The sequence below is a fragment of the Acinetobacter sp. 789_lipA genome, from assembly GCF_058242845.1.
The window spans coordinates 403,486-461,156 of the sequence record NZ_JBZAYS010000001.1 but is presented as its reverse complement, the minus strand read 5'-3'; the positions used below and the strand labels follow the sequence as shown (position 1 = coordinate 461,156).

The window sequence follows — 57,671 nt, the reverse complement described above, 5'->3', positions numbered from 1 at the left end:
GTTACATTTTGCATAGAAACATTAAATGAAGCTATTGAAAAATATGGTCGACCTGAAATATTTAATACAGACCAAGGCAGTCAGTTTACCAGTGATGCATTTATTGATGTATTGAAATCAAATGGCATTCAAATCAGTATGGATGGTAAAGGTCGATGGGTTGATAATGTGATGGTTGAACGATTATGGCGGAGCGTTAAATATGAAGAGGTGTATCTCAAAGCCTACAGCAATGTTTTGGATGCGAAGAAGCAATTAAACGCATATTTTGAATTTTATAATTTGAAACGACCTCATTCGAGTCTGGACAAAATGACTCCAGATGAGTTTACTATGACCAGCTACCACAACAAAACAAGGTGGCTTAACTAGAGCGGAATATCACGGCAGAGTAAAACTTGAAGTGCGACATAAACCACCTAATTAATTTAAAGGGTTTATGGAGTATATAAAATTGTCATACCATCATCTTAACTTTGAAGATCGTACTGCATTAATGCTTGAGTCAAGAAAAGAAGGCTTTTCAGCCAGAAAATTTGCTGAACTTATTAAAAGACATCCTAGTACGATCTATCGTGAGCTTAAAAGAAATAGCATCAATGACGTTTATCAAGCTCGATATGCTTCTGATAACACTTTTGCTAGACGTAGACGTGGTCACAGAAAACTCAAAATCGATTCAATCCTCTGGAAATTTATTGTTGAAGCGATCCGTTGTTTATGGTCTCCTCAGCAAATAGCAAAGCGTTTAAAGACATTTCCTGATTTGGATCAAACAATGAATGTAAGCCATACAACGATTTATTCAACGATACGAGCATTACCCAAGGGTGAGTTGAAAAAAGACTTATTATCCTGTCTACGTCATGAAAATAAAAAGCGAAAAGCTAACGGTGAACCTAAAAAAGATTCTATATTACAGGATATTAAAACTATTCATGAGCGCCCAGCCGAAGTTCAAGAAAGAAAAATACCGGGTCATTGGGAAGCTGATTTAATTAAAGGTAAAGACAATAAAAGTTCGATAGCAACACTTATTGAACGAAATACACGGCTCTGTATCTTGGCAACATTACCTGATGCAAAGGCAGAATCAGTGCGCAAGGCTTTAACTGAAGCTCTGAAATATTTACCTGCAGAACTGCGTAAAACGTTGACCTATGACCGTGGACGTGAGATGTCAGAACATAAAATACTCGAAGAAGATTTAGGCATAGATGTATATTTCTGTGACCCACATTCACCCTGGCAAAAAGGCACATGCGAAAATATGAATGGTTTAATTAGGCAATATTTACCTAAAGGGATTGATTTAAATCAGGCAGATCAGCATTATTTAAATCAAGTTGCCATGTCACTGAATACTCGTCCTAGAAAAGCGTTAGATTGGCTTACACCATTAGAGAAATTTGCTCAGCTTGTTGATTATCATAAGACTTTTCAAACTGTCGCACCTCATGTTTGAATTCGCCCACTTATAAATACGCTTTTAGTTGTTCAAACAAGTGGGACCACCTCTAGATAGCACAGATTTTTCTCAACAAATTGCGCTGCAATATTTAAAAATGCTCCATCATGATGGCTGACTTTCACTATGACCTTGAATCATATAAATCGCTTCTCGTCTGATATTCTTTTATTATCAATTTTAATTAGAACCCTAAACGATGCATTTTAGAGGTGGATCAGGAAATTTGAACAACACTTATAAGTGATATTTTGCTCCCCAAATGATGTTATAAACATCAATATATGGAGTATTTTATGGCACGTAGACCAAGAAGAAATCATTCAAATGATTTTAAAGCTAAGGTAGCACTTGCTGCGATTAAAGCAGAAAAAACACTTGCTGAATTGAGTGCTGAATTTGATGTTCATCAAAACCAAATTATCGACTGGAAAAATCAACTGATTTCAGCTTCCTCGCAAGCTTTCGATCAATCAAAAGCTCCAACAGAACCACCCATCGATCTAAAAAAACTACATGCAAAAATCGGTGAGCAGGCATTAGAAATTGATTTTTTAGAAGGTGTGTTGAAGAAACTGGGCCGCTTCAACCACAAAAGTTAATCGATGACTCACTTCAGATTTCAGTATCTAAGCAAGCTCAGCTGCTGAAAGTCTCCCGTGGTTGTTATTACTATCGCCCAAAACCTGTGAGTGCATCAGATCTGAAGCTAATGCGGTGTATGGATGAGTTACATATGCAATACCCTTTTGCAGGTAGCCGGATGATGCGTGATTTGTTGAATCGTCAAGGACATCATATAGGACGACGTCATACACGTACTTTAATGAAGAAAATGGGCATTAATGCGTTATATTGCAAACCAAATTTAAGCCAGGCTAATCAAGCTCACCGCAAATATCCATATCTGCTCAAAGGATTGGCTATTCAGCGCAGTAATCAAGTGTGGTCTACGGATATAACGTATATCCCTATGGCAAAAGGCTTTGTTTATTTATGTGCTGTGATTGATTGGCATAGCCGCAAGGTACTTGCGCATAGAGTATCGATTAGTATGGAGGTTACATTTTGCATAGAAACATTAAATGAAGCTATTGAAAAATATGGTCGACCTGAAATATTTAATACAGACCAAGGCAGTCAGTTTACCAGTGATGCATTTATTGATGTATTGAAATCAAATGGCATTCAAATCAGTATGGATGGTAAAGGTCGATGGGTTGATAATGTGATGGTTGAACGATTATGGCGGAGCGTTAAATATGAAGAGGTGTATCTCAAAGCCTACAGCAATGTTTTGGATGCGAAGAAGCAATTAAACGCATATTTTGAATTTTATAATTTGAAACGACCTCATTCGAGTCTGGACAAAATGACTCCAGATGAGTTTTACTATGACCAGCTACCACAACAAAATAAGGTAGCTTAACTAGAGCAGAGTATCACTTATAAATAAGCTTTTAGTTGTTCAAACATGTGGGACCACCTCTCTTTTAACTCTTAGAGGTACTAAATATCGAGTAAATATACTATAAAATTAATTAGCTTAATCATTTAAATTTTCATAAATTTTAATTAACTCAATAATTAAATTTAATTCATTCGAAATATCTGGTTGTGAAGACTCTTTACTTAAAGCTTTTAGTTTTTCAATAATTAACTTTAAAGAAGCTTTTTTGGTAAATAAGTCAGAAATATTATGCTTACGAATAAAGTCTGAAAGGGCTAAATGAACATAAGGTTTAACTGATTCAATAGATGAATGTCCAGTCCATTCTAATAGTTCTAGAGTAAGAAGTTCAGTATTAGTTAGTAGTTCATTAAGGACTTCTGGATTTTTATTAGAATAATCATTTAGTATGCATTTTAGCTGCTCAGTAATAAATCTATGTCTAAACATATGAGCCATAGCATCTCCAGTAACTCCTGAATTTTTTTTCCAGGAATTAATATAAGTTGTTAATGTATCAGGTGATAATGGCTTGCCATTTTTATGATTAATGAAAACATAATCATGATCTTCTATATTTAATTTTTTTATTATAGATGTTCTATATTTTCTTATATATGAATTTAAATTTAATAGAAAAATTCTAGGAACAGGAATATAACGATAAGTATTATCAAATAGCTTCTTCAAATTAAAGATTTTAAGACTTGGTGAGATATCCGTGCTTTTTAAAGCATTTTTTACGTCACTGACTTTTAATAGTAGTACTTCTGATCTGCGTGCTCCAGTTTGTTCTAAGGTTTCAATTAAACATAAGTTACGAATTCTTAATGCTTTATCATTATGATTTCCAATAAATTCTTTTAATGTTTCTATTTTTGAATCGGAGATAGGAAATCTTCTCTTTAGGGGACTTTTATAAGGAAAAGATAGGTGGTCATAAGTCTTGTTCTTATGTTTAGTTCTTAAATTAGCATAATTTGATTTTTTTTCAAAAACATATATAGCATTAAAGCTATCTGTACCTATAAAGTATTGGAGTTTATATATTTTTTGTATAAAAAAAAGGAATTTTATACATTCTCTCCCAATCTTTATAACTTGATTATTTTCCCGCTTTCTTTGATTGGTTTTAGGATCAACTTCAATAATTAAAGAATTAATAAATTCTTTAAATAGATTATCATTAAGGCTAGAGAAAGAAGGTATAGTCTTTTTATTATAGAAGCAGAATTTAACTAAATGATATATATTGTTAGCATATGTTCTTAATGATCCTCCACGATGCTTTTGCGATTTACTTAATTTAACTTGTTCGAGCATGTAGCAATTAGCCTCAAAACAAGGTATCCCATTAGGATAGTAAATCATAGGAATAGAGCCTTTTTTAAAGAACTTAAGCTCCTCATCAATTATAGAGTAATAATTAAAAAGTATAAAATTATCAATCAGTTGTATTGAGTTATTCATGCGGATCTCCTTGGGTGTAACCAAGTAAGATTTCAATTTCTTTATTTTTGATTTTAAAATCTTCAATTAGTTCAGAATTTCCACTTTTGTAAGCATAATCATGAAGTTTAGACATTAGTATTATTACTAATTCGGAAAGTTGTAAGTTTTTAACTTGCAGATTATAAATAACTGTTTGCTCATTTTTTCTAGAATTATTATTTTTTTTGATATTTTCAATTGATCTCTTCGCATTAAGTCTATAATTATTTAACTCTAAATAACCTCCATTAATTAGTTTGTTAGCTTTATTTACATGGGTGTTAATAGATAGAGAAACTATATTTAAATTTTGATCTTCAAATTTTGCAAAATTGATTTTTGACCTAAGGATATTTCTATAATGTCCATTATTATATTTATTTGGATTTTCGATAATATCTTTTAATAGCGAAATTTCATTTTCAAAAGATTTTTTTAAAATTTCAGAATTAAACATGTTATTCACCAGCAATGGTTAAAATTAGTTTGAAATCTCTAATCTTTCTACCATCCTCTGTTAGTTTTGTAAAAAACTCAGGCTTTAAGTCAATTATATTAGTTTCAATGAGTTGTGATATTTTATTCTCGGCATCAATTACATCTTTTAAATAATAAACACATTCCATATGTTTGTATTGTTCAAATGTTTCTACTTCTGATAGAAAAGAAAACTCACTTACTTGATAATGTTCTAAAAGTAAAGGGAATAGTTTTTCAATATTTTCTATATGCTTTTCCCTGTCAATATTTTGAAATTCTTCTATAATTGATCTTGCTTTTATTCCAGCTAAAGTTTCTCCATTAATATTTTCAGTAATATAGTGATATAAATGTTCAGTATCGGTATGACCTAAGAAGTCCCTTAATGCATCTAAACCTTCATAACTTTTAGACCAAAAAAACAACATTGCAAAAAATCGCCTTAATTGATGTTGTCTAATATAAAATCTTCTAAAGTCGTTCTTTTTATACTCAATCACTTTTGAAGAGAAATAATCACAGAAAAGATCTAAATTTTTATTATATTTGGCTATATTTAAATTAGAAATTTTTAAATCTTTTGGACTTATACCTATTAAGAGGGAAGTGTCATTGCTACAAAAATTATTTTTAATTAAAAAATTATTAAATTTTTGAAGTTTGTATATAAAACCCGCTATTGATCTTAAAATTGGTTTGGATAATATTTCTCTATACCTATCTTCGAAAGAGAATCCACTTTTTCTATTTTCAAATAAGATATCAAAATCAATGTCATTATTCTCCAGTGGATCTAAATTTTTAGGTAGTAAACAATATTCATTTTTCATTTCAATGATTTCTGCTTGTCTTCGAGCCATTGTTGCTCCTATTAGAACTTGTAAGCTCGAAATTAGAACATCAAATAAGTTAAAAAGACCTTCATTATTCCTGATTTTATTAATTCTATTTTCTGCCTCGGGCTTAATATTCCATTGCTGTACACCAATATTTCGTAATTTAGTAGTTAAAAATAAATCAATATTAATATTTTTAATTTCATTTTTTTGAATTAATTTTTGATTTTTAATATATATAAAAACTCTTTCTATTGATGTTAGGATTTCATCCATATACTCAATAAGGAATTCAAAGGCATGCTTTATAGATACAAAAACTATATCAGAAGGCAATGTTACGAATCTTCCTAAAGGGGTAAGTTCAACTTGATTGTTAATATCCTTTAAATTAATTTCTCCTATATTTGATACTATATTGCAGCTAGTTAAATAATTTTTTTTATTTATTATTTGTGAGGCTAGTGCAATCTTGCTAAGGTAAAAAGACATAGCTTTAAAACTTAAAGATTCAGACTCCTCATTTCTTACTGGTACTGCTTTATATTCCTTGCTATCACAACAATCTTCGACAAGGTTAAATTCTTCAATAATTGGAAATTTAATTTCATATATAGAAATACAGTTCTTATATAAAAAATCAAAGTAATTTGTTCTTAAACTTATTCCCTTTCTATGAGGATGCTTTTTATAAGCATTATTTTTATATAACCAAAATCGACACTTGTTAATTTGATCTTCATCTAGATTTAAATGTATATTTTGATTTTCTGGCTCTGAATAAGGATACTTTTCTAAAAAATCCCTATATTCTACTAGATCTATATGCTCAATTTTATCTAGAAGAAAGTTTTGTACTCTTTTAGAGTATTCATATATGCCTTCTTCACATCCATATTTTCCTAATTTTACTAAAATGTCTATGAAAAAAGGTTTATCTAATGCATTTAATTGTCTTTGTTTTAACTTAATTTTTTCTGAATTTAATATTATGCTATCAATTAATATATATACTTGTCTTATGGCTCTATTGATTGTTACCTTGCTTGGATTATTGCCATTGTAGTATTTTGGGTTACCACAATATATAATCCAGTCTTTGAAAAAATTTAATAAATTTTTATGGTCAATTAATTTTGATTCATCATTTATTATAATTTTCTCAAAATTAATTACTTGTGGTTGTTTTGTTAGGTTTAATATCCAAATATTATCAGTATAGGTTGTCTCTTCTGAAAACCAATAAGGCTTTTCATGGCTAAATTTATAAGCATTTATCAGTGGAGATAATGCTTTTTCAATAGCTTTTTCGACTTTGTGATTATATTGCTCTTTATCCAATATGATTTTTTTTAAAACATTAATTTCTTCATTGTTTAAGTTTGTTAAATCTTTTTTATTTTTTTCAATTTTGTCTATTAAATTAAGTGTTTTAGCATCCATTACTTAACTCCTTCTATTGCCTTAAATACTGTTCTTTCTGGCAGAGGGCTTTTCTTAGCCTCTTGATAAATGGCTAAAACATCATCATCTATATATAAGGCTTGATTCCTGTTTTTTAAAGCAAATTCTAACTGTGAAATTATGAAGTGTGCACTTTGATGCCATTTACTTATTATTGTATTTAACTCAACTATATTTTCTTTTTTATCAAAGAAATTAATGATTGCTATTAACCATTGGAGTAAGCCAACAGAGAGGGGAAAAACACCAATAGTATTTTCTTTATCAATATTATATTTACTATATGGTCGAATTTTTCCTTTTTCTAAAAATTGTGGAATACTTTCTAAGCTATGATTTTTCAGGAATAAATCTAATTCTTCTGGTGTAAAATCTACCGCTTTATATAAATGCTCACTTGTTTTCATGGCTTCATATACAATTGCATTTTGAAAAATTCTTATCCACCTATTACTAAAATAGTTCCATAAGGGTTGGGGAAGATATTTTTTTATTAGCCTAGGCTGGCAATATTCATGACCCAAGGCAGTGCTCATTGCATATATTGATGCAGTTTCGATATAGATTTTTACAGCATTCGATGCTCTAAAACGGGTCAATGAAAGATTGTCTAAAATATTCTTTGCTTGTATTTCATTTCTTATAAGATTATTTTCTTGGTCATAAGAATTTTTGATAAATATTTCTTTATAATACTCTCCATTGGGTTTGGTTGTAGGATTTGGAATTTTTTTGCTTCGTGAGGGTGGAGTAAAAACACTACTAGAAGTTAAAAGCATATATTCATAATTTTTATCATCGTTTTGTTTTAAGTGCTCTCTCCCTATCTTGGTTATTTTAATCAAGCATTCCACTATATATTTTGATTTCTCATTTAAAATAATAGTCTGCCTTGCATTTTTATAACCTTTTCTGCTTTTATAAGATGTAATACACCATTGCCCGTTGATCTCTTCATATCCTGTTCTGACTCCATTTTCATAAAGTTTCCATTCTGTTAACCATGCTTCTGTTATTGCAGGATGTTCATAAATCAACAAAATTAAAAATGGATAAATTGTTTTAAAATCAATTTCAGGTATATAATTTCTTATCAATTTTGTTTTTCTAATTAATCCTAAAAATGACTGATAATGAGATACATTAGGATAGGTAAAAGGGTATTCCCTATAAGTAGCGCAAACATTTTCTATATTATTTAGTCCAACTGATGTAGGATTTTTACTTCCTCTACCTCTTAAAACTACTGTTTCTTCTGGTTTTTTAATTCTTCCTTTGTCAGCAAACTCATTAAAATTTTTATATATATCCATAATTTGTTTAATATGTTGTTCACAACAAGAGACAACATGCTGAATATCTTTAACAATTTCTTCGAAAATTTTTTCTTTAGCTTCTTTTGTGGAATAAGAAATAGGTACTCTTGTAATAAGTTTGTCAGTAAAGACTTCTTCTGCTTCATTTTTTAAGTGTGTATAGTCTCTAAGATTCGATTTTTTAAATACTGGGGCTAGTATTGGGTAATAGGTAGGAGGAAATATTTTTTCTTCAATTAGATCGTTATATAAGCATACAACAGCACCCCATCTTTTTAAAAAGGATTGATGTGATAGTCTTTTCTGTTGAATTTCTAAAATACATATATTTAATATCCTATACATGGTTTCGAAAGCATTTTGGCTATTCATGTAATACATTAATTCTTCTAAATTTTTGAATGCTAGAGTTAGCCTATTTAATAATAATGTTAAATTACCTACATCCCTTTCTAAAGTGACTTTATTTTTTCTCAACCCTATATTAATCATGGCATTATGAATTTTTCTTGTGAATTCTTCGCCATAAAGTGTGTAGCAGTTTGCTAAGTTTAAATAGATGATTTCCTGGTCACTACTTCTAATAGGCCAACCTGAATAGAATAAGAGTCTTTCGTTAGGATCATATGCTAAATAGGATTTTATTAGATCTTGTACATCTGAACTTATCGAATCATTGCTAACTTTGACTTTACTAAGCTCAAGTTTTTTCAATTCAGCTAGTTTAGAGAAAAATTTATAGGCTAAAAAAGAATATAGGTATTTAACCCGAATACTCGTGTCTAATTCTTTATAAATAAAACAGATAAATGATTTATAGTGATTTTCTAAATTTTCATTATTCAATGGCTTAAAGTTAAAATCCTTAATAGGCTTTTTATACTTAATTTCTATAAAAATAGCTAATAGGTCTGAAAAGTAATATGTTTTTCTTTTATATGTTGTACCTAAACTAAGATCAATTATCTGTTTTATCTCATCAGATAAGACATGCTCCAAGGAGTAATGATCAAATTTAAGACTTAACATTCTTACCCTCAACGAATTGATCTTTACATATTGCTATTTTTGATCATATCTTATTCAATTAAAAGTGTAGATATGTAATTAAGTTTTTCATTAAAATAGCTTTTTTATATTTTGATGATAATTCTAATTTAGGGAAACTTGTGACTCATCTAAAAATAACACACCTAAATGTGCCAAGGTTATTTCACCGGGCTTTGGATTCGAGCCACCGCCAACCAGTGCGATCGCAGACGCTGTATGGTGTGGTGCGCGAAATGGCCGCTGGCCAAAATGATGGCTAGCACCTGAAATAGAATAGATACTCGCAACTTCTAAATTTTCTTGCGTATTGAGTGGAGGTAAGATGCTGGCCAAACGTGAAGCCAAAAGCGTTTTGCCTGTGCCTGGTGGGCCACGAAACAGGATAGAGTGACCACCCGCTGCCGCTATTTCTAATGCACGTCGTGGACGGAGTTGTCCTTTTACATCACTTAAATCTAAACCAGAGTGATACTGTGGATGCATATTCGATGTTTGATGTGCTGATAAAGGTAAAGCTTGGTTTAAATGATCACAAACTTGTTTTAAATGCTGTGCGGGAAAGACTTGGAAATCTGGTAGTTGAGAGGCTTCTTGCGCATTGGCCTCAGGTAAAATCAGTTGATGGCCAGCTTGCTGGCAGGCAATCGCAATACTTAAAGTACCTGAAATTGGTCGCAGTTGCCCATCAAGTGCCAACTCACCTATAAATTCAAAATTTTCAGTTCCTTGTTCGGGGAGCTGACCAGAGGCAATTAAAATACCCAGTGCAATAGGCAAATCCAACCGTGAACTGTCTTTGGGCAGGTCTGCGGGTGCAAGGTTAATGGTGAGGCGTTTAGTCGGAAACTGAAAGCCACTATTGATAATGGCGGAGCGCACCCGATCTTTGCTTTCCCGAACGGCTGCTTCAGGAAGCCCCACAATGGTTAAAGAGGGTTTGTAACTGCTAATTGAAATCTACTTATTTCTATACTATTATATACAAAATGAGTAAATATGTAAGCATTAGCGTTGCAGCTAAAACATTAGGTGTTTCCATTCAAACATTAAGGCGTTGGGATGAAGAAGGCACTTTGGTTGCAGATCGAACCCCTAAAAATCATAGACGATATGATCTGAGTAAGATCACGCCTGAGCAAATACACAAGCCCGATAGTCAACTTCAAAGGAAAACCATTGCATACGCAAGGGTATCGAGTCATGACCAAAAAGAAGATTTAATTCGACAGCAACAAGTTCTTGAAATGTACTGTGCAAATCAAGGTTGGACGTTTGAATTAATCTCCGATCTTGGTTCGGGTATGAACTATAGAAAAAAAGGCTTAAATAAGCTGCTAGAAGCAATCATGAATGATGAAATCGGACGTTTGGTTTTAACGCATAAAGATCGCTTATTGCGGTTTGGTGCTGAGTTGGTTTTTGCCTTATGTGAAGCTAAAAGCGTGGAGATCGTCATTCTTAATAAGGGTGAAAATTTGTCTTTTGAGGAAGAACTTGCTCAAGATGTTTTGGAAATCATTACAGTGTTTTCGGCAAGATTATATGGTAGTCGTAGTAAGAAAAACCAAAAGTTAATACAGGCAGTCAAAGACGCACTATGAGCCGATTCATACGAGGGCATGTAATCCAATTACTGCCAAATAATAAGCAAGCAAGTCATTTCGCTCAAGCGAGTGGTGTTGCTCGTTTGTCGTATAATTGGGCTTTAAAAGAATGGCAACGTCAATATAAAGCAGATAAGGAATATAGAGATCAGTGTGACTATTATGGCGTTCAGGTGGATAAAAAACTTCTAAATAAACCATCCGAAGCTAAAATAAGAAAGCACTTAAACTCGTTCAAGCGTGAGAAATACCCTTTCATGCTTAAAGTGACCAAATGTGCGCCACAACTTGCGATTAAGCAATTGGGTAGTTCATTTGATCGTTTTTTTAATGGTCAATCCAAATATCCAAAGCCTAGAAAAAAAGGCGTAGATGATCGCTTCTCATTATCAAATGACCAATTCAGCATTAAAGATAGAAAAATTAGTATCCCAAACTTGGGTTGGGTAAAAATGACTGAGGATTTGCGTTATCAAGGAAAAATATTATCAGCGAAAATATTTAAACAGGGTGGTAAGTGGTTTGCTTCGATTGCTGTTGAATTAAATCAGCCTGAGAAACTTCACCCCAAAACAGGTTTATCTGTTGGTATTGATTTAGGTGTTTCCAGTCTTGCCACTTTATCTAATGGCGAGGTTGTTCCATCAAGTGCGCCACTAAAGAAACAGCTTGCCAAGTTAAGACGACTTGCTAAGTCTTTTAGCCGTAAAAAGAAAGGTAGTCAAAACAGAGAAAAAGCGAAAACCAAGCTCTCTCGTTTGCACTACAAAATATCATGCTTGAGAAAAAACAATCTTCATCAAGTCACATCTGATTTAGTTAAGCGATTCGATCTGATTGCGATTGAGGATTTAAATGTGAAAGGTATGGTACAAAACCGTAAGCTCTCAAGAGCCATATCGGATATGGGCTTTTATGAGTTCAAGCGACAGTTGATTTACAAGGCTAAACAGCATGGCAAATCAATACTTTCTGTTGGACGATTCTTTCCAAGCAGCAAGATGTGTTCGAATTGTGGTGAATTAAACCAAAACCTGACACTTGCAATGCGTGAGTGGCGATGTTCATGTAACACCCTGCATCACAGGGATATTAATGCTGCCATCAATATTCTAAAACATGCAGATAAAGAATTGGTGGCTACATAAGCCACCAATGGCGGTGAGTTACACCGTGACAGCCTATGGAATTGAGGTAATCCCAAGCGCAATAGCAATTGGTTCTTGATGATGAAGTAGGAATTAAACATTAAACCCACGTAAGTAGGTTTAAGTAGGTTTTAAATAACGGTAGTCCTTGGCTCAGATGAACTTCAACTTCAACCGAAGGTGCGTGTAAACCGAGCAAAGCTCGAGTGTAAATTTTGGCAAAAGACATCTTTTGTTCCATTATAGTGCATTATTTTAATTCGTTATGCGTCTTTTATTGCACCAAACAGGTGCTCATTTTTTGTTCTGGATGCGTAACTCTAAAGCTTCCACTTGTTTCAATAAGTCATTTAAACGCAAATTGGCATTATTCAGTGCAGTACGTTGACGTTCAATTTCATCTTTGGAAACCAAATCCATCTTGGTGACTGCTTCATTGAGCAGTGCGCGTAAATTATGTTCTAAGTCTTGTTTAGGTTGTTCGACTTGTTCCAGTATGGCTTGTAATAAAGTTTCAATCATTTCTATATCCAACAGTTGGAGACGTGACAGCAGTGTACCATTGCTGCTTCTGACTCTATAGCCTTTCAGATGAAATATGATTTCATCGATTGTAAAAAAATCATAAATCTTCGACTAAAAAACCTGAATTTTGAAGCTCAAAACGCATTTAAATGTATAGAATAGGGTATAAAGAAAACTCATGTCAGACTTTCTTTTCCCCCCAACCTAAGAATTTTTGGCATGAAATTTGAACATAAAACCTTACTGGTGAAATAAGCCGAAGGAAAACAAACATGAAGCTCGTAACTGCAATTGTAAAACCGTTTAAATTGGATGATGTGCGTGAAGCACTGTCTGAAATTGGTGTTCAAGGGATCACGGTAACTGAAGTCAAAGGCTTTGGTCGTCAAAAAGGTCATACTGAACTTTATCGTGGCGCTGAATATGTTGTTGATTTCTTACCAAAAGTAAAAATCGAAATCGCGATCAGTGATGAAATGGTCGACGCGGTGATTGAGTCAATCACACGTGTGGCTAGTACCGGAAAAATTGGCGACGGTAAAATTTTCGTCACAAATTTAGAGCAAGTCATCCGTATCCGTACAGGTGAAACAGGTGCCGATGCCGTTTAATTTGGCATGAAGTTTGCTGAGTAACACATAACTCGCACAAATTAGGTTGGGGGATACGAATGAAAAAGATGCTATTCGCGCTGAGCTTATCTGGCGCACTTTTAGGTGGTTCTGTTGCTTGGGCTGAAGAAGCAGCAACAGCGCCAACGCCATCAGAACAAGTCACAGTGGTTGAAACAACGGATGTGGCTGCTCCAGCGGTTGAAGCCGTTGCTGCTCCAGTAGAAGCACCCGCACCTGCAGAAGAAGAACCAACATTAGATACAGGTGATACGGCGTGGATTTTAGTCTCCACAGCACTGGTTTTATTAATGACCATTCCAGGTTTAGCGTTATTCTACGGCGGTATGGTTCGTAAGAAAAACGTCTTAAGTACTATGGCACATAGCTTTGTTGCTGCAGCAGTGGTAAGTATTGCATGGGTCATCATTGGTTATACATTGGCCTTTGGTGAGGGCAATGCCTTTATTGGTGGCTTAGATAAGTTCATGCTGACTGGGATTACCACAGATGCACTCACAGGGACGATTCCTGAAGTTCTATTCGTTATTTTCCAAATGACCTTTGCCATCATTACCGTTGCCATTATTAGTGGTTCAATTGCAGAACGGATGAAATTCGGCGCATTTATCGCTTTCATCTCGATTTGGGTAGTCGTGGTCTATGCACCAATTACTCACTGGGTATGGGGCGGTGGTTGGTTAGCAAATGATGGCGCACTCGACTTTGCCGGCGGTACCGTTGTACACATCAACTCAGGTGTGGCAGGTTTGGTTGCTGCATATATGCTTGGTAAACGTATGGGCTTAGGTCGTGAATCAATGGCTCCACACAACTTGGCATTAACCGTTGTGGGTGCAAGCCTACTGTGGGTAGGCTGGTTTGGTTTCAACGGGGGTTCTGCATTGGGCGCAAACGGCTCAGCAGGTTATGCATTGCTTGTGACTCAAGTAGCAGCAGCAGCAGCGGCAATCTCTTGGTTAATTACTGAAAAAGTTGCACGTGGTAAAGGTTCAGTACTCGGTGCTGCATCTGGTGCGGTTGCTGGTCTTGTAGTGATTACACCAGCAGCAGGGTTTGTGACTGTCGGCGGTGCACTGGCGATGGGTTTAATCGGTGGTGTGGTATGCTTCTGGGGTATCAGTGCATTGAAACGTGCTTTAAAAGCCGATGACTCTTTAGATGCGTTTGGTTTACATGGTGTCGGTGGTATTGTCGGTGCAATCTTAACAGCATTCTTTGCCAGCGATTTCATCATGGGCGACAAAGCACCAAGTGATGTAATGCATCAACTTTGGGTTCAAGTTGAAGGGGTATTGGCAACGATTGCATACTCAGCAGTATTAACCTTCATCATCTTGAAAGTGATTGATCTGGTGATTGGAATTCGCGTTGAATCTGATGATGAACGTATGGGCCTAGACTTGAGCCAACATGGTGAACGTGTGGACTAATCAATAGAATAATAAATAAACAGTATAATCAATATATTGTGTGAAACAGCCCGAAAGGGCTGTTTTTTTTCTATATCTAGCGTAAAACTCTACAAAACACCGAATTTTTGCTACACTCTAAAACCATTCAAATTTGTTCAATTTAACCACTATGCATTGTCCATTTTGCAACGCTGAAGACAGTAAAGTGATCGACTCACGTTTGGCCGCTGAAGGTTGTCAAATTCGTCGTCGTCGTGAATGTATTAGTTGTGGTGAACGATTCACAACCTTTGAAAGTTATGAAGTGGTCATGCCTCGTGTGATCAAGTCGGATGGCAAAAGTGAACCTTTTGATGAAGCAAAATTGCGTCGTTCCTTGATGCATGCTTTACAAAAACGTCCCGTGACACAAGAGCAAATTGAAACCGTCTTAAGCGATATTCAGCTGCAAATCCGCCGTTTAGGTGAGCGTGATGTGAAATCACGCACCATTGGTGAAATTGTCATGCAATCTTTATTTTCGTTGGATCATGTTGCGTATGTGCGTTTTGCATCGGTCTATCAAGACTTTCAAGATGTCGATGCCTTTCGTCACCAAATTGAACAAATGCAACAACGTGAACATTAAGCGAGTTGGCATCCATGTCTGAATTACAGTCTAGTGCTTTACATGCTGACCAAGCTTGGATGAAACAAGCGATTGCTTTAGCACTGCAAGGTCAATACAGCACCAAGCCAAATCCAAATGTAGGCTGTGTCATTGTCAAAGATGGGCAGTTGCTGGGGACGGGTTATCACCCTAAAGCGGGTCAGCCACATGCCGAAGTTTTTGCGATGCGCGAAGCGGGCGAACAGACTCAAGGCGCAACGGCTTATGTCACTTTAGAACCTTGTGCACATTATGGGCGTACACCGCCGTGTGCCAAAGGTTTGGTCGAGGCAGGCGTGGCGCGTGTTGTGATTGCCTGTCCAGATCCCAACCCTTTGGTGGCCGGTAAAGGGGTACAAATTTTAAAAGAAGCAGGCATTGAGGTCGATGTCGGTATTTGCCAAGCCGAAGCGCATCAGTTGAATGCGGGCTTTTTGAAAGCCATGGCTACTGGCATGCCTTATGTTCGTTTAAAAGTTGCCTCTAGTTTAGATGGTCGAACGGCGATGGCTTCGGGTGAGTCGAAATGGATTACAGGCCCAGCCGCACGTTTAGATGTTCAGCATTTTCGTGCCATTTCTGGCGTCGTGATCACTGGGATTGAAACCATACTGGCCGATGATCCTCAGCTGAATGTTAGACAGCTTCAGGATGTTGCGGATCTGACAACGGTTGTACAACCGAAACGTCTGGTGTTAGACCGTCAAGGACGATTGCCATTGACGGCCCAAATTTTACAGCAGCCTGATACTGTGATGGTGATGGGGCCTTATCGACAAGCATTGGCTGATTTAGGCGTGCTACAGTTTGCTGTACAACCTTTAGATCAGTTATTAAAGCAGTTGGTTCAATCGCATCAGATTTATGATGTCATGGTTGAAGCGGGTGCAACGTTATCGACGGCTTTTTTACAAGAAAAGTTGGTCGATGAAATGATTAGTTATGTGGCACCGACCTTATTGGGTCAGTCTGCACGTGCAATGTTCAATGCTGAGTTTTCTCAGATGGCAGAGCAACTCCGCTTTAAGCTCATGGATGTCACACAATTCGGTGATGATGTGCGCTTAACGCTTATCCCTTCTCAAGAGTCATTATGAGTTCAGAGTCTACGGTTTATCATAAACGTCGTCACGCGGCACGTACCACCGATGAATATCTATTTCATCAACTTGTTCCTTATTTGGGGAATAAGCGCCGTCTGTTGCATCTGATTTTAGAGGCACTCGAGAGTACAGGGACTTTAAACCGTGCAGATGGTCGTGCGCCTATTTTTGCTGACTTCTTTGCTGGTTCGGGCGTGGTCTCGCGTTTGGCGCGTCAAAATGGTTATCGGGTGATTGCCAATGACTGGGAACCGTATAGCCATGCCCTGAACCATGCCATTTTGGCTTGTACCGAAGCGCCTGCATTTAAAGAGTTGGGTGGTTATCAAAAAGCCATTGATTATTTAAACCGCTTGCCTGAAGTTAAGGGCTGGGTGACGCATAATCTGTGTCCGCGAAATGATGAGATCTATGATCCAAGCCGAGATCGTTTGTTCTTCAAACGTCGCAACGGCATGCGCATCGATGCGATTCGTCAGCAAATTGCCACATGGCAGGCACAAGGGGCAATCGATGATGTGGAGATGTCTGCTTTACTGGCACCGCTGCTGTATTCTGCAAGTTTTGTCAGCAATACTTCCGGCGTCTTTAAAAGCTTCCACCACGGTTGGGGCGGTAAAACCCAAACAGCGCTAGAGCGGATTGAATCCTTGCTGTGGTTGACCCCAAGTCGTTTTAGTGAAGTGGGTGATAATAAGCAAAAGAACCCGATGGCTGAAATGTGGTGTGTCGATGCGCAGCATTTGGCAAATCAAATGAGCAGTTTTGAGGTCGATGTAGCTTATCTAGATCCACCCTATAACCAACATGCCTACAGCAGTAACTATCATGTTTTAAATGCTTTAACACTATGGGATCAGGTGGATTTGCCGACACCAGACACCAAAGGCTTTAAAAGCGGAATTGACCGTGCGTGGCGCAAAGAGCGTCCGAGCCCTTATAACTCGTCAAAGTATGCTAAAGAAGCATACGAGAAATTACTGTCCACCATCAATGCACGTTACATTCTGACCAGTTATTCAACCGATGGTAATATTGAAGCGGGGGACTTGCTCAAAGCCAATTTGGAGCGAGGTCGCGTGACTTTATTAACGCAGGATGTACCGCGTTATCGCGTGAGTAAACAGCGTCAGTCTGAGCGTGCGCGTGTGTTAGAGTTTATTGTGATCACTGATACCCATGCCAAGTCAGGTCCGCCAATTCGTCAGTTGCTTGGGCAGTTGTATCATTATGCCGAATTGGGTGGGGTCGATACATCTGGGGTCACGACACAGTTGGCGCTGTGGTAAAAATATAGAGGTAGAAATCAGAAATGTTTACAGGGATCATCGAAAGTCTGGGCACAGTTGAAAGCGTACAAAATGTCGGTGGCGATGTGCGGTTACGCATTGGTACGGATCTGGATATGTCAGATGTCCATTTGGGTGACTCGATTGCCACCAATGGCATTTGCCTCACAGTGATTGACTGGGGTGAGCACTGGTATGCTGCCGATGTCTCACGTGAAAGTTTAAACCGAACCACACTGACCCACTGGAAAGTTGGCCAACGTGTAAATGTGGAAAAGGCGATGTTGCCCACCACACGTTTTGGTGGACACATTGTGTCAGGTCATGTTGATGCTGTGGGTGAAATCACCGTTGTGCGTGAAGATGCACGTTCGCTTTATTTTGAAGTGACTGCGCCAGCTGAGATTGCACGTTACTTAGCAGAAAAAGGCTCGATCACGGTTGATGGGATCAGTTTAACCATTAATCATTTGCGTGGGCGTATTTTAAGCCTCAATTTAATTCCGCATACGGCTGAACGAACCAACATTGGAACGTGGAAGGTAGGGAGTCAAGTGAACCTTGAAGTGGATGTGTTAGCACGCTACATTGAACGTCTGATGATGGGTGACAAAGCTGCGGAAACGACCCCGCAATCTAAAATTAGTTTAGACTTTTTGGCACAAAATGGTTTCTTGAAATAGAAAAATCGTTTAGATTGCAGCAAGAATAGACAAAAGATGAGCTCCCTATTTGCCCAAAATGAGGGAGTTTTTCTTTTGAAATGAATAGGTAAGCAATTGAGTATGATGAAAGATAGTACGCAGTTCATTGCACGGATAGGTGACAATGATTGATTTTTTTCTCCATCTAGAACAATTATTGCCCGTACTGCTTGCAGAATACGGCCTTTGGATTTATGCGATTCTTTTTCTGATTATTTTTGCAGAAACGGGCTTCGTTTTTATGTTCTTTTTGCCGGGTGACAGTTTACTGATTGCCATTGGTGCCTTATGTTCCAGCTCGGATTTAATCCATATCCACACCATGGGTATTTTGATGATGATTGCTGCGGTATTGGGTTATATCGTCAATTATTATACCGGTCAGAAGCTGGGCTTTAAATTTGCCCATCAGCATTCACGTTGGCTGAAACCCGAATATATGATGAAGACCAATCAATATTTCTTAAAGCATGGCGGTAAAACCATTTTAGTGGCACGTTTTATTCCTTTTGTGCGTTCTTTCGCGCCTTTTGCTGCGGGCGCAGGGCATATGAGCTTGGCGACTTTTATGTGGTACAACGTGACCGGTGGTCTGATTTGGATTGGTAGTTTGTTGGCGATTGGTTATGGTGTGGGCAATACCTTATCATTTATGGTTGATGTGTTGGTTTGAGATCGAAACAGACTACATCAGCCGAGCAAAACAAGGGTGCATAAAAAAACTCACCGCAGTGAGTCTGAGTGGAAACCAAGGCCTGTTAGGCAGAGTTGGATACCACTTCATCAGAAAAGTCTGAATTTTTCAAAATATAGTCAATTTCTTCTTGAGCCGCGGCTTGTAGCTTACTGCGATAGCTGGCTACAGACTCTTCAATTAAGGTTTCCGCTTCAAGCTCTAAACGTAAACGGACACTTTCTAACTCCGACAAAATTTGTGAGTCATCAATACCAAATTTACCTTTGGCATAGTCCAGAGCTTGTTCAGGCGTTTTCTCATAGCGTGCAGTGTAGCTCGAAATTTCCTGATCGACACTTTGACGCATCACATTTAAAGCTTGGGTTTGCTCATTGAACTGACGGATTTCATCTTTTTTGAGGCTCTCCGCATAAGCTTCCTGTGCTGCGCGTTTGTCTGCCAGTGATTTTTCTAACGCTTGTTGTTTACGAATCCGCGCTTCTTCAATCAGCTGTGCTTTCAGATCGGCATACGCTTGTTCAATTCGTTGGGTCGAGACAGCTTGAGCACGTTGGTCTTGTTCAATCCAACTGTGCAAACCTGTTTCAGGTTTGAGTACATCGCAGACGCGACTCAGGTCATCAATAAAGGCCTGACGAACAGCATCAGGTACATTTAACCAGCGCTGTTTAAAATCTGGACCAACATTCAATGCCACTACGCATCTCCTTATTTAGACGGGGGAATCATTTAAAGCTTGAAGGTTCGAGCTTCAACCCCGAGACGTCTATATTGTTTAAATTTTTCACGACCTTGTTGTTTGGCCGATTCGTTATTTTCAATAATTTCTATAATGTGGCTAAATTTTTCGAACTGTTCAAGAGCTTGATCGTTAAAATTGAACACAATCCAGTCGGATTGCTCAGGCAGTGGGGCTGAGATACAAATGCGCGCATCGATTTGATCAATGCCATGCGGAATAAAGCTCGTGTCATCAAAACTCCACAAACGTTCATCCAATTGCTGTTGTAGTTCAGGGTCGCTTGCATACAGCCAGATTCGCTCTGGCTGACGCAAGATTTTTCGACACAAACGACAAGCACTTTCGACTTGTCGTTCAGGACTTTGCTCAAACAGATAAAAGCTAATATTAGCCATTAGACTGCGCACGATGAGCTAGGAATTGCATCAATAAGGGTACTGGGCGACCGGTTGCCCCTTTATTGGCACCCGAGTTCCATGCTGTACCTGCGATGTCCAAATGCGCCCAGCGGTAATCACGGGTGAAGCGTTGCAAGAAGCAAGCCGCAGTCACAGCACCAGCTTTAGGCCCGCCAATGTTGGCAATATCGGCAAATGGGGAGTCGAGTTGTTCTTGATAATCATCAATCACAGGCATGCGCCAGACGCGGTCAAAGCTATTTTGACCTGCTTCAGATAGTTCGGCCGCCAGTTTGTCATCTGGGGTAAACATACCCGTTAAGACTGAACCGAGTGCCACGACACAGGCACCTGTTAAGGTTGCAATATCAATGACCAATTCAGGGTTAAAGCGTTTTACATAGGTCAATGTGTCGCACAGTACCAAACGACCCTCTGCATCGGTATTTAAAATTTCAACGGTTTGACCGCTCATGGTGCTCACGATGTCACCCGGACGTGTAGCTTTGCCTGACGGCATATTTTCAGCTGCAGCAATCGTACCTACGACATGAATGGCTAAACGTGATTCACATAGAGCACGGAGTATCCCTAGAACCGATGCTGCACCACACATGTCATATTTCATTTCATCCATACCAGCACCCGGTTTCAATGAAATGCCACCTGTATCAAAGGTGATTCCTTTACCGACCAAGACCACTGGGGCTTCAGAACGTTCAGCTTGATACTCAAGGGTAATAATACGGCCTGGGCGGTCTGAACCTTTGCTCACCGCAAGGAAGGAATGCATGCCCAGATCAGCCATTTGCTGCTCATCAAGGACATTAACACGGAGTAGGTCAGGATATTGGGCTGCCAGTTCTAAGGCTTGCTCTGCCAAATATTCAGGGAAGCAGATATTGCCTGGACGGTTGCCTAAGTCACGAGCAAAGCTTTGACCAGATTGCACGGCTTCAATCAATTTAAGTTGCGCAGCATTCAGCGGCGACTCAGCAGCAATCAGGCTGATCTGTTCAAGCACGTTTTCTGCTTTTTTTGATTTGAATTCATCAAAAGCATATGCCGCTTGCGTCAAACTGAGGGCAAATAAATAATGGAGTTCAGCTGGAAGGACTGAAAGGTCAAGACTGATGTGTTTGAATTTTTTTTGTGAAGCTTTGATAATGGTTTGAGCAATTTTCACCAGCTTTGCCGCTTGTAATTCAGTTGCTTTCCCGACACCGACCAAGGCTGCATTGGGGCTTGTTGGAATTTGACCAATGAGGCTCAAGGTTTCATTGAACGCGGCTTTAAACTGAGTCGCTTCAATTAAGTTGTTTAAATCATTAATTTGATAAGCATTTGCAAGGTGTTGCGTGTTTTCAGAATCTACTAATATCAACAAAAATTGGCTAGACGTATTCTCTGTGAATGACGTATTAATAGAGAGTTTCATAAGTTTTATTTAAGCCTTATAAAGTTTGAAAATGATTAAACCACTGAAACATTAACATGAATAGAGTTGCAAAGTGCAACAAGAGTACAGGTTTTATATTTTCACTATTCGGGTAAACTAGCGCTAGTTTTTATTCACCTATTTTTGGAAGAATTAATTTGATTATTCGGCGTTATCTGGTCAAACAAGTGGTGTCGACATCCTTGGTTGTGATCGCCTTATTGACCTTGATCATGATGGGCGGTCGTTTGATCAAGTATTTTGGCGTAGCCGCGCAGGGTCGCTTAGATGCAGGTATTTTATTTAGCATTATTGGCTATCGTTTGCCTGAATTTTTAACGCTGATTCTTCCTCTAGGCTTTTTTATTGGACTGATGCTGGTTTTTGGTCGTCTGTATGTCGATCATGAAATGGCAGTACTCAATGGCAGTGGCGTCAGTCGTAACCAATTGGGGCGACTGCTGATTCCTATGACCGTGGTGTTTCTTGCTGTTCAAGCCGTGCTGATGCTTTGGATGGCGCCGTGGGGTGTTCGTCAGTTTGAGCAGCTCACCACCAGTCAGGCGGTGCGTACTGGTTTTGATTTGGTTCGACCCAAAGAGTTTATTTCATCGGGGCCTTATACCATTTATGCGGGTGACTTATCCGAAGACCGTAAGAACCTCAAAGACATCTTCTTCTATCAACGCGCTGAAGCAGAAGGTAAGCCTGATGTGATGATTTTGGCCAAAGAAGCCACGCGGGTTGAAATTGAAAATGATCCCGCCAATGTGGTGGATTTGGTGCAAGGTCGCCGTTATGAAATTTATCCGGGACAGCCGCGTTATAGCCAAGCCGAGTTTCAGTCTTATCGACTACGTTTAGAAAATGATAAAGAAGCGAAGTTTGAAAGTGCCGATGTTGAAGCATTGTCCACCATGAAACTTTGGGATAATCGTAATGATCCTGTCGTGGCGAGTGAGTTGGGCTGGCGTATTTTTGTACCGTTTGCCATTGTAGTGGCGTTGCTTCTCGCTGTGGCTTTATCTGAAGTGAGTCCACGCCAAGGACGTTACTTAAAGCTGTTCCCTGCATTGCTTATTTTTGCCAGCTTAATCGTGGCGCTGATGGCCATTAAAACCCGAGTCAGTAAAGAAGAAATGGGGATTTGGGCTTATCCAATGATCTTGGTGATCTATGCGATAGCAGCGGCTTTGTTTTCGCGTAAACAAAAGCTGGCCCCGAAAATTAAGAAAACATTACAACGAGCGGGGTCTTAATCATGTTCGCACGTCGTATAGTCGCAAAACATGTGACCAAAACCACCGCGATGGCGATGCTGGGTGCTACCGCTATTTTATCGGTCTTGCAAATTCTGTTTACCTATTTGGGTGAGTTAGGCTCCCTAAAAGAAGGTTATGGCGCTTGGGATGCTTTACGTTATGTACTGTGGGGGGCGCCGCAATATCTCTATGAGATTCTACCGATTGCCGCGTTAATTGGCTCGGTACTGGGACTGGGCACTTTGGCTTCAAACAGTGAGCTGATTGTGATGCGCTCGGTGGGGGTGAGTCTTTGGCGGATTGTTGGTTGGGTGATTCGTTCGGCTTTAATTTTGGTGGTGCTGTCATTTGCTTTAAGTGAATGGGTGATTCCATATACCAATGAGCAAGCCAAAGGTGTGAAAAGCCATCGAACAGCGGCTGAGCTTGGTGAGGTACGTGGTTACTGGACACGAGAAGGGCAGCGTTTTATTTATGTCGATTATGCCAATTCTCAAGGTCAGCTGAAAAATGTGCAAGTGGTCGACTTTGACAATAATGCTCGTTTGAAAGGCGTTTTAAATGCTGAGCAAGGTCAGTTTGTGCAAGATGGTCGTTGGATTTTAGAAAATACGGCCCAAGTTGATTTGCTGCCGACAGGCAATGCTACGGCACAAAAGGCCACTGAAACGCCTTTGGCACTGGCACTGCAGCCGAAATATGTGCACATGGTGACGATTGATCCTGAAGACCTTTCACCGAGTCAATTGGTCAGTTTCATGAGCTATATGCATGAATACAGCCAAGTGCCTAAAACTTATCAGTTGGCTTTTTGGCAGAAAGTGGCGTCTCCATTTGCCTTGATTGCTTTGGTGTTGATTGCTTGTTCCTTTATTTTTGGCCCACTGCGCCAGCAATCGATGGGCTTTCGTTTGGTCATTGCACTGTTTACAGGCCTAGGTTTCTTTTACCTACAAGACTTCTTGGGTTATGCAAGTTTGGTTTATTCGCCTTCACCCGCATGGTTTGTTTTTGTGCCGATTTTACTGATGTTTGTCGCAGGTGGTTATTTATTACAACGTGCGCGATAACTGTACGATATTGAAGAAAACAATGCGGATGATGGTGTTAAACCATCATGCCTGCATAGAGTCTTGACCGAAAATTCGGTAAGATAGAGCGATGAATTTGTAGACAAAAAAAGAGTGCTTATTATGGCGGATGCAACTGCTGGCAAAATCCCTCACGTACTGGTCATTATGGATGGTGTGGGACACCGTGAAGCGATCGAAGACAATGCATTTTTAGCAGCGAATCGACCGAATTTAACAGCGATTGAAGCAAAGCATCCGCATAGCTTAATTTCAGGTTCTGGTGAAGACGTGGGTCTGCCAGATGGCCAAATGGGTAACTCTGAAGTGGGCCATATGAACTTGGGCGCAGGTCGTGTGCTCTATCAAGACTTTACCCGAATCACCAAAGACATTCGTACGGGTGCTTTTTTCGAGCATGAAGTTTTGGTTGATGCTGTTGAAAAAGCCAAAGCAGCGGGTGGTGCGTTGCACATCATGGGGCTATTGTCTGAAGGTGGGGTGCATTCACACGAAGACCACATTGTTGCCATGGCTGAACTTGCGTTAAAACGCGGTGCAACCGTGTATCTCCATGCCTTCTTAGATGGTCGTGATACCCCGCCACGCAGTGCACAGCCTTCTTTAGAAAAATTAGATGCATTGTTTGCTCAATATCCAAATCAAGGTCGTATTGTGAGTCTCATTGGTCGTTATTTTGCGATGGATCGAGATAACCGTTGGGACCGTGTGGAACAAGCCTATCGTTTACTCACAGAGTCTGAAGCAACACGTACTGCAGCTACAGCCGTTGAAGGTTTAGCATTGGCTTATGCCGCAGACGAATCTGATGAATTTGTCAAAGCAACACGCATTGGCGATGCTGTAAAAGTTCAAGATGGTGACAGCATCGTCTTTATGAATTTCCGTGCGGATCGTGCGCGTGAAATTACCAAAGCGTTTGTTGAAAAAGATTTTGCAGGCTTTGCGCGTAAAGTCGTACCAAACCTATCTAAGTTTGTGATGTTGACACGCTACCAAGCCAGTATTGATGCACCTGTGGCATATATGCCTGAAGCATTAAAAAACTCGATTGGTGAATATCTTTCAGACCTTGGTAAAACCCAATTACGTATTGCTGAAACTGAGAAATATGCACATGTGACATTCTTCTTCAGTGGTGGTCGTGAAGATGAATATCCAGGTGAAAAACGTATTTTGATTCCGTCACCGAATGTGGCTACTTATGACCTCAAGCCAGAAATGAGCGCCTATGAAGTAACCGATGAATTGGTGGCTGCGATTAACTCAGGCGAGTTTGATCTATTGGTGGTGAATTATGCCAACGGCGATATGGTTGGTCATACGGGCGTGTTTAATGCTGCAGTGAAAGCAGTGGAAGCTGTTGATTTATGCTTAGGCCGTGTCTATGAAGCGGTGATGGCACAAAAAGGTCATATGTTAATTACGGCTGACCATGGTAATGTTGAACAAATGCAGGATTATCATAGTGGTCAGGTGCATACCCAGCATACGACAGAATTGGTGCCTTTTATCTATGTCGGCCCAACTCAAGCAACCATTGCTGAGGGTGGCGTACTAGCCGATGTCGCACCAACCTTGTTAAGCTTGATGCATCTTCCTGTTCCAGCAGACATGCAAGGTCGTAACTTAATTACATTAGACGTATAAATCAATTTGGGTGGGTAAATGGCAAAAGCATCGTGGACTTCAATAGGTGTAGTGATTGCTTTAGGTCTGAGTCTGATCCACCCGATGGGGGCTGTTGCAAAAACAGCGGCAGCCCCCGCTTTTGATGATGAATTGGAACACGGTTATGTTGAGGTTCCGATTGAATCCATTCAACAATTTGTGCAAATCTACGGTTTAGTTAAAGATAATTATGTGGCTGAACGTAGTGATGAAGCACTGTTTCAACAGGCCATTAAAGGTTTAGTCAGTGGCTTAGACCGTTATTCTCGCTATTTATCCCCGCAAGAATATAAGCAACTGGTGCAGTATACCGAAGGGGATTTGGCTTCAGTTGACTTCAGTTTAGAGTTTGATTCTCGCTTACAACAATGGCTGATTCGTGGATTAAAACCTGACTCAGATTCCAGCAAACTGGGCTTAAAAAATGGGATCTCCGTTTTTAAAGTGGATGATCAAGAGCTACGCAAGCTCAACCATGCTCAAGTCAATGAATTACTCAGTGGGGCGATTGGTAGTACCCTCAGCCTGCAGTTGAAAGCCAACGCCACACCAATCAATGTGGTCAGAACCCGAAAAGTTGAAACCGATATCCAGGCGCAACTGTTGAATAACCAAGTTTTGGTGCTCAAGGTGCGGGTGTTCCAACAGGATACGGCCAATGAAATTCAGCAGTTGATTGAAGAGCATCAGTCTTCGCGTTTAAAAGCGGTCTTGATAGACCTCAGAAATAATCCCGGGGGGCTGTTGTCTGCCGCAGTTGAATCTGCCGATTTATTCTTAAATCAAGGGGTGATTGTTTCAACCCAAAGTCGTTCCGAAGGGGATCAGCAGTTCCAAGCTTTACCAAGCCTAGAATTTCAAAACTTAAAAGTGGGGATTCTGATTAATGACCGCTCTGCATCGGCTGCAGAGGTATTTACTGCTGCGCTGAAGGAGCATGGACGGGCGTGGGTGATTGGTGAAAAAAGTTATGGTAAGGGCGTGGTACAGAAACTATTTCCGTTATCGAATGGTGCAGCTTTGCAAATGACGGTATCTCACTATTACACCCCAAGTGGTCGGATGATTGAAGGGGTAGGGATTGCACCAAATCAGGTGTATCCAATGCCACATGAACTCAAAGACGAAAGCTATGTTGAACATGTGGCAGAGATTCTAATTAACCGTCGTTAAGTCTCTAAACGGAATCGTCTTCGCCATCTAGTCGAATTTCTTCAAGCGATAACGTAAAGAACGGAAAGACATGCCGAGCTTTTTAGCCGCTAGTGTTCGGTTCCAATGGGTGAGATTGAGCGCATTCATCAAAATTTCTTTTTCAATTTTTTCTAAATATAGCTCTAAACCCTCTTCGGGCAATTTACGCGAAGGCACATGACTGAGTTGATCATTGCCAACAGTACCTTGTTGCGTGGTATTGGCATAGTTGGTCTGAGCAATGGGTCGCAGTGGAGCTGTTTGCAAGTGCGGTAAGTCGATACTGTTTTCATCACTTAAAGTGATGGCACGTTCCATCATATTGCGTAATTCACGCACATTGCCTGGATAATATTGGGCCAATAAAAACTCACGTGCACGTTCACTCAATGGTTTGACTGGGATGTCCCATTCTTGGCAGATTTTCTGAATGAAATGTTGTGCTAAAAGAAGAATGTCATTGCCACGCTCACGTAGGGCAGGCAGCACAATGTCCATGACATGGATGCGGAAGTATAAATCCTGACGGAACTTGCCTTGTTGCACCAGTGCTTCTAAGTCTTGATGGCTGGCACTAATCACACGGAAATCGACATCAATTTCGGTGTCGCTACCTATTGGACGAATGCGTTTTTCTTGTACCGCGCGCAGCAGTTTCACCTGCATAGTGAGCGGTAACTCAGCAATTTCATCTAAAAATAAACTGCCGCCATGCGCAGACAGAATCAGCCCTTGTTTGTCTTGAGTCGCTCCTGTGAAGCTGCCTTTACGGTGTCCAAATAATTCACTTTCCATCAGTTCGGTCGGTATGGCACCGCAGTTAATGGCAATAAATGGCCCTTCATTACGATTGCTCAGGCGATGTACCAGATTCGCCACGACTTCTTTGCCAGTGCCTGATTCACCTGTAATAAAGACAGGGGCTTGCGAGCGTGCAATTTTCTTTAAGGTGATGCGTAGCTGCTGAATAGGAAGGGACTGACCAATCAGCAGACGATGTTTAAGCGTATCTTCTTGGATATGCAGCTGACTGATGGGCTGATTAAAGGCTTTTTGTAAAAGTTGCTCTAAATGTTTTTGGTTGATTGGTTTACTGACAAAATCAAAAGCACCAGCTTTAAGTGCTGCAATCGCAATATCCATATTGCCGTAAGCAGTCAGCACTGCAACAGGCAAATTAGGATAATTTTGAGCAATAAAATCGACCAAGCTCAGACCATTACCATCGGGTAAATTCAGATCGGTTAGACAGGCATCATATTGATGCGTTTTCAGGGCTTGAACCGCCTCTTGTAAGCGATAGGCAATATGTGTATCAATCCCCATCCGACTTAAAGACATTTGCATCAGTGTACATAAGTCTTGTTCGTCATCCACCAATAAAACAAGTGGTTTTTTTTCCACGTTTAACCCCAAAAATTACACGTCATTGTTTATACGGGGGCATTCAATCCGAAAGCATGCCCCTATTTTTTGTTCTACATAGTATAGCTTAGCTTGGTTGGCTTCGCAGAAACTATGGGATAAATATAATCCTAACCCAGTTCCATTGATTGAGGTACTAAAAAACGGTTGAAACAGGGCGGTTTGATCCTGAGTGGCGACCCCTTCACCAAAATCGCAGACCTCAATATGGACGAGGTTTTTGTAGCTATAGACACGAATTTGAATGTGCTCAGCTTCAGCTGCATTATGCCGAATGGCGTTTCGAATCAGGTTGATCAGCACTTGCCTCAGTTGTTGTTCATCAAACTGAATCTGAGCTTGATCGGAAATGCGGTAATCAATTTGATCTTTGACATCGGGCAAATCTTCAACGATAAAACGTTCTAAAAAAGCGGCGACATCAATCAAGGTTGGATAGGTTTCTTTACTGCGTGCCATGCTCAGTGTATCGCCAATAATTTTATCAATCCGTGAGGCTTGTTTGGTAATCATGTTCTGCAACAGTTCTTGTTGTGGATCATTGGCTTGCATTAGTTCATTGGCTTGCGTGATGGCTGCCAGTGGATTGCGGATTTCATGTGCAATGCTGGCAGAAAGTTGACCCAGTGCAGCCAGCTTGAGTTGTTGTACACGTTGATTAATTTTTTGTGCATCTTGAAGGACGAATAAGGTGAGTATCTGATTCGGTACTTGAAGTTTTTGAATTTCGATCTGAATCTGAAAGCGACTCAGCTGGGATGTAAATTGGAATTTTTCTCCATTTTTCAGTTGGTCGAATTTGAGTAGTTCAAATAAATCAGGCTGTGCCTTATATAAAGGATATTTGTCATAGGCATAAATTGGAGAGATACCCAATAATGCACATGCGGCAGGATTACTCAGCACCATGTGGCAGTTTTCATCGAGCACCAAATAGCCGAGCTCGGTTTGCTCTAAAATATAACGGTTAATGTTTTGTAGTTGGTCCAGTTCTTGGGACTGATAGAAGTTTAAATTTTCAAGGACTTGAAAACGTCGTACCGCAATTTGTCCAGACCCATAAACCACAAAGAACAAAAAGGCGAGCACGGCACTGTTGCCAATGGTATTCAGTGAACTAATTGAAAATAGCGTTCCAATAAAGTGTTGATAAACCAGTGTAATTACAGCAATCAAGGTGATGATGAGCGCTTTTTGTTTATCGACCAATACACAAGCGGCAAAGATCGTGATCACAAACAATAAGCTTAACTGTAAGTTCGGACCATCGGTGGCAAAAGTGAGTAAACTGAGGCTAATGACATCGATGATAAACAACAAGGTGAGCTGAAGTGGTATGCGCTTGCGCACATGCTTGAGGCTCAATAGCTGAAAGGCACTGATAAAAATAAAGCCAATCAGGACAGAACGATACAATACTGGATATTGATAATTTGAAAACAACTGCTCATAGGTCAGTAGATAAACCAACAACAAACAACAGCCAATAAACAGTCGATAAGACGCATACCAAACACCTAGACGGTATTGATTTAACTGAATATTGGTTGAGTATTGCAGCATGCGGGTGTTAGTCAGCTTGCATCAGGGTTTGATTAAGCCATAACGAATAGCAAGGTGAGTCAGCTTCACATCACTGTCGATATTGAGCTTTTCAAAAATTCGGTAACGGTAGGTATTGACCGTTTTTACGCTGACAAAAAGCTTGTCAGAAATTTCTTGTGCACTGATGCAATTCACGACCATCATCGCCACCTGCATTTCACGTTCAGAAAGAGCATCAAAAGGCGAGGTTTGTGTATCGGATAGATAAGAACTGGCCAGCTGTTCAGCAATGTCAGCGCTGAAATATTTGCCGCCTTGCATCACTTTATTGATGGCACGTACCATTTCGGTCACGGGCGCACCCTTGGTAATGTAGCCTTTGGCGCCAGCTTTGAGTAACAGGGAAGGATAAGGTTCTTCAGCTAGACCACTGACTGCCAGTACTTTGGTCTCGGGTGCAGTTTGTAGTAAGCGGCGTGTGGTTTCAACTCCACCAATGCCTGGCATGTTGACATCTAACAGAACCACATTTGGGTGATGTTGACGGACGAGGTTAATTGCTTCTTCACCAGATTCAGCTTGGCCAATGACTTGAACATCGGCATGGTCCTCGAGCATTCGACAAATCCCTGTACGTACTAACTCATGGTCATCTACCACTAAAACTGTGATCACCTAGCTCTTCCTCACTATAAAAACCATATTTTTTGTTACATAAAGCAAAATAAGCTTGCAATGAAACGACAAAATTAGCAATCCTATTCTTAGGCTTATTTGAAAAGATATGCACGCTGTCGACGGCAATGCTGTTCGCATTGTGTACAAATGTAAGGCATATTGGCGTGAATACGCAAATGTATCTTATGGGTTATGAAGTTGAGTGAAGAAAAGTGAAAAAATCAAATAAATTTTTAATGCATCTATTGGGATGGTCGATTGCAATGACGGTCAGTACCCATAGCTTTGCAGACTTGGTGATGAACCCGGGATCGGGACCAAGCCAAGCAAGCATGAGCTGGTCTGCGGCAGATGCAGAACAGCTTCTGAATGATGATCTAATGGAAGATCCTGAAGAGTACGCTCCTCAGGGTTCAACAAAAGTCACCACCAGTATTCGCAGTTCCAATGGTGTGGTGACGAACAACAGTACCTCAAAAACGGTACAAATTTTCGATACCTCGAAATATTCCAACCAACCCAGTGTCAATGCTCGTGCAGCACTGGTGATGGATGGCAATACAGGTGAAGTGCTGTACAGTAAAAACAGTAATACCGCGCTACCGATTGCTTCGATTACTAAGCTGATGACGGCAGTGGTGATTTCAGATGCGCGTTTAAATATGTCTGAAAACATTACTTTACAGCAAGCGGACTTTTCGTGTTCGGGTTGTAAAAGTTCAAGTTCGTCCCTGCGTGCAGGGGACAGTATGAACCGTGCAGAGGCATTGTTATTTGCATTAATGAAGTCAGAAAACCCAGCAGCATCAGCGCTTGCACGGACGTATCCGGGTGGTCGCTCAGCCTTTGTTTCGGCGATGAATGCCAAAGCAAAATCTTTGGGTATGAACTCAACCCATTATATGGAATCGACAGGTCTACATCCGGGTAATATCGCTTCAGCACGTGACTTGGGTATTTTGGTCAATGCTGCGTCTCAGTATGGTTTGATTCGTCAGTTTTCAACCACAGCAAGCTATGACTTTAATTTGGGCTATCGTGTATTGAAATCAAACAATACCAATGCCTTGGTTCGTAATGGTGGTTGGAATATCAATATTTCAAAAACAGGTTTCATTAATGAAGCCGGTCGTTGTGTAGTGATGCATACCACTTTAAATAATCGTCCAGCGGTGGTGGTGTTATTGGGCGCGGACTCATCTGCAGCACGTACCAATGATGCAACGCGCCTAATGAATTGGGCAAGCCAATTACCAAAACGTATTTAACCCGACTTTGTTTTTGTTCACTCAACAACAAAAATTGAGTCATAAAAAAGCCCTGCATATGCAGTAATGCTGATCAGTTAAGACAAAATAGCTGAAATGCGGTAAAAATGAGCGTATCCAGATACGCTCATTTTTTTATGACTTTTTCTCAGAATTTAAGTTCAGCATTTCAGCAGACAGCTCCTTCACTTTCTAATTTTAGCGAATTAATTGATTTAAACTGGATTGAAGACTGTTTAAAACGGACCGGGAAAGCATCGGTCAGAAAAAGAAAACTCCCCGCAGAGCATGCTGTATGGCTAGTTATTGGACTTGCATTGTTCCGCGACCAGCCCATCTGGTATGTTGTTCAGCAGCTGCAGCTGGTTTTTGGCACGGCTGAAAGCTGCGCCCCAAGCGCATCAGTGCAGGCCAGACAGCGCTTGGGTCTGGAGCCTTTAAATGTCCTGTTCAACACACTGAGTCAGACATGGTTTGAAGATTCTCAGCCGCAATATTCCGCCTTTCATGGCCTAAGCATCTGCGCTGTAGATGGAGCCGTCTGGTCCATGCCCCACACAGATGAGAACTTCAGGCACTTCGGTTCTTCCAAAGGCAAAACGATAGCAGCACCTTGGCCGCAAGCCAGAGCGGTTTGCCTGATCAACACCAATACTCATGAAGTGATTGATGCCGGGATTGGAAGTATGGATCAAGGCGAGCTGACTTTAGCGAAGAAATTGAAAGTGCCTGCAAATAGCCTGACTTTATTTGACCGGGCCTACTTCTCTGCTGATTTCTTATCAGGGTGGCAGTCTCGGGAAAACTGCCATTGGCTTATGCGGGCTAAAGACAATCTGCGCTATGAAATTATCAGGAAAAACTCAGCGCATGACTTTCAAATCAGAATGCCTGTTTCTCCAAGAGCGAAGAAACTGAATCCGGATTTAGGTGACTATTGGGAAGCCCGCCTGATTGAAACTGAACAGTCTGGAAGGGTTAGACGATACGTTACATCATTATTAGATTCAAAGGCTTATCCTCTGGAAGAGGTCAGTACGCTGTATGCTCAGCGCTGGGAAATCGAGATGTGCTACCGTGAAATCAAGAGCGACCTGCAAGATGGGATGCATTTAAGAAGCAAGCAGCCTGAATTGGTGTATCAGGAATTATGGGGTGTATTGATTGCTTATAATATTCTTAGAAGGCAAATGAAATTTATGGCTCAACGGGCGAAAGTCAGCCCTTTGCGTATCAGTTTCCATATTGCTTCAATCAGCATTATCAATATATTAAGGCATACTCCGCTGGAATCGGCAGGGAATTTGCCCAAGCATTTAGAGCGTTTGCTGGAACAGTCTAAAATGTTTGTTTTGCCTGAAAGAAGATCAAGGCAATGCCCTAGAGTCGTCAAAATAAAGCCTCAAAAGTACCCAAGAAAATGCCAGTCAATTTCTTAACTGACTGGCATTACTGCATATGCAGGGCTTTTTTTTGTCTTCTCTCAATTACATGTTTGAAAGAATTGAATCGCGAACTTGTTCTAAAGTTGCATCGATTGACAGCATGACCGCATCAGAACACTGTTTGATCGCAGTATCAGGGTCTTTTAGACCATTACCTGTCACCGTACAGACAATCACAGAACCTTCCGCAATTTTACCTGCTTTGATGTCACGGATTGCACCACCAATCGATGCTGCAGAAGCAGGTTCTACAAAGACACCTTCATACATTGAAAGCAAACGCTGTGCTTCTAGAATTTCAGCATCAGTTAGCTCATCGAACCAACCTTGAGAATCACGAACCACCGCTTTAGCATGGTTCCAGCTTTGTGGATTACCAATGCGGATAGCCGTTGCAACTGTTTCAGGGTTTTCAACGGGTGCACCACGTAAGAATGGCGCAGCACCTGCTGCTTGGTAACCAACCATGGTTGGTAAACCTTCAGGCTTTGGACCCGTGAATTGATCTGTTTCAGCGTCGTAAATCACTTGCTCAAATTGATCTGCAGGTTGGTTGGCAACGGCTTCGGTATAACCCATCCAGTGTGCAGTAATGTTCCCTGCGTTACCCACGGGTAGGCAGTGGTAATCTGGTGCACGGCCTAACTCATCTACGATTTCGTAAGCAATGGTTTTTTGGCCTTGCAAACGGTACGGGTTGATTGAGTTGACGATCGTTACAGGCGCTTTATCTGCAATTTCTTTGACCAGACGCATACCGTCATCGAAGTTACCACGGATTTGCATGGTGATGGCACCATACATCATCGCCTGCGCCATTTTACCCATGGCAATTTTGCCTTCTGGGATTAACACAAACGCTTTGATGCCTGCACGTGCTGCATAAGCCGCAGCCGCAGCTGAGGTATTACCTGTAGAGGCACAGATAATGGCTTTTGAGCCCTCTTCAACGGCTTTAGTGACTGCCATGGTCATACCACGGTCTTTAAATGAACCAGTTGGGTTTAAGCCCTCGTACTTCACATAAATTTCAACATTTTTGCCAATTAAACGTGAAATGTTCTCGAGTTTAATCAGTGGCGTATTACCTTCACCTAAAGAAATAGCGCGAGTAGTTGCAGACACGGGTAAACGGTCGCGATAACGGTCAACTAAACCAGTATAACGATTGGCATTCGACATGATGATGTTCCAATTGTGTGTAGAGCTTGGTGAGGAAGAGAAGAGCGTTCATTTCCTCAACCCGATTAATTATCAAGCGATTCTAAACGAATTCGCACGATTTCGCCATGAATGACGGGTAAGGCTTGAATTTGAGCCAGTGCCTCATCCATTTTCGATTCAACGACTGGGTCAGTCAAAATCACGATTGGAATAAGGTCTTTTAAGCGTGGTTGTTGCATGATGGCATCGATACTGATGCCTGCACGACTGAGAATCGTGGTTACATCGGCCAAGACGCCAGTTTGATCTTCTGCATTAATCCGGATGTAATAACCTGTGGTCATTTCTTCACGGCTTAAAATTGGCACATTGGTCAGTGCTTCGAAGGCCAATTGCGGAATCGTTCCAGCACCATCTTCGGTATAAGAGATATCACGGACGATATCAATGACATCTGCAACGACCGCAGAAGCGGTTGGACCTGCACCTGCACCTGCACCGTAATACAAGGTTGGGCCGACAGCATGTGCTTGAACCAAGACGGCATTTTTCACACCGTTGACATTGGCAATCAGTTCTTCCGCAGGGATCAACGTTGGATGAACACGAAGTTCGATGCCATTCGCTGCGCGACGGGCAATGCCTAAGTGTTTAATGCGGAAGCCTAATTCTTCAGCATATTTCACATCTTGTGCAGTGACTTTACTAATGCCTTCGGTATAGACTTTGTCAAACTGAAGAGGAATACCAAAAGCAACTGAAGCGAGCAATGTGAGTTTATGTGCAGCATCAATGCCTTCCACATCAAAGGTTGGGTCTGCTTCGGCATAACCCAGTTCTTGTGCTTCTTTGAGCACATCCGCAAAAGCACGGCCTTTTTCACGCATTTCAGTCAGAATGAAGTTACCTGTGCCATTGATGATACCCGCCAACCAGTCAATGCGGTTTGCAGCTAAGCCTTCACGCATCACTTTAATGATGGGGATCCCGCCCGCAACTGCTGCTTCATAGGCAATTTGTACGGCATTATCATCTGCCAATTTAAACAATTCATTGCCATGTTCGGCCAGTAAGGCTTTATTGGCTGTCACTATTTGTTTGCCGTGTAGAATCGCTTCTTTAATAATTTCATAGGCTGGATGGATACCGCCCATGACTTCAACCACAACATCGACATCTGGCTGACGGACGATATCTAAAAAGTCTGAACTTTGCTTGATAGTTGCATCTAGCTCTAGATCAGGGCGTGGGCGACGCGTGCCCACGTGGGTAATTTGAATTTCTCGACCGGTGCGACGTTTAATCTCAGCAGCATTTTCTTTTAGTAGTTTAAGGGCACCACCACCCACAGTACCAAGACCGAGGATTGCCAGACGAACTGGTTTCACGTCACACTCCAATTTACTTATAAATATTGAATCAAGCCTAGATCATAGCTAAAAAAACAGTGAGACTCTAGGAAAGAAACAACTTTATACTCAACTATAAATATTAGTTAAATAACAAATAAAAATTAGTTATTTAAGGCGATTTAATAATTCACTTGGGGCCAAATAGCCACCGAGATATTCACCATCTTCATTGTAGATCGCAGGTGTTCCATTTACGCCCATGTTCAGACCCAACTGGTATTGATCTCGCACTGGGTTTTTACAGGTCGCTGGTGGAAGTTGGGTACCTGAAATCGCTTGATCAAAGGCAGCTTGACGGTCTGCACTACACCATACACTTTCCATGGCTGGCATGAACTGTTCGCCACGCGGCCATGCAATGTAACGCACTTCAATGCCTTGGGCCGTGATTTCAGGGATGTGCTCGTGCAATTTATGGCAGTAAGGGCAGCTGGCATCGGTAAAGACATACACCACATGCTTGGTCTTGCCTTTGGCTTTATAAACCAGTAGGTCTTCAGTTTTGAGCCCTGCTAGAAGCTTTTTGTTGGCTTCAGCTTGAAGATTGTCGCTGACGTTGTGGAGTGTTTTATCGCCCAAGCGAATCACATCACCTTGAATAATATATTTACCATCTGCTGTGGTATAAACCGAGCTCATCCCTTCAAGATTGACCCAAAATAAATTTGGCACTTCAGTGGTTTTGATATCGATGATTTTGGCATTGATATTGGCTGTTTTGAAATGCTTTTGAAGGGTATCAATTAAACGTTGCTTTGCATTACGTTCCGTCAAAGTTGACGCTTCACCTGTGGCTGGTGCACTTGCCGTTAAAGAGTCTTGTTTTTTTTCTTCAGTGTTATTTGAACATGCTGTAAATAGAACACTTAAAGCAATGGCACAGGCAATGAACAATGGTTTACGGGTAAATAACATAGATAACCCTTTTTCTTTTGACTTTATAAAAACAGAGCGCCAAGCATAGCAAAAAAACTATAGGTCTCGGTAATACTTCGTAGTCTTCGTGCTAAAAACAGCCTTAAGTTATGGATGATCAAGACCTTAAGCCCTTGGGTGATAGCTGGCGTGTAGTTGTTGCATACGTACTTGTGCAACATGGGTATAAATTTGTGTCGTAGACAGATCACTATGCCCCAGCAGCATTTGTACTACACGCAAGTCAGCACCGTGATTGAGTAAATGTGTTGCAAAAGCATGCCGTAAGGTGTGTGGAGACAGTTCAGCTTGAATCCCTGCTTGTAAGGCATAGCGTTTAATGGCGTACCAAAAGTTTTGCCGACTCATAATGCCGCCATGTTGAGTTAAAAACAGATAGTCAGTTGCAGATTTATATAATTGCGGACGGGATTCAATTAAGTATTTTTCGACCCATTCCACTGCGATTTGCCCCAAAGGTACCAGCCTTTCTTTATTGCCTTTACCCGTAATTCTTAAATAGCCTTGTTTTAAATTGATTAAGTCTAGGCGTAAGTTCAGTAGCTCAGATACACGCAGTCCACAGGCATACAACACTTCAAACATGGCACGATCACGGAGTCCGAGAGCGGTTTCAATATCTGGAGCTTGAATTAAGGCATCCACGTCTTGCTCAGACAAATCTTTAGGCAGTGCGCGGCCAATTTTGGGTGTTTTATGCAGCGCGACAGGGTTGTCTGAACGGAGTTTCTGTTCGCGTAAAAATTTGAAAAAGGAACGCAGAGCAGACAGACAGCGCGCAATGGAGCGCGGGCTTTTGCCTTGCTTGGTGAGGGTCAGCAGAACATCGGCGACATCATCACTGCTCCATTCGGGCATGCTCACCAGACTACATTCGCTGCACTGCAATAAGTCAGAGAGATAAGCATTTCGGGTGTGTGGGCTGACGGTTTGTGCAATGAGATAATCTTTAAAGCCGTGTAAAAAACTGAGCTGAGTTGGAATTTGAACAGGAGCAGGCACACGTGGTTTTTTATTTAACATAAAGCTCTCAAGCACATCATCACGGAAAGACAAAAACAAGGAATAGGGGGTTTATTCAATGTAGTGTAATCATTCTCGCTTGTCGATGTGTTATAACAGATACGAATCATTATCGAATCTGATTTGGTAATTATTCTCATTTGTTTGTATACTGTTCAAAATATTAAAGGGTTGGATGCGGTGCGTTTATCTGATTTAAAAGTCAAACAAACTGCCATCATTAACAAAGTGAATCATACTTTGGATGGCGAAGCTCAGACTGATTTGGTGGCTAGTCGTCTTGAAACATTAGGCTTTGTCGCAGGTACAAAAGTACAGGTGATTACCAAAGGTGTTTTTGGTGGCGATCCAATTTTAATCCAAGTGGGTTTTACACGTTTCGCCTTAAGAAAAGTTGAAGCTGAAAAAATTGAAATTCAAGTCGAAGGAGCACCTAGATGAGTGATGCCTTGCGTGTTGCCCTTGTAGGTAATCCAAACTGCGGTAAAACTTCGTTATTTAACCATCTCACTGGAACACGCCAAAAAGTAGGTAACTATGCGGGTGTAACGGTTGAGCGTAAAGTTGGTCAATTTACTCTTCCTTCAGGTCAAGCAGTGCGCGTGCTGGATTTGCCAGGGACGTATAGCTTAGATGCGACCAGCCCTGATGAAATGATTACCCGCGACGTGGTGATGGGGAAAATTGCAGACGAAGGTCAGCAAGATGCTTTCTTATGTGTCGTTGATGCAACCAACCTCAAACTTCACCTTGGTTTAGTGATTGAACTGATTGCATTGGGCCGTCCAATGTTAATCGTTTTAAACATGATGGATGAAGCACGTCGCCGTGGCATGCAAATCAATACCCAAAAGCTTTCTGAGCGCTTGGGTGTGCCGATCGTTGAAACGGTTGCGGTGCGTAATTCGGGTATTGAAAGCCTGCTTAGCGCTTTAGAGCAGGGCAAATATGCCGTGCCTTATACCGAGTTGACGGGTTTAAAAGGCGACACTGCACATGAGAAAGTAGAAAATTTATTACATGACGCTGTGCAGTACGTCGATGAAGAAGACAAGCGAACTGATTTTCTGGATAAGATTTTCCTACATCCAGTTTTGGGTCTAGTTAGCCTTGCAGTCATGATGTTTATTGTCTTCCAAGCCGTTTTTGCTTGGGCAGCACCGTTTATGGATGGGATTGAAACCTTCTTTGGCTGGCTGGGTGAAACCATCGGTGGGTCTATTAGCCACCCTTTACTTAACAGTTTGGTGGTGGACGGAATCATCGCAGGTGCGGGCGGTGTCGTGGTGTTCTTGCCGCAGATTTTAATTTTGTTCTTCTTTATCTTGGTATTGGAAGAGTCGGGTTATTTACCGCGTGCCGCATTTTTACTGGATAAGCTGATGTTTAAGGCAGGTCTTTCTGGGCGTGCCTTTATTCCATTGTTGTCTAGCTTTGCCTGTGCAATTCCAGGCATCATGGCATCGCGTACCATTAGTGATCCGCGTGACCGTTTGACTACGATTTTTGTGGCACCGTTAATGACGTGTTCTGCACGTTTACCTGTATATGCCTTGTTAATTGCTGCTTTTATTCCTGAACAAACTGTTTGGGGGATCTTCAATCTGCAAGGTTTGGTGTTGTTTGCTTTATATATGGCCGGGATTGTCAGTGCACTGTGTGTATCTTTCGTTCTGAAATTCTTCCATAAAGACAAGTCACAACATATGTTGATGATGGAGTTACCAAGCTATCGTTTCCCTGACTTAAAGAATATTTGGATTGGTTTACTTGACCGTGCCAAGATCTTCTTGCGTCGCGTGGGTGGCATCATTTTCGCGTTGTCTATTTTGCTGTGGTTCTTATGTACCTTCCCGCAAGCTCCTGAAGGCGCGACTTTACCTGAAATTGATTATTCATTTGCCGGTATGCTCGGTCATTTACTGCAACCGATTTTTGCACCGCTGGGCTTCAACTGGCAGATTTGTATTGCCTTGATTCCAGCCATGGCTGCTCGTGAAGTGGTGGTGGCAGCTTTAGGTACGGTATATGCCTTATCCGCTGTTGATGAAGACGCCATGTCACAAGGTTTGGCTTCGCTCATCAGTAGTGGTGGTGAGCTCGGTTGGTCGGTGGCGACAGGGCTGTCTTTATTGGTGTGGTTTATTTATGCACCGCACTGTTTGGCGACGTTGGCGACGGTCAAACGTGAAACTGGTTCATGGAAAACTGTGAGTTTTATGACCATTTACTTGTTTGGTTTGGCTTATTTAATGTCATTCCTGACCTATCAAATTGCAACGCATTATTTGGGCTAATCGGCGTAAATAGGCGAGGAGATTGAGATGATTGAAATTCTAATTGTTGCTGCTCTAGTGATCTGGAGTGCAGTGGTGGTATTTAAGAAAGTATTTCCTAAGACATCAGGTTCAGTTTTCATGTCTTTGTCTGCACTGTGTGAGGCTCGCGGTTGGACCCGTTTAGCGACGTGGTTAAAGCCGTCAATGGCTGGCGGGTGTGGCGGAAACTGTGCCTGCCCAGCAACAGAAGACAGCAATGCGAAAAAGCCTGAAGTTCAAGCGGTGAAGTGGAAATAAAACGATTTTTGCTCACAAATAAAAAAGCCGTCCGACAGGGACGGCTTTTTTACGCACTGACACAAAAAAAGTGCAGGAAAGTCAAAACAGAAAAAGCATTCAAAACAGCAAAGTGCTAACATTTCCGCAGATAAATCTCAGACCAAGCATGGGGCGAAAATGTTAATACAACGTGGTGGACTTAAGGTCGTTGCAGGGCTCGGCATTTCTGGTGTTGCAGCGGTCAATTTTTTACATAACCAAGGCTACCGCGTTGCAGTAACGGACTCTCGATCAACCCCGCCCGGTCATGACCAAATTCCAGCAGAGGTACAAACCAGTTTTGGTCAGTTTGACGCAGAACTGTTGTTGTCTGCTGAAGAAATCGTTATTAGCCCTGGGCTCGATCCGAAACTACCTGAAATTCAAGCTGCGATTGCCAAAGGCATCCCCGTGGTGAGTGAAATTCAAATCCTACGCCGTGCAACCGACAAGCCGATCATGGCCATTACTGGGTCGAATGCAAAAAGTACCGTGACGACCTTGATTGGTCTTATGGCTGAACATGCAGGCGTGAAAGTCGCGGTAGGCGGTAACCTTGGTCGCCCAGCGTTGGATTTAACTAAAGATGAGCCAGATTTATACATTTTAGAACTATCTAGCTTTCAGTTAGAAACCACTTCAAATTTACAAGCTGAAGTTGCGGTGGTACTGAATATGAGTGAAGACCATCTTGACCGTCATGGCGATATGATGGGCTATCACACCGCGAAGCATCGCATTTTCCAAGGCGTGAAAAAAGTCGTTCATAACCGTGATGACTCACTGACTCGTCCTTTAGTCCCTGATGCTACGCCAATGCAAAGCTTTGGTTTAAATGCACCTGATATGAATCAGTACGGTGTATTAAGAGATGACGATGGTACGATCTGGTTGGCCCGTGGCCGCACACGTTTATTGAATAGTGCAGAGATGTATATTCAAGGCACACACAATGTGGCCAATGCTTTGGCCTGTTTGGCTTTGGGTGAGGCAATCAATCTTCCACTTGAGTCGATGTTGGAAACGCTGAAAAGCTTTAAAGGCTTAGAGCATCGCTGTGAGTTTGTGAAAGAAGTTGAGGGTGTTCGTTACTATAATGACTCTAAGGGCACCAATGTAGGCGCAACACTGGCTGCAATTGATGGTCTAGGTGCTGCGATTGAAGCCAAAGGTGGCAAAGTCGCGATCATTTTAGGTGGTCAAGGCAAAGGACAAGATTTTAGCGCTTTACGTGAGGCTTTGAGCAAATACGTGAAGGTGGCTGTGTTGATTGGTGAAGATGCCGCGTTGATTGAAAAAGCCGTGGCAGGAACAACGACCTTACTGCATGCTGACACGCTAGAGCAGGCGGTTGCACTTTGCCAAGCCCATACCCAAGCCCATGATGTCGTGTTATTGTCACCTGCATGTGCAAGTTTTGATATGTTCAGTGGTTACCCACAGCGCGGACATCAGTTTGTCGCTTGTGTGCAAGAACTCCACTAAAAATAATAAGGAAATTGAGATGGCTGAGTTTGCTCAGACAACGATCAATAAAATTAACCAGTTTTATAGCCGTTGGGCGCCGCGTGTACCCAGCGAAGTGACACCACGTAATGTGTTGATCTTCTGCGTTATTGCGTTGTTGTGTTTAGGTTCGATCATGGTCGCATCTGCGTCTATGCCTTATGCTGAACGCCTTCATGAGAATTCATTTCACTATGTCCTTCGTCACGGCATTTCAATTGCGGTGGCTGGCGTTTTGGCCTATGCGGTATACCGAGTTCCGCTCAATGTCTGGTTCAATAACACCTTTCCGCTGTGGATTTTGACCATTTTACTGCTGGCCGCTGTGTTGGTCGTCGGTACGGAGGTCAATGGTTCGACCCGCTGGATTCGTGTTGCGGGCTTCACCTTGCAGGCTTCTGAGGTTGCCAAAGTGATGATGGCGATTTTCACAGCCGACTATGTGGTACGCCGTGCCGAAGAAGTAAGAAATAACATCAAAGGCTTGATTCGTCTCGGCATCATTATGCTATTGACGGTGGGTTTGATTATTGCGGAGCCCGACTTGGGTGCAACCGTGGTCATTAGTTTGATGATGCTCGGGATTTTCTTCCTTGCCGGCGCGCCGTTGATTCAGTTTGGTATGGCTTTTGGTGCAATTTTTGCGGCATTTGTCTTTTTGATTGTGTTTGAGCCTTACCGTTTTGAACGTCTAATGTCTTTCTCAAACCCTTGGGAAGATCCGCTAGGCACTGGTTACCAGCTTTCCAATGCCTTGATGGCCTTTGGACGTGGTGAATGGTTTGGTGTAGGACTTGGCCACAGTGTACAGAAAATGGCCTACTTGCCTGAAGCCCATACTGACTTCATGCTAGCCATTTTAGGTGAAGAGTTTGGCTTTTTCGGCATCACTACGGTCTTAATTCTGTCCTTTACCCTGTTGCTGTGCTGTATCAAAGTGGGTCATCGTGCGCTGAAAAATCAGTACCTGCGTGCGGGTTATTTGGCTTATGGGGTATCAATTATTTTCTTACTGCAAATTTTGGTCAATGCAGGTATGAACATGGGGATGCTGCCAACTAAAGGTTTGACGCTACCTTTTATTAGTTATGGAGGTTCATCACTGATTATGTGTGCAGTGATGATCAGTTTGATTTTGAAAATTGATGCAACAACACAAAGTGCCAATCCCACCAAAGAAGAATCCAGCTTCTAAGCGGGTTTTTCTTTCATCACGCTTTCCGCAGACGAAACGTACTTTTCGTTATGCGGATAGCGTTTTAGCCCTTCCTAAATTGTGTTTCTCATCAGCACATTTATCCATCATTCTTTCATGATGAATGTGACTGTAATAATCTAATTTTTTGAATTTGCTTCAATTGAAACGTTGAGCGCTATACCTAGCATTGAGAGTTTCTGCTGTAATGGTTTTGCTATAAATAGATACCATGCAGGGTAGTACGGTGTGGAATCAGCGAAACATCCCATTGTGCGATGGCTTGTTGCAACATTCGTTCAGGGGTGTCTAGCTCGACAATTGGCTGATTTAGAGCATGTATCGCTTGAGCGAGTAGTGCAGGTGCTTGGTTAAGATCCAGTGCTTGTGCCATGTTTTGTTTAGACAACTTTTGCCCTTGATCATTCATGGCCAAAGGCAGGTGCATATAGCTAAGACGTGGGTAATCTAGCAGCTGACCTAAATAAATTTGGCGCTCGGTATTATCCAATAGATCTGCACCACGAACCACATGGGTGATGCCTTGTAGGTAGTCATCCACCACGACCGCTAATTGATAGTTGATAATGCCATCGCGGCGTTTCAGTACAAAGTCACCGAGCTCATGTGCCAGTTGTGAGCAGTGTCTGCCTTGCAGAGCATCATCAAAACAAATCTCGATATCTTCTACTTTGACGCGAATGGCTTGTTGCTCAAAAGGCAGAGCAAGGTCACGGCAGGTGCCTGCATAAATGTGGTTAGAACCGAGCATTTTGCGGGTGCACTGACAGGCATAGACCAGTTTGAGTTGATGCAGTTGTTGAATCACGTCTTCATAGAGGTCGAGACGATCTTTTTGGAAAATGATCTCCGCATCGGGCTGAAAGCCGAAAGCCTCGATACAACGCAAGATATGGCTTTCACTGCCAGGGTAAATACGCGGGATGTCAGTATCTTCGATACGAACCAACCATGTGCCTTGATGTGCTTTTGCTTCGCAATAACTGGCAACGGCTGTGATGAGTGAACCAAAATGCAAAGGGCCGGTTGGCGATGGCGCAAACCGACCCACATAAGCCATCCTGTTGTCCCCCTCCTTATGTAAAGGAGGGGTTGGGGGAGGATTATTGAATAACATGATTAACCGTTATTTTGCTTCTCTTTGATTTCTGCCAGTGTTTTGCAGTCAATACATAAAGTCGCTGTTGGACGAGCCTCTAAACGGCGCAGACCAATTTCGATACCACAGGTTTCACAGAAACCATAGTCATCGTTTTTAATCGCTTCAATAGATTGCTCGATTTTGCGGATGAGTTTACGTTCACGGTCACGTGTACGTAATTCAATTGCAAACTCTTCTTCTTGTGTCGCGCGGTCATTCACATCAGGCAAAGCGGTGTTTTCGTCTTGCATGGTGTTGAGTGTGCGGTCAACTTCTGACATCAACTCTGCTTTCCATGCCAACAAAATTTGGCGGAAGTGCTCAAGCTGACCTTCAGACATGTATTCTTCATTTTTTTTCGGCTGATAAGGTTCAATACCAAATAAGCTTGCAGTAGAACCACCGTCAGTCGCTTTAGGCTTAGTTTTGCGCACACGTTTTGTAGATTTTTCATCTACAACATCAGTTTGTTCGTCTAAGACAGTATTTTGGTTGTCATTCGCCATTTAGGGCAATCCTCATCATATACGTATCTTTAATACGCAAAAAATATGGTGATATGCAAGTGTTTTTATCCACCCTCGAGGAGATTAACCCTCGGGGGTCGTCATCATATAGACTTTTTAAGTATTTTGATAGTCTTTGATGTTTGGATTAAATTGATCACTTTTTCGTAAGAGCAACTAAGGTAATTGAAAACGATAAAAATGAAAAGTTAATAACCTGAAATTTCAACATTTATTTTTTGCTGTGCGTGTAAGACACGTTCTACGTGGGTTTCATGGCTGCCGTCTGCGTTTAATTGTAAAATACGATAACCCGGTGCTTGCTCATCTAAGGCGAAATGATCGCTTAAAGGCTTAAATTGGACACTGGTAGACGGCGTCGAGTAAAACTGAATACCATGCCATTCACGCCATGATTCTTGATGGACATGTCCCGACAGCACAATTTTGACATTGTGGTATTTGGCAAGAACCGCAGTGAGGTCTTGGGTGTTCTTGAGTTTATGTTGATCAATCCATTTTGACTGCATTTCAAAAGGATGATGATGACAGGCAATTACAATGTGTTGCTGGGAAAATTCTTGTAGGATTTGTTCCAGTTGGTTCAATTGTGCTTCATCGACCCAGCCATCGATTTTACCTTTGACGGCACTATTGAGTAAAACCATGCTCCAAGGACCAAAGTGAATCACATGAACTTTGTTTTGCTGCTGATGAAAAGGGAAGTGCTCGGCATTGTCATGATTGCCCGGAACTTGATAAAACGGCGTCTTTAAACTCTGCATAAAGTCTAAATAGCGTTGATAGGTTCGAGGCACAGGTACTTGTGCCAAGTCACCTGTATGGACGATGGCATTCAGCTGTGGGTGACGCTCAACAATATGTTGCATCACATGATGAAAGCTTTGCTCTGGATTCATACGTACAAACTCCAGATGATCTTGATCCATCAAGTGCGTATCTGAAATTTGGATAATGGTCCAATTTTTCTCATTATTTAAAGTCATGCCTGACCCCTTAGACATTCCTTGTCGTTTTAATCTGTTGTTGTAGCCATTGCAAGGCCATTATGACAGGCGCATTTCTGAGCCGACCATTGGAAAGTAATGTATCGATCTGCGCATAATCAATCAGGTGTAATAAAATATTTTCACCTTCATCGGGCATACCAAATACACCACCTTGTTCGGGTAAATCGGCCGCAGCACTATACAGATGAAACAGTTCCGCACAAGCACCTGCTGAAGGATAAAAGCTAAACAGATGTTGTAAGTGTTCAATCTGACAGCCTGATTCTTCTAATGCTTCACGGCGAATACAGCTTTCAGGTGATTCATCACCATCGAGTACTCCCGCAATAATCTCCAGCTGCCAAGCTGAATCTTGATCATCCATAGCACCAATACGAAATTGTTCAATCAAGGCAAATTTTTGTTGTGCATCATCATAAATCAAGACACCGGCAGCTTCAGGACGCTGAATGAGCTCACGTGAAATCACAGAGGTGTACTCAGTTTGATTAAACAGGCGATGACGTAAATTTACTTTTTCTACTTGAACAAAACCCTGAAAAACAAAGGCTCTGTCTACAATTTGGACATCTTCACTGTGATATGTAGCTTGCTTAATTATGTTCATAAAGCGCAATCAGGATGAAATTTATCATTTCATCCTAACTGAGAATCGCATGATTACAAAAGGTTTTTTATCAACTTACACTTTTTGGTACAAGTTTTGTCCGCTTGCATGGAATTGTTTTTTCATGCTATCGAGACCAGTTTCGACCTCTTCTTGCTGAATTTTATTCAGTGTAGCGTTTTGCTGATTTTGTGCATAATCACGCACGTTTTGGGTGATTTTCATCGAGCAAAACTTGGGACCGCACATCGAACAGAAGTGCGCGGATTTGTGCGCTTCCTTCGGCATGGTTTCATCATGCATGCTACGCGCTGTGTCTGGATCAAGGCTGAGATTAAACTGATCTTCCCAGCGGAATTCAAAACGTGCTTTAGATAAAGCATTGTCACGGACTTGCGCACCTGGATGACCTTTGGCCAAATCTGCTGCATGTGCTGCAATTTTATAGGTGATGATGCCATCTTTGACGTCTTTCTTGTTCGGCAGGCCCAAGTGTTCTTTAGGGGTGACATAACAGAGCATAGCAGTTCCATACCAACCAATCATCGCCGCACCAATCGCAGAAGTAATATGGTCATAACCTGGTGCAATATCGGTGGTCAATGGCCCTAAAGTGTAGAAGGGCGCTTCTTGGCAGACTTCAAGTTGTAGATCCATATTTTCTTTGATCATATGCATAGGCACATGCCCCGGACCTTCAATCATCACCTGCACATCATGTTTCCATGCGCGATGGGTCAGCTCGCCTAAAGTGCGTAATTCAGAGAACTGTGCTTCGTCATTGGCATCTTGGATACACCCCGGACGCAGGCCATCACCTAAGCTGAATGACACATCATAGGCTTTCATGATTTCGCAGATTTCATCAAAATGCGTATAGAGGAAGTTTTCTTGATGATGGGCCAAACACCACTGTGCCATGATCGAACCGCCACGAGACACGATACCAGTGAGGCGATTCGCCGTCATTGGAACATAACGTAATAAGACGCCTGCATGGATGGTGAAGTAATCTACGCCTTGTTCAGCTTGCTCGATCAGCGTGTCTTTGAAGATTTCCCACGTCAGGTCTTCCGCTACCCCATCAACTTTTTCTAAAGCTTGATAGATCGGTACAGTACCAATCGGAACAGGTGAGTTACGGATAATCCATTCTCGGGTTTCATGGATGTTCTTCCCTGTGGAGAGGTCCATGATGGTGTCTGCACCCCAACGGGTTGCCCATGTCATTTTTGCGACTTCTTCATCGATTGAAGAGCCGAGAGCCGAGTTACCAATATTGGCATTGATTTTCACCAAGAAGTTTCGGCCAATGATCATCGGTTCAATTTCAGGATGGTTAATATTGGCAGGGATAATCGCACGCCCTTCAGCCACTTCTTTGCGCACAAATTCAGGCGTGATTTCCATCAAGTTATGCGCACCAAAGTTTTGCCCCGCGTGTTGACGTGCATCGACCCCTTCACGTTGACGCTGATTTTCACGAATAGCGATGTATTCCATCTCAGGGGTAATAATGCCTTGTTTGGCATAATGCATCTGCGTGACATTGTGGCCTGCTTTGGCACGACGTGGTTTCTGGATGTGAGCAAAACGAATATCAGCGGTACGTATATCCCGTAAACGCTCTTGACCAAAGCTTGAACTGAGGCTGTCTAACATTTCAGTATCATTGCGCTCTTCAATCCAATTTTCGCGAACATTCGGTAGACCTTTGTTCAGATCAATACTGACATTGGTATCGGTATATACACCAGAGGTGTCATACACCATCACTGGTGGATTGTATTCACCGCCTAAGCCTGTTGGGGTTTCGGTCAGTTCAATCTCACGCATGGGAACTTGAATGTCTGGGTGTGAACCTTGGATATAAACTTTTTTAGAGGCAGGCAAGATACGGGTGAGATCTTTGGCATCTTGTTCATGTTGTGCTGAAATTTCAGCGGAAAGATTCGTTAACTGGTTCATTGCAATGATCCTTATGAATGACATCAACGAATCAAGCACGACCAAAAACGATGGCAATTGAAGCTATTTCTGTGTGTTGTTGATTTGGTGATACAAATGCAACGGATGTATTTCTACTGGAAATAGTTCAAGGAAAGGCGTTCAGTTTTTAGATGGCTTGATTCCTACGCAGGTCTTAACCTGATCAGGTTCAACGGTACTCAGCTTCAAAACTTTATTGAAAAGTCTTAGCTGATCTCAGCGAGCAATTACTCGCGCTCCGTCAAGCGATGCATCATCTTAACATGCACTGTTGTTAAAAACAGCGACCTTTTTATTCAAAGTGTGAAAGGAGATTTGTTCAGCGTTCTAAGCAAATGGCATCGCTTAAGCAGTCTTTGCCTTGATCGGGTTGGACCATACGCAGTTGAATAAAATGCGCCAATTGTCTTTGCAAGAGTTGATCTGCACCGAGGCGCTGCACATGAGCGGAAGCAGGCAATATGATTTGAGCCGCTCTTTGTTCAGGACTGAGCGCCACAAACTGTAAAAATAAGCTTGCTTGATCCGTCACTATTGAATTTTTTAATGCGGCTAGGCGCTCAATTTCTTCCAAATAATTGCTTTGCACGGTATAGCCGTCGTAAACGCGTTGAGTATCCAGTCCGATAAACAAGAGGGTGCTGTATAGATTCAACAGATGACGTGCATCTTGGTGGTAGCTACTTTTCGGATATTGCTGTAAATAGCTTTCCCAATACAGCGCACGATCCGCAATTTCTTTGGCGTCAATTTTGACCTGACTCCCAATCACGGCAGGGTATTGATTCTGTGTCGCCAGATGTTCAATAAACTCTTGCTCTGCGACAGGGAGATAAGGCGCAAAAATTTTGGCTAAATACTCAGGACTACGGCGGTAATGCACTTGTCCTTCGCCTGCATCAAACAGCTCGACATAAGACTGCCCTTGGTGTTTGATGAGGTATTGGTCGCGAATGGTGAGTTGCTCAAAAAGACTTTGTTGAATGGTCGGATGCTGAGCCATTTCTAGAGCATAGCTTTCAAAAGCGCGCTGCTGTTGTGGTGTACGTTCAACCGATAAAAAGTCACGGTACATTTTATTGGATAAACCCAATAAATGCTTTTGTTGTTGAAAGCCGAGTAAAGGTAAACACAGCTTAAGATCTTGATTGATTTGCTCTAGAGCAAAAGTCGTACGTTGTGCATCTATTTCCGACATGTTTTTGTCAATTTTTTGGCACAAGTCGGTTAAGTCCAAGGTTTGAGTCGAAGATGCTTCTATTTGTGCGGGCTCTTGAAAGCTGACAGGTTCAGGTTTCTGACAGGCAGCCAACAGCGCACACATAAAAATCAGTGCGTAAGGTTTAAGCGAAAATAAAGAAGAATGATTCACAGCGACTCGATCAAAAAACTCAGTTCAGCGACAACACAGTAGAGAAACTCCTTTTCTCCGTGGCTCATTTTATAGGGGGAATGGAATTTTTAATGTGTAGTATTGTGAATGAGTTTATTGAACGGGCTATGACACTATTCAATATTTACTTCATAATGAACAGATTAGTGCGCGCTATTGTAACCAGTGCAATAAAAAATATACGAAAATAATGACAACTCGTTTTAGTATAGCGTTGCTTAGAACGAGGCCAGTGAGGCGGAAAGGTGGACCAAAAACAATGAAGATTAAATGTGTCCTGGCCAGCTGTGTGTTGTTTTTCGCGCCGTGGAGTCATGCCTTGGATTTGGTCGACGCGTTACAACGCGCCAAAGTCAATGATCCCAACTGGCAAGCCAATTTACTCCAATATGAAGCAGATCAACTCAATTTAGGCATTGCTCAAGGTAACTTACTACCTACCATTAGTCTGTCTGGTAATGTGACTCGAAAAAATCAACCCATTGGGCAGGTGAGTTCGGTTCTTTCCATGCCCGATACGACCACCACCAAACAAGTGGCGATTACGGCGCGCCAACCCCTTTTTCGTTGGGATGCGTGGGAAAGATTGAAACAAGTCAAGACCTCCCTCAGTTTAAGTGAAGTCAATTTACAGCTACAGCGGCAGCAACACATTTTAGACGTGACGGAAGCCTATTTTAATGTACTGCGCCAACAAAGTTTAACCGCAGCCAATTTACAAGAAGAACAGGCTCTACTTGAGCAACTGAATATGATGAATGCCAAACTCAGAGAGGGTTTGGTGGCAAAAAGTGATGTGAGTGAGGCCAATGCACAATACCAAAGCGCACAGGCTAACCGCATTGCGACGCATGTACAACTGGTCTTGGCGCAGGAACAACTGGCGCAAATTATCGGGCCTTATCAAGAAAACTTGGCAGTGCTGCGTGAAGACTTTCAGTTTCAAAAACCTTATCCAGCAGAGCTTTCAGCATGGACCAATTTAGCTCTCGCACAGAACCTAGGCATTCAGCAGGCACGCTTACAACAGCGCTATGCTGAAGATCAAAAACGGGTTGAACAAGCTGCTTTTTATCCGCAAATTGAAGCTGTGGGAAGCTATGGTTATAGTGAACAGACGCCTGAGAATATTATGTCGGCCAAAGGCAACTTTGATCAGATTGGTATTGAGATGAATTGGAATGTCTATACGGGGGGACGAACCAAGAAGTCGATTCAAAAAGCCGTTGTTAACGTCAAAAAATCTGAAGCTGAACTGGATGCCGCCATCCGTAAAGCCAACACCGAGGTGAAAAAGTCTTATTTGCAAGTGGAAACAGACCAAGCCAAGTTGCAAGCACGTAAAGCTGCTATGGAATCATCCAGCCTCGTCTCTCGTGCCTCACAAGCGCAGTATCAAGAAGGCTTAAAAACCATGGTCGATGTTTTACTGGCACAGCGCAATGCCTTTTCGGCCAAGCAAGACTATGTCAATGCCAAGTATGACTACCTGATCAATGTCTTGCATTTAAAGGCATCTGTGGGTAAGTTGACTGAACAAGATATTCAAGAAATGAATGCATGGTTGGTGGACAAAGCACGCTTATAAAATGGGCGTTGTCATCAAATCTTCATAATTGATATGCTTTAATATCGCTCAATCTTTAGTCCCTCATGATGTTGCTGTGGAGTACGTCCTTTGCCAAATAGTCCTGTTTTAAACCATCACATTTCTTCGCAATTCAACGAAGATTTGCAGGATGTGAACACCAAATTTATGACCATGGGTGGTTTGGTAGAGCAACAAGTGGCAAATGCAATTCATGCGCTACTCGACACTGATGCCAACTTAGCGGTCGATGTCCAGTTTAAAGACAATGCGGTGAATCAGCTCGAACGTGAAATTGATGAGGCCTTGACCTTGATTTTGGCGCGTCGTCATCCTGCTGCGATTGATTTGCGTATGGTAATTGCGATGTCGAAAGCCAATACCGACCTAGAGCGTATTGGTGATGAAGCGGCGAAAATTGCTCGTATTGCGCAAAGCTTATGTGAAGATGGCGAATCCCCTCGCGGTTATATGGAAACGCGTCATATTGGTAACCAAGTCCGTGTCATGATTCATGATGCCCTAGACGCTTTTGCACGCTTAGATGCAGAACAAGCGCTACGTGTGATGATGGCCGATGCTGATATTGACCGTGAATATCAATCTGCAACGCGTACTTTGATGACTTATATGATTGAAGACCCGCGTCATATTGCCCGTGTGATTAATGTGATGTGGGTATTGCGTTCATTAGAACGGATTGGCGATCATGCGCGTAATATCTCTGAACAAGTGATTTACATGGTGAAAGGTTTGGATGTACGTCATACCAGTTTTGAAGAAGTTGAAAAACATATCCAAAAATAAAAAAAGCGAAACTTATTTTTCAAGCACAACTTCGGTTGTGCTTTTTAATGGTTGCTTAATTTTCGGATAAAAAAAATCTCAGACTTTGGGGGAAATCTGAGACTAAAATCGGGGATATTTATCGTTATCGATAAGAGGTTTCCCTCTATCCTTGAATGCCATTATAGGAAAGATGTTTTTCTGCGTCATGTAGGTTCTTGTAGTGTAATGTTGAGTTTTGCAATGGTTGTGTAGCGCTATGTTTACACTTAATTATTTAGATACAAATAGCTGTTCTATAGTCTGATTGAGTCATTAATATGTCATCTATTTGGGGTTTGGTCATCCCTGTGCTTGGATAGAACATTGTATGAATAAAAAGAAAAGCCCCGATGTCGGAGCTTTTCAAATGTGCAACGCTTTATCACGCCTCAGGCTTTAAGCCTTCTGCTTTTTCTAAGCTTTCATCATTGTTAAAGAACTTCTCACGTTGTTCTTCAAGAAACTTTTTCGCATCAGGTTCAAACACATTTAAGCGTTTTTCATTGATTAAAGTGGTTTGGTGCTTTAACCATTCTCCCCAAGCTTGCTTGGAGATGTTTTCAAAAAGTTCTTGGCCTTTTGCACCAGGAAACGGTGCAAAGTCTAAACCTTCCATTTCTGTTTGATATTTACGGCAAAAAACTTGTCGAGTCATATCTAGACGTCCTTATTGAGCATAAAGTTTTTCTAAACGCGCATGGGCACGTTCAATGGCAGCTTCGACTTGCGCAGGTGCAGTTCCACCAATGTGGTTACGTGCATTGACTGACGCTTCAAGGGTTAGTGCTTTTTCAAATACATCCGCTTGAATTAAGTCAGAGAACTGTTGAAGTTGTTCTAAAGTTAATTCAGAAAGATCTTTTGACTCTTGAACACCTAAAGCAACAGCTTTACCCACAATTTCATGTGCATCACGGAAAGCCACGCCATTTTTCACAAGGTAATCAGCCAAGTCAGTTGCGGTTGAGAAACCACGCAGCGCTGCTTCACGCATGATGTCGATGTTTGGCACCAAAGCAGGAATCATGTCTGCAAAAGCCATGAGCGAGCCACGCACGGTATCAATCGCATCAAACAACGGTTCTTTGTCTTCTTGGTTGTCTTTGTTATACGCCAACGGTTGACCTTTCATCAGTGTTAACAAACTCATCAAGTCGCCATAGACACGGCCTGTTTTACCACGCACTAACTCAGGCACATCTGGATTTTTCTTTTGTGGCATGATTGAAGAGCCAGTACAGAAACGGTCTGGAATGTTTACAAACTTAAACTGTGCAGACGTCCAAAGAATCAGTTCTTCTGACATACGTGATAAGTGCATCATGATCAGAGAAGCCGCAGCATTGAATTCAATACCGAAGTCGCGATCAGATACTGCATCGAGTGAGTTTTCAGAAACCGCTTCAAAACCCAGTAACTCTGCTGTAAATGTGCGGTCGATTGGGTAAGTGGTACCCGCAAGTGCTGCTGAACCTAAAGGCATACGGTTAGTACGTTTACGACAGTCAATGAGACGCTCAGAGTCACGTACTAACATTTCAAACCATGCCAACAGATGGTGACCAAAAGTCACGGGCTGTGCCGTTTGTAAGTGGGTGAAGCCCGGCATAATGGTATGTGTGTTTTGCGCAGCAATACTCAAAATACCTTTTTGTAATTTTTTTAGTAATTCTAAAATGGCATCGATCTCATCGCGGACATAGAGGCGAATATCGGTTGCCACTTGGTCATTACGGCTACGACCGGTATGGAGCTTTTTACCTGTGATGCCAATCCGTTGAGTTAAACGCGACTCAATGTTCATGTGCACATCTTCTAGGTCAATACGCCATTGGAACTGACCCGCTTCGATTTCAGCTTGAATGGTGTTTAAGCCATTGATGATGTCATCGCGTTCTTGTTCAGTCAGAACGCCAACTTTTGCAAGCATGGTCGCATGAGCAATAGAACCTGCAATATCTTGTTTATAAAAGCGTTGGTCAAATTGTACAGATGCTGTAAATTCAGCAACAAAGGCATCAGTAGCTTCAGAGAAACGACCGCCCCACATACCCGAAGTTTGGGCTTGTGACGGATTTGAGGAATTAGAAGATGTGGTCATGTCGGCTCAATAAGATAAAAAGCGGTAGAACTCGCATGAGTATAACAAATTCAAGACAACTTGCCGAAGTTCAAGATGCGCAAAGTTTAACTTCCAGCATGGCTAAGCCAAATATCTCTTATTTATTTAGTAAAATCGTGCAATGGCCGCATTTGTTGGAATTATTTGTAGGTGGAAATTTGTTGGCCATGCTGTTGGCTTTGGCCGAGGCGCAGTCTTGGTCAAACTTGGTGTTTGAGCATGTACTCGGTTATATGCTTTACATCAATTGGGTTTTGTTGTCTTTTGCTGCGCTGATGCAATATGGACAAAAAAAGTTGCAAGATTTGAGTCTCGGTATGACTTTATTGTCAGGCTTTTTTCTATTGCAGATCATTGTGTTGGTGACCACGCTCAGCCTTAATATACTGATCTTCTTTGGAGCTAATTTTAGTTTCAATGGTTTGACTTCAGCCATCTTATGGAATGATGTGGCTTTGCATTTGGGCTATGGCTTGCTGTTAGGCAGCTTTTGTTTTCGTTATTTGTACCTAAGAGAGCAATGGTTTAGGCAGCAAAACAGTGAGCTGAATGCACGGGTGCAGGCCATGCAAGCCCGTATCCACCCGCATTTTTTGTTTAATAGTTTAAACAATGTGATTAGCTTGATCGCGATTGACCCAGATAAAGCCGAACAGATGTTGCTCAATCTATCGCGTCTGTTTAGAGCCAGTTTCCAAGAGTTAAAACTGGTCAAGCTCAGTGATGAAATTGAGTTGTGTCAGCGTTATTTGGCGATTGAGCAAATTCGTTTGGGGGATCGTTTACAGGTTGAATGGAAAATCGAGCATGCCGAATTATGTCAGCAGGTACAAATTCCACTATTAACTTTACAACCTTTACTTGAAAATAGTATTTTTCATGGTGTTGAAAAATTTTTAACTAAGAGTACGATAAGTGTACTGATTGAAATATTGCAAAATCAAGTTAATATCGTCATAACTAACCCATTTACAAAGGAAACAATTCATAAACGACAAGGACATGGTATTGCCATTGAAAATGTGAAGCAGCGTCTAGAGGCATATTTTGGGCGAACTGTGAGCTTTCAAACCTATGCAGGGGAGGGAATGTATACCACTGTTGTGCAGTATCAATATAAATAAGCCGCAGTGAACCTATAAAAATAAACAAGGTGACTGTTGGGGAGGAGATAAATGGACATCCTAATTTGTGATGATGAGCCTTTAGCAATCGAACGTTTGTCTAGATTGGTGAGTCAGCTCGGACATCAAGTGGTGGCAACAGCCTCACATGGTCAACAAGCAATTGAATTAACTCAACAATATGAACCAGATGTGGTACTTTTAGATATTCAAATGCCAGAAATGGATGGTTTGACCTGTGCGCATTATTTGCGCCAACTTGAACCGATGCCTGCTTTGGTGTTTTGTACAGCTTATGATGAACATGCGCTCGATGCATTTAAGTCACATGCTGAAGGTTATTTATTAAAACCAGTGATGCAACAGGAATTGCAACAGGTGCTTGGTCACCTCACTAAATTAACCCAAGCTCAAATGAGCGAGATAAAACAAAAAGAAAATATGGATGAATTTAACATAAAGCGACATCAAATCGCAGCGAAAACCTATCGTGGTGTGGAATTGGTTCCCATTGAAAATATTTACTATTTTTTGGCGGATCAAAAATATGTCACGGTACGCCACAAAAACGGCAGTGTCTTAATTGATGAAACCTTAAAAGACTTAGAGTATGAGTTTGGGGATGCCTTTATTCGTATCCACCGTAATGCCTTGGTTTCAGTTCACTTTTTAGAAGGGCTTGAAGTGGTCAACTCTGGGCAGTATCAAGTGCGTTGCCGTGAGTTAGATGAGCGTCTAGCGGTGAGTCGACGGCATTTACCGGGCTTGCGCGAGCGCTTACATAAGCTTTAGCATGCCAATTTAATGGCTCTGCTGCTGATGAGACGGGGTGCTTTGGGCTGAATACATTTCCAATGGGGGAAATTCAGTTTAAGATAGTTTCATTCTTATCGGCACATACTAAAATTTATGAAAACCCTAAAGATCGCTACTCGACAAAGCCCACTTGCCCTTTGGCAGGCTGAACATATTCGTGCTCGTTTAGAAGCATTGCATGCGGGGCTCACAGTAGAGTTGGTGACTTTTGTTACCCAAGGGGACAAAATTTTAGATACACCATTGGCAAAAATTGGTGGCAAAGGTTTATTTGTCAAAGAGCTTGAAGCAGCGTTATTGGATGGTCGTGCTGATTTGGCGGTGCATTCGATGAAAGATGTTCCGATGGCTTTGCCTGAAGGTTTGTCGCTGGCCGTCATTTGTGAGCGTGAAGATCCTTTAGATGCTTTTGTGTCGAATAGTTATGCGAGTTTTGATGCATTGCCACAAGGAGCAAAGGTCGGCACTTCGAGTTTACGCCGTAAATGCCAAATTTTAAAACAACGACCTGACCTAGAGATTATCGACTTACGAGGGAACGTGGGAACGCGTTTATCTAAATTGGATGAAGGTCAGTATGATGCCATTATTTTGGCCAGTGCTGGATTAAAGCGCTTGGGTTTGGCAGAACGTATCCGTCATACCATTCGCCCAGAGTTGAGTTTACCTGCCGTGGGTCAGGGCGCTTTAGGGCTAGAGTGCCGTGCAAATGATCAAGCGGTATTGGATTTGATTCATCCTTTATTACATGTAGAAACCGATACCTGTGTTCGCGCTGAACGTGCTTTCAATGCTTATCTTGAGGGGGGATGTCAGGTACCCATTGCGGGCTATGCCACTTTAGCAGACAACCGCATTCAGCTTGAAGGGCGTGTGGGGAGTGTCGATGGGCAAACGCTCCTCAAAGCACAAGTGGCGGGTGATGCGGCTGAAGCCAAGCATTTGGGTGTTGTCCTTGCACAAGAGTTATTGGCTCAAGGTGCAGGCGACTTACTCAAAGCCTTTTATCACTAATATTTCTTAACGATGCTGTTTATTAATACGCGCCCAATTGATCGCGCGGCAAGCCTCACGATGGCACTAGAGCAACAGGCTGTTGAAGTCTATGCATTGCCGTTACTGGAGTTGTTGCCTAGAGCATGGGATCATGATCTGGCACGCTTGTATCAGCAGTTAGAGCACACCCAAGTGATT

51 protein-coding genes, 3 pseudogenes and 1 riboswitch (2 of these 55 only partly in view) are annotated in these 57,671 nt (G+C 41.6%); of the genes and pseudogenes, 29 read left to right on the top strand and 25 right to left on the bottom strand.

From position 1 onward, the window contains the following. The 3 genes and pseudogenes from AC4CUZ_RS02180 to AC4CUZ_RS02170 all read left to right on the top strand — a co-directional run. A pseudogene (locus tag AC4CUZ_RS02180) lies at nt 1–368 on the top strand (IS3 family transposase); it begins 776 nt to the left of the window's first position. Between the two features lie 71 nt (nt 369–439). Next, entirely contained in the window at nt 440–1,465 is a 1,026-nt protein-coding gene (locus AC4CUZ_RS02175; protein WP_079265503.1) for an IS30-like element ISAba125 family transposase, read from the top strand. 299 nt (nt 1,466–1,764) lie between these two features. Beyond that, nucleotides 1,765–2,897, top strand: a protein-coding gene (locus AC4CUZ_RS02170) for an IS3 family transposase (RefSeq protein ID WP_223235881.1) whose coding sequence is annotated in 2 segments (ribosomal slippage) — nt 1,765–2,017 and nt 2,017–2,897 — 1,134 coding nt in all. Because the reading frame shifts where the segments join, the coding sequence is not laid out codon by codon here. A gap of 117 nt (nt 2,898–3,014) precedes the next feature. Here AC4CUZ_RS02170 and AC4CUZ_RS02165 read toward each other — a convergent pair. From AC4CUZ_RS02165 to AC4CUZ_RS02145, 5 genes and pseudogenes are all read right to left on the bottom strand, one after another. Next, on the bottom strand, nt 3,015–4,388 hold the full coding sequence (locus tag AC4CUZ_RS02165) for a tyrosine-type recombinase/integrase (RefSeq protein WP_267547484.1): 1,374 nt from the start codon (nt 4,386–4,388) through the stop codon (nt 3,015–3,017). After that, complete coding sequence (locus AC4CUZ_RS02160; protein ID WP_178904617.1) at nt 4,381–4,866, bottom strand: hypothetical protein; 486 nt, start codon at nt 4,864–4,866, stop codon at nt 4,381–4,383. Before AC4CUZ_RS02160 ends, AC4CUZ_RS02165 begins: the two co-directional genes overlap by 8 nt. 1 nt (nt 4,867) lies before the next feature. Beyond that, nucleotides 4,868–7,168 (bottom strand): hypothetical protein, encoded by a 2,301-nt coding sequence (locus AC4CUZ_RS02155; RefSeq protein WP_267547483.1) that lies wholly within the window; start codon nt 7,166–7,168, stop codon nt 4,868–4,870. Further along, on the bottom strand, nt 7,168–9,534 hold the full coding sequence (locus AC4CUZ_RS02150) for a hypothetical protein (RefSeq protein ID WP_490747173.1): 2,367 nt from the start codon (nt 9,532–9,534) through the stop codon (nt 7,168–7,170). Before AC4CUZ_RS02150 ends, AC4CUZ_RS02155 begins: the two co-directional genes overlap by 1 nt. Before the next feature lie 144 nt (nt 9,535–9,678). Then, nucleotides 9,679–10,497: pseudogene (locus AC4CUZ_RS02145) on the bottom strand (YifB family Mg chelatase-like AAA ATPase); the annotation flags it as partial. 44 nt (nt 10,498–10,541) lie between these two features. Between AC4CUZ_RS02145 and AC4CUZ_RS02140 the strand changes: the two are divergent. Together AC4CUZ_RS02140 and AC4CUZ_RS02135 are read left to right on the top strand one after the other, a co-directional pair. Beyond that, on the top strand, nt 10,542–11,156 hold the full coding sequence (locus AC4CUZ_RS02140; protein ID WP_005402019.1) for an IS607 family transposase: 615 nt from the start codon (nt 10,542–10,544) through the stop codon (nt 11,154–11,156). Then, nucleotides 11,153–12,307, top strand: a complete 1,155-nt coding sequence (locus tag AC4CUZ_RS02135) for an RNA-guided endonuclease InsQ/TnpB family protein (RefSeq protein WP_005402020.1) — start codon at nt 11,153–11,155, stop codon at nt 12,305–12,307. The genes AC4CUZ_RS02140 and AC4CUZ_RS02135 overlap by 4 nt, the downstream gene beginning before the upstream one ends. A gap of 139 nt (nt 12,308–12,446) precedes the next feature. On the opposite strand, the pseudogene AC4CUZ_RS02130 reads toward AC4CUZ_RS02135, so the two are convergent. Further along, nucleotides 12,447–12,536 (bottom strand): annotated as a pseudogene (locus AC4CUZ_RS02130) (hypothetical protein); the annotation flags it as partial. Between the two features lie 65 nt (nt 12,537–12,601). Next, the gene (locus AC4CUZ_RS02125; protein ID WP_004692854.1) at nt 12,602–12,829 is read right to left on the bottom strand and encodes an accessory factor UbiK family protein; all 228 of its coding nucleotides are present in this window, start codon (nt 12,827–12,829) and stop codon (nt 12,602–12,604) included. Nucleotides 12,830–13,104: 275 nt separating this feature from the next. Between AC4CUZ_RS02125 and glnK the strand changes: the two genes are divergently transcribed. From glnK to AC4CUZ_RS02090, 7 genes are all read left to right on the top strand, one after another. Then, a complete protein-coding gene (glnK, locus tag AC4CUZ_RS02120; protein WP_004281042.1) occupies nt 13,105–13,443 on the top strand; it encodes a P-II family nitrogen regulator in 339 nt (112 codons plus the stop codon). Between the two features lie 59 nt (nt 13,444–13,502). Next, a complete protein-coding gene (locus tag AC4CUZ_RS02115; RefSeq protein WP_058868720.1) occupies nt 13,503–14,897 on the top strand; it encodes an ammonium transporter in 1,395 nt (464 codons plus the stop codon). Between the two features lie 151 nt (nt 14,898–15,048). Further along, nucleotides 15,049–15,507 carry a transcriptional regulator NrdR gene (gene nrdR / locus AC4CUZ_RS02110; RefSeq protein ID WP_004692852.1) on the top strand — a complete coding sequence of 153 codons (459 nt, stop codon included), beginning with the start codon at nt 15,049–15,051 and terminating at the stop codon, nt 15,505–15,507. Between the two features lie 14 nt (nt 15,508–15,521). Then, the gene (gene ribD, locus AC4CUZ_RS02105; protein ID WP_286407522.1) at nt 15,522–16,625 is read left to right on the top strand and encodes a bifunctional diaminohydroxyphosphoribosylaminopyrimidine deaminase/5-amino-6-(5-phosphoribosylamino)uracil reductase RibD; all 1,104 of its coding nucleotides are present in this window, start codon (nt 15,522–15,524) and stop codon (nt 16,623–16,625) included. Next, nucleotides 16,622–17,920, top strand: a complete 1,299-nt coding sequence (locus AC4CUZ_RS02100) for a DNA adenine methylase (RefSeq protein ID WP_004692850.1) — start codon at nt 16,622–16,624, stop codon at nt 17,918–17,920. The genes ribD and AC4CUZ_RS02100 overlap by 4 nt, the downstream gene beginning before the upstream one ends. A gap of 23 nt (nt 17,921–17,943) precedes the next feature. Continuing rightward, nucleotides 17,944–18,603, top strand: coding sequence for a riboflavin synthase (locus AC4CUZ_RS02095; RefSeq protein ID WP_335999477.1), 660 nt, complete (start codon nt 17,944–17,946; stop codon nt 18,601–18,603). A gap of 145 nt (nt 18,604–18,748) precedes the next feature. Next, nucleotides 18,749–19,297: a VTT domain-containing protein gene (locus tag AC4CUZ_RS02090; RefSeq protein WP_004692848.1), complete on the top strand. Its 549-nt coding sequence runs from the start codon at nt 18,749–18,751 to the stop codon at nt 19,295–19,297. Between the two features lie 85 nt (nt 19,298–19,382). Here AC4CUZ_RS02090 and blhA read toward each other — a convergent pair whose 3' ends face one another. Genes blhA through AC4CUZ_RS02075 form a run of 3 tightly spaced genes read right to left on the bottom strand, consistent with a single transcriptional unit; the run spans nt 19,383 to nt 21,899 of the window. Then, nucleotides 19,383–20,018 carry a cell division protein BlhA gene (gene blhA / locus AC4CUZ_RS02085; RefSeq protein ID WP_004978568.1) on the bottom strand — a complete coding sequence of 212 codons (636 nt, stop codon included), beginning with the start codon at nt 20,016–20,018 and terminating at the stop codon, nt 19,383–19,385. Nucleotides 20,019–20,050: 32 nt separating this feature from the next. Then, nucleotides 20,051–20,458 (bottom strand): DNA polymerase III subunit chi, encoded by a 408-nt coding sequence (locus tag AC4CUZ_RS02080; RefSeq protein ID WP_490747172.1) that lies wholly within the window; start codon nt 20,456–20,458, stop codon nt 20,051–20,053. Continuing rightward, the gene (locus AC4CUZ_RS02075) at nt 20,451–21,899 is read right to left on the bottom strand and encodes a leucyl aminopeptidase (protein ID WP_490747171.1); all 1,449 of its coding nucleotides are present in this window, start codon (nt 21,897–21,899) and stop codon (nt 20,451–20,453) included. The genes AC4CUZ_RS02080 and AC4CUZ_RS02075 overlap by 8 nt, the downstream gene beginning before the upstream one ends. A 158-nt stretch (nt 21,900–22,057) precedes the next feature. Here AC4CUZ_RS02075 and lptF point away from each other — a divergent pair, with 158 nt between their 5' ends. The 4 genes from lptF (at nt 22,058) to AC4CUZ_RS02055 (ending at nt 27,096) form a co-directional block, all read left to right on the top strand. Further along, a complete protein-coding gene (lptF, locus tag AC4CUZ_RS02070; RefSeq protein WP_010325691.1) occupies nt 22,058–23,158 on the top strand; it encodes an LPS export ABC transporter permease LptF in 1,101 nt (366 codons plus the stop codon). A 2-nt stretch (nt 23,159–23,160) separates the two neighbouring features. Next, the gene (lptG, locus tag AC4CUZ_RS02065) at nt 23,161–24,231 is read left to right on the top strand and encodes an LPS export ABC transporter permease LptG (protein WP_490747170.1); all 1,071 of its coding nucleotides are present in this window, start codon (nt 23,161–23,163) and stop codon (nt 24,229–24,231) included. Between the two features lie 123 nt (nt 24,232–24,354). Further along, the gene (gene gpmI / locus AC4CUZ_RS02060) at nt 24,355–25,902 is read left to right on the top strand and encodes a 2,3-bisphosphoglycerate-independent phosphoglycerate mutase (RefSeq protein WP_176537001.1); all 1,548 of its coding nucleotides are present in this window, start codon (nt 24,355–24,357) and stop codon (nt 25,900–25,902) included. A gap of 18 nt (nt 25,903–25,920) precedes the next feature. After that, the gene (locus tag AC4CUZ_RS02055; RefSeq protein WP_490747169.1) at nt 25,921–27,096 is read left to right on the top strand and encodes a S41 family peptidase; all 1,176 of its coding nucleotides are present in this window, start codon (nt 25,921–25,923) and stop codon (nt 27,094–27,096) included. Between the two features lie 27 nt (nt 27,097–27,123). Here the strand turns inward: AC4CUZ_RS02055 and AC4CUZ_RS02050 are convergent, their stop codons facing one another. The 3 genes from AC4CUZ_RS02050 to gacA form a co-directional block, all read right to left on the bottom strand. After that, complete coding sequence (locus tag AC4CUZ_RS02050) at nt 27,124–28,464, bottom strand: sigma-54-dependent transcriptional regulator (RefSeq protein ID WP_490748039.1); 1,341 nt, start codon at nt 28,462–28,464, stop codon at nt 27,124–27,126. 72 nt (nt 28,465–28,536) lie between these two features. Then, the gene (locus AC4CUZ_RS02045; RefSeq protein WP_490450416.1) at nt 28,537–30,105 is read right to left on the bottom strand and encodes a sensor histidine kinase; all 1,569 of its coding nucleotides are present in this window, start codon (nt 30,103–30,105) and stop codon (nt 28,537–28,539) included. Between the two features lie 21 nt (nt 30,106–30,126). Beyond that, entirely contained in the window at nt 30,127–30,762 is a 636-nt protein-coding gene (gene gacA, locus AC4CUZ_RS02040) for a response regulator transcription factor GacA (RefSeq protein ID WP_004692836.1), read from the bottom strand. A 215-nt stretch (nt 30,763–30,977) separates the two neighbouring features. Between gacA and AC4CUZ_RS02035 the strand changes: the two genes are divergently transcribed. Continuing rightward, complete coding sequence (locus AC4CUZ_RS02035) at nt 30,978–32,033, top strand: serine hydrolase family protein (RefSeq protein WP_005400997.1); 1,056 nt, start codon at nt 30,978–30,980, stop codon at nt 32,031–32,033. Nucleotides 32,034–32,170: 137 nt separating this feature from the next. Next, a complete protein-coding gene (locus tag AC4CUZ_RS02030; RefSeq protein ID WP_039891156.1) occupies nt 32,171–33,472 on the top strand; it encodes an IS4 family transposase in 1,302 nt (433 codons plus the stop codon). Nucleotides 33,473–33,520: 48 nt separating this feature from the next. Here the strand turns inward: AC4CUZ_RS02030 and thrC are convergent, their stop codons facing one another. The 4 genes from thrC to xerD form a co-directional block, all read right to left on the bottom strand. Further along, nucleotides 33,521–34,660 (bottom strand): threonine synthase, encoded by a 1,140-nt coding sequence (thrC, locus tag AC4CUZ_RS02025; protein ID WP_490747168.1) that lies wholly within the window; start codon nt 34,658–34,660, stop codon nt 33,521–33,523. 65 nt (nt 34,661–34,725) lie between these two features. Next, entirely contained in the window at nt 34,726–36,030 is a 1,305-nt protein-coding gene (locus tag AC4CUZ_RS02020; RefSeq protein WP_490747167.1) for a homoserine dehydrogenase, read from the bottom strand. 129 nt (nt 36,031–36,159) lie between these two features. Continuing rightward, nucleotides 36,160–36,969 (bottom strand): DsbC family protein, encoded by an 810-nt coding sequence (locus AC4CUZ_RS02015; protein ID WP_490747166.1) that lies wholly within the window; start codon nt 36,967–36,969, stop codon nt 36,160–36,162. A gap of 126 nt (nt 36,970–37,095) precedes the next feature. Continuing rightward, nucleotides 37,096–38,013: a site-specific tyrosine recombinase XerD gene (xerD, locus tag AC4CUZ_RS02010; protein WP_490747165.1), complete on the bottom strand. Its 918-nt coding sequence runs from the start codon at nt 38,011–38,013 to the stop codon at nt 37,096–37,098. A 180-nt stretch (nt 38,014–38,193) separates the two neighbouring features. Here xerD and AC4CUZ_RS02005 point away from each other — a divergent pair, with 180 nt between their 5' ends. The 5 genes from AC4CUZ_RS02005 (at nt 38,194) to ftsW (ending at nt 43,311) form a co-directional block, all read left to right on the top strand. Then, nucleotides 38,194–38,454: a FeoA family protein gene (locus tag AC4CUZ_RS02005; RefSeq protein ID WP_010325703.1), complete on the top strand. Its 261-nt coding sequence runs from the start codon at nt 38,194–38,196 to the stop codon at nt 38,452–38,454. After that, the gene (gene feoB / locus AC4CUZ_RS02000) at nt 38,451–40,310 is read left to right on the top strand and encodes a ferrous iron transporter B (RefSeq protein ID WP_062033278.1); all 1,860 of its coding nucleotides are present in this window, start codon (nt 38,451–38,453) and stop codon (nt 40,308–40,310) included. Before AC4CUZ_RS02005 ends, feoB begins: the two co-directional genes overlap by 4 nt. 27 nt (nt 40,311–40,337) lie before the next feature. After that, nucleotides 40,338–40,589: a DUF6587 family protein gene (locus AC4CUZ_RS01995; protein WP_004692822.1), complete on the top strand. Its 252-nt coding sequence runs from the start codon at nt 40,338–40,340 to the stop codon at nt 40,587–40,589. A gap of 159 nt (nt 40,590–40,748) precedes the next feature. Further along, nucleotides 40,749–42,095 (top strand): UDP-N-acetylmuramoyl-L-alanine--D-glutamate ligase, encoded by a 1,347-nt coding sequence (murD, locus tag AC4CUZ_RS01990; RefSeq protein ID WP_178928108.1) that lies wholly within the window; start codon nt 40,749–40,751, stop codon nt 42,093–42,095. A gap of 19 nt (nt 42,096–42,114) precedes the next feature. Beyond that, a complete protein-coding gene (gene ftsW / locus AC4CUZ_RS01985) occupies nt 42,115–43,311 on the top strand; it encodes a putative lipid II flippase FtsW (protein ID WP_178928107.1) in 1,197 nt (398 codons plus the stop codon). 217 nt (nt 43,312–43,528) lie between these two features. On the opposite strand, the gene gluQRS is transcribed toward ftsW, so the two are convergent. From gluQRS to AC4CUZ_RS01955, 6 genes are all read right to left on the bottom strand, one after another. Then, on the bottom strand, nt 43,529–44,449 hold the full coding sequence (gene gluQRS, locus AC4CUZ_RS01980; RefSeq protein WP_490747163.1) for a tRNA glutamyl-Q(34) synthetase GluQRS: 921 nt from the start codon (nt 44,447–44,449) through the stop codon (nt 43,529–43,531). Between the two features lie 2 nt (nt 44,450–44,451). Then, the gene (gene dksA / locus AC4CUZ_RS01975) at nt 44,452–44,979 is read right to left on the bottom strand and encodes an RNA polymerase-binding protein DksA (RefSeq protein WP_004692816.1); all 528 of its coding nucleotides are present in this window, start codon (nt 44,977–44,979) and stop codon (nt 44,452–44,454) included. A 209-nt stretch (nt 44,980–45,188) separates the two neighbouring features. Beyond that, nucleotides 45,189–45,986, bottom strand: coding sequence for a 3',5'-cyclic-AMP phosphodiesterase (gene cpdA / locus AC4CUZ_RS01970; protein ID WP_078390097.1), 798 nt, complete (start codon nt 45,984–45,986; stop codon nt 45,189–45,191). Between the two features lie 10 nt (nt 45,987–45,996). Beyond that, nucleotides 45,997–46,617 (bottom strand): NUDIX domain-containing protein, encoded by a 621-nt coding sequence (locus tag AC4CUZ_RS01965; RefSeq protein WP_125273412.1) that lies wholly within the window; start codon nt 46,615–46,617, stop codon nt 45,997–45,999. Nucleotides 46,618–46,692: 75 nt separating this feature from the next. Next, complete coding sequence (gene thiC / locus AC4CUZ_RS01960; RefSeq protein WP_490747162.1) at nt 46,693–48,585, bottom strand: phosphomethylpyrimidine synthase ThiC; 1,893 nt, start codon at nt 48,583–48,585, stop codon at nt 46,693–46,695. Between the two features lie 144 nt (nt 48,586–48,729). Continuing rightward, nucleotides 48,730–48,857, bottom strand: a riboswitch (TPP riboswitch). Between the two features lie 68 nt (nt 48,858–48,925). Continuing rightward, the gene (locus AC4CUZ_RS01955; protein ID WP_178928104.1) at nt 48,926–49,978 is read right to left on the bottom strand and encodes a hypothetical protein; all 1,053 of its coding nucleotides are present in this window, start codon (nt 49,976–49,978) and stop codon (nt 48,926–48,928) included. 280 nt (nt 49,979–50,258) lie between these two features. Between AC4CUZ_RS01955 and abuO the strand changes: the two genes are divergently transcribed. Both abuO and phoU read left to right on the top strand, forming a co-directional pair. Beyond that, nucleotides 50,259–51,587, top strand: coding sequence for a multidrug efflux outer membrane protein AbuO (gene abuO / locus AC4CUZ_RS01950; RefSeq protein WP_178928103.1), 1,329 nt, complete (start codon nt 50,259–50,261; stop codon nt 51,585–51,587). Nucleotides 51,588–51,677: 90 nt separating this feature from the next. Continuing rightward, nucleotides 51,678–52,394 carry a phosphate signaling complex protein PhoU gene (gene phoU, locus AC4CUZ_RS01945; RefSeq protein WP_004692799.1) on the top strand — a complete coding sequence of 239 codons (717 nt, stop codon included), beginning with the start codon at nt 51,678–51,680 and terminating at the stop codon, nt 52,392–52,394. A 403-nt stretch (nt 52,395–52,797) separates the two neighbouring features. On the opposite strand, the gene AC4CUZ_RS01940 is transcribed toward phoU, so the two are convergent. Next, on the bottom strand, nt 52,798–53,070 hold the full coding sequence (locus AC4CUZ_RS01940) for an oxidative damage protection protein (protein ID WP_004692798.1): 273 nt from the start codon (nt 53,068–53,070) through the stop codon (nt 52,798–52,800). Nucleotides 53,071–53,082: 12 nt separating this feature from the next. Next, nucleotides 53,083–54,516 carry an argininosuccinate lyase gene (gene argH / locus AC4CUZ_RS01935; RefSeq protein ID WP_348958306.1) on the bottom strand — a complete coding sequence of 478 codons (1,434 nt, stop codon included), beginning with the start codon at nt 54,514–54,516 and terminating at the stop codon, nt 53,083–53,085. Between argH and AC4CUZ_RS01930 the strand changes: the two genes are divergently transcribed. From AC4CUZ_RS01930 to AC4CUZ_RS01915, 4 genes are all read left to right on the top strand, one after another. Continuing rightward, complete coding sequence (locus AC4CUZ_RS01930) at nt 54,507–55,661, top strand: sensor histidine kinase (protein ID WP_279691117.1); 1,155 nt, start codon at nt 54,507–54,509, stop codon at nt 55,659–55,661. The two genes, argH and AC4CUZ_RS01930, sit on opposite strands and share 10 nt — an antisense overlap. A 51-nt stretch (nt 55,662–55,712) precedes the next feature. Next, complete coding sequence (locus AC4CUZ_RS01925) at nt 55,713–56,453, top strand: LytR/AlgR family response regulator transcription factor (protein ID WP_078425925.1); 741 nt, start codon at nt 55,713–55,715, stop codon at nt 56,451–56,453. 117 nt (nt 56,454–56,570) lie between these two features. Beyond that, a complete protein-coding gene (hemC, locus tag AC4CUZ_RS01920; RefSeq protein WP_490747161.1) occupies nt 56,571–57,491 on the top strand; it encodes a hydroxymethylbilane synthase in 921 nt (306 codons plus the stop codon). A 12-nt stretch (nt 57,492–57,503) separates the two neighbouring features. Next, nucleotides 57,504–57,671, top strand: partial view of a uroporphyrinogen-III synthase gene (locus AC4CUZ_RS01915; protein ID WP_419380939.1) — the 5' end (the start) only. Its footprint extends 612 nt past the window's final position; only the first 168 of its 780 coding nucleotides appear in the window; the start codon lies at nt 57,504–57,506; its stop codon lies beyond the right edge, outside the window.

Bases quoted from the DNA above. Each gene is read 5' to 3' on its own strand.
- AC4CUZ_RS02125 (WP_004692854.1), bottom strand. From the start codon at position 12,829: ATGATTGAAACTTTATTACAAGCCATACTGGAACAAGTCGAACAACCT.
- nrdR (WP_004692852.1), top strand. From the start codon at position 15,049: ATGCATTGTCCATTTTGCAACGCTGAAGACAGTAAAGTGATCGACTCA.
- ribD (WP_286407522.1), top strand. From the start codon at position 15,522: ATGTCTGAATTACAGTCTAGTGCTTTACATGCTGACCAAGCTTGGATG.
- AC4CUZ_RS02015 (WP_490747166.1), bottom strand. From the start codon at position 36,969: ATGTTATTTACCCGTAAACCATTGTTCATTGCCTGTGCCATTGCTTTA.
- argH (WP_348958306.1), bottom strand. From the start codon at position 54,516: ATGACCACATCTTCTAATTCCTCAAATCCGTCACAAGCCCAAACTTCG.
- AC4CUZ_RS02080 (WP_490747172.1), bottom strand. From the start codon at position 20,458: ATGGCTAATATTAGCTTTTATCTGTTTGAGCAAAGTCCTGAACGACAA.
- thrC (WP_490747168.1), bottom strand. From the start codon at position 34,660: ATGTCGAATGCCAATCGTTATACTGGTTTAGTTGACCGTTATCGCGAC.
- feoB (WP_062033278.1), top strand. From the start codon at position 38,451: ATGAGTGATGCCTTGCGTGTTGCCCTTGTAGGTAATCCAAACTGCGGT.
- AC4CUZ_RS01930 (WP_279691117.1), top strand. From the start codon at position 54,507: ATGTGGTCATGTCGGCTCAATAAGATAAAAAGCGGTAGAACTCGCATG.
- AC4CUZ_RS02135 (WP_005402020.1), top strand. From the start codon at position 11,153: ATGAGCCGATTCATACGAGGGCATGTAATCCAATTACTGCCAAATAAT.
- AC4CUZ_RS02055 (WP_490747169.1), top strand. From the start codon at position 25,921: ATGGCAAAAGCATCGTGGACTTCAATAGGTGTAGTGATTGCTTTAGGT.
- hemC (WP_490747161.1), top strand. From the start codon at position 56,571: ATGAAAACCCTAAAGATCGCTACTCGACAAAGCCCACTTGCCCTTTGG.
- cpdA (WP_078390097.1), bottom strand. From the start codon at position 45,986: ATGACTTTAAATAATGAGAAAAATTGGACCATTATCCAAATTTCAGAT.
- lptG (WP_490747170.1), top strand. From the start codon at position 23,161: ATGTTCGCACGTCGTATAGTCGCAAAACATGTGACCAAAACCACCGCG.
- AC4CUZ_RS02150 (WP_490747173.1), bottom strand. From the start codon at position 9,534: ATGTTAAGTCTTAAATTTGATCATTACTCCTTGGAGCATGTCTTATCT.
- AC4CUZ_RS02175 (WP_079265503.1), top strand. From the start codon at position 440: ATGGAGTATATAAAATTGTCATACCATCATCTTAACTTTGAAGATCGT.
- AC4CUZ_RS02155 (WP_267547483.1), bottom strand. From the start codon at position 7,168: ATGGATGCTAAAACACTTAATTTAATAGACAAAATTGAAAAAAATAAA.
- ftsW (WP_178928107.1), top strand. From the start codon at position 42,115: ATGGCTGAGTTTGCTCAGACAACGATCAATAAAATTAACCAGTTTTAT.
- AC4CUZ_RS02030 (WP_039891156.1), top strand. From the start codon at position 32,171: ATGACTTTTTCTCAGAATTTAAGTTCAGCATTTCAGCAGACAGCTCCT.
- AC4CUZ_RS02075 (WP_490747171.1), bottom strand. From the start codon at position 21,899: ATGAAACTCTCTATTAATACGTCATTCACAGAGAATACGTCTAGCCAA.
- AC4CUZ_RS01995 (WP_004692822.1), top strand. From the start codon at position 40,338: ATGATTGAAATTCTAATTGTTGCTGCTCTAGTGATCTGGAGTGCAGTG.
- dksA (WP_004692816.1), bottom strand. From the start codon at position 44,979: ATGGCGAATGACAACCAAAATACTGTCTTAGACGAACAAACTGATGTT.
- AC4CUZ_RS02115 (WP_058868720.1), top strand. From the start codon at position 13,503: ATGAAAAAGATGCTATTCGCGCTGAGCTTATCTGGCGCACTTTTAGGT.
- AC4CUZ_RS02050 (WP_490748039.1), bottom strand. From the start codon at position 28,464: ATGCAAATGTCTTTAAGTCGGATGGGGATTGATACACATATTGCCTAT.
- AC4CUZ_RS02095 (WP_335999477.1), top strand. From the start codon at position 17,944: ATGTTTACAGGGATCATCGAAAGTCTGGGCACAGTTGAAAGCGTACAA.
- AC4CUZ_RS01965 (WP_125273412.1), bottom strand. From the start codon at position 46,617: ATGAACATAATTAAGCAAGCTACATATCACAGTGAAGATGTCCAAATT.
- glnK (WP_004281042.1), top strand. From the start codon at position 13,105: ATGAAGCTCGTAACTGCAATTGTAAAACCGTTTAAATTGGATGATGTG.
- AC4CUZ_RS02140 (WP_005402019.1), top strand. From the start codon at position 10,542: ATGAGTAAATATGTAAGCATTAGCGTTGCAGCTAAAACATTAGGTGTT.
- thiC (WP_490747162.1), bottom strand. From the start codon at position 48,585: ATGAACCAGTTAACGAATCTTTCCGCTGAAATTTCAGCACAACATGAA.
- abuO (WP_178928103.1), top strand. From the start codon at position 50,259: ATGAAGATTAAATGTGTCCTGGCCAGCTGTGTGTTGTTTTTCGCGCCG.
- AC4CUZ_RS02160 (WP_178904617.1), bottom strand. From the start codon at position 4,866: ATGTTTAATTCTGAAATTTTAAAAAAATCTTTTGAAAATGAAATTTCG.
- AC4CUZ_RS02100 (WP_004692850.1), top strand. From the start codon at position 16,622: ATGAGTTCAGAGTCTACGGTTTATCATAAACGTCGTCACGCGGCACGT.
- AC4CUZ_RS02090 (WP_004692848.1), top strand. From the start codon at position 18,749: ATGATTGATTTTTTTCTCCATCTAGAACAATTATTGCCCGTACTGCTT.
- AC4CUZ_RS01925 (WP_078425925.1), top strand. From the start codon at position 55,713: ATGGACATCCTAATTTGTGATGATGAGCCTTTAGCAATCGAACGTTTG.
- AC4CUZ_RS02165 (WP_267547484.1), bottom strand. From the start codon at position 4,388: ATGAATAACTCAATACAACTGATTGATAATTTTATACTTTTTAATTAT.
- gpmI (WP_176537001.1), top strand. From the start codon at position 24,355: ATGGCGGATGCAACTGCTGGCAAAATCCCTCACGTACTGGTCATTATG.
- AC4CUZ_RS02045 (WP_490450416.1), bottom strand. From the start codon at position 30,105: ATGCTGCAATACTCAACCAATATTCAGTTAAATCAATACCGTCTAGGT.
- gluQRS (WP_490747163.1), bottom strand. From the start codon at position 44,449: ATGTTATTCAATAATCCTCCCCCAACCCCTCCTTTACATAAGGAGGGG.
- xerD (WP_490747165.1), bottom strand. From the start codon at position 38,013: ATGTTAAATAAAAAACCACGTGTGCCTGCTCCTGTTCAAATTCCAACT.
- AC4CUZ_RS01940 (WP_004692798.1), bottom strand. From the start codon at position 53,070: ATGACTCGACAAGTTTTTTGCCGTAAATATCAAACAGAAATGGAAGGT.
- murD (WP_178928108.1), top strand. From the start codon at position 40,749: ATGTTAATACAACGTGGTGGACTTAAGGTCGTTGCAGGGCTCGGCATT.